The sequence below is a fragment of the Novosphingobium beihaiense genome (assembly GCF_022832375.1).
Taxonomy (GTDB): Bacteria; Pseudomonadota; Alphaproteobacteria; order Sphingomonadales; family Sphingomonadaceae; genus Novosphingobium; species Novosphingobium beihaiensis.
Genome location: NZ_JALHLG010000023.1, coordinates 1 through 55,719, shown reverse-complemented (window position 1 = coordinate 55,719; position 55,719 = coordinate 1). Strand labels below are relative to the sequence as shown.

The 55,719-nt window shown below is 63.2% G+C and carries 55 protein-coding genes and 1 tRNA gene (1 of these 56 only partly in view); 29 read left to right on the top strand and 27 right to left on the bottom strand.

Annotated elements, in window-relative coordinates; genetic code table 11:
* A protein-coding gene (locus tag MTR66_RS14550; RefSeq protein ID WP_243922290.1) for a M12 family metallopeptidase crosses the window boundary here: on the top strand, positions 1-518 show its end. Its footprint begins 532 nt before the window's first position; 518 of the gene's 1,050 nt are visible here — the last part of the coding sequence; its start codon lies off the left edge, out of view; it ends in the stop codon at positions 516-518.
* Between the two features lie 378 nt (positions 519-896).
* Here MTR66_RS14550 and MTR66_RS14545 read toward each other — a convergent pair whose 3' ends face one another.
* The 3 genes from MTR66_RS14545 to MTR66_RS14535 all read right to left on the bottom strand — a co-directional run bounded on the left by MTR66_RS14545 (position 897) and on the right by MTR66_RS14535 (position 6,325).
* A complete protein-coding gene (locus MTR66_RS14545; protein WP_243922288.1) occupies positions 897-4,319 on the bottom strand; it encodes an HD domain-containing protein in 3,423 nt (1,140 codons plus the stop codon).
* Positions 4,320-4,838: 519 nt separating this feature from the next.
* Positions 4,839-6,089 (bottom strand): tyrosine-type recombinase/integrase, encoded by a 1,251-nt coding sequence (locus tag MTR66_RS14540; RefSeq protein ID WP_243922286.1) that lies wholly within the window; start codon positions 6,087-6,089, stop codon positions 4,839-4,841.
* 162 nt (positions 6,090-6,251) lie between these two features.
* A tRNA-Cys gene (locus MTR66_RS14535) sits at positions 6,252-6,325 on the bottom strand.
* Between the two features lie 184 nt (positions 6,326-6,509).
* Between MTR66_RS14535 and MTR66_RS14530 the strand changes: the two genes are divergently transcribed.
* On the top strand, positions 6,510-7,034 hold the full coding sequence (locus MTR66_RS14530; RefSeq protein ID WP_243922284.1) for a molybdenum cofactor guanylyltransferase: 525 nt from the start codon (positions 6,510-6,512) through the stop codon (positions 7,032-7,034).
* Positions 7,035-7,036: 2 nt separating this feature from the next.
* Here the strand turns inward: MTR66_RS14530 and MTR66_RS14525 are convergent, their stop codons facing one another.
* A complete protein-coding gene (locus tag MTR66_RS14525) occupies positions 7,037-7,792 on the bottom strand; it encodes a winged helix-turn-helix transcriptional regulator (RefSeq protein WP_243922282.1) in 756 nt (251 codons plus the stop codon).
* Positions 7,793-7,934: 142 nt separating this feature from the next.
* Positions 7,935-9,134, bottom strand: a complete 1,200-nt coding sequence (locus tag MTR66_RS14520; protein WP_243922280.1) for an LL-diaminopimelate aminotransferase — start codon at positions 9,132-9,134, stop codon at positions 7,935-7,937.
* Between the two features lie 215 nt (positions 9,135-9,349).
* Between MTR66_RS14520 and MTR66_RS14515 the strand changes: the two genes are divergently transcribed.
* The 5 genes from MTR66_RS14515 to lptG all read left to right on the top strand — a co-directional run bounded on the left by MTR66_RS14515 (position 9,350) and on the right by lptG (position 15,458).
* A complete protein-coding gene (locus MTR66_RS14515) occupies positions 9,350-11,212 on the top strand; it encodes a PHA/PHB synthase family protein (protein WP_243922278.1) in 1,863 nt (620 codons plus the stop codon).
* A gap of 325 nt (positions 11,213-11,537) precedes the next feature.
* A complete protein-coding gene (locus tag MTR66_RS14510) occupies positions 11,538-12,413 on the top strand; it encodes a phasin family protein (protein ID WP_243922276.1) in 876 nt (291 codons plus the stop codon).
* A 116-nt stretch (positions 12,414-12,529) separates the two neighbouring features.
* Positions 12,530-12,916 carry an ATP-dependent Clp protease adapter ClpS gene (gene clpS, locus MTR66_RS14505; RefSeq protein ID WP_243922274.1) on the top strand — a complete coding sequence of 129 codons (387 nt, stop codon included), beginning with the start codon at positions 12,530-12,532 and terminating at the stop codon, positions 12,914-12,916.
* A 216-nt stretch (positions 12,917-13,132) separates the two neighbouring features.
* A complete protein-coding gene (gene lptF / locus MTR66_RS14500) occupies positions 13,133-14,359 on the top strand; it encodes an LPS export ABC transporter permease LptF (protein WP_243922272.1) in 1,227 nt (408 codons plus the stop codon).
* 1 nt (position 14,360) lies between these two features.
* Positions 14,361-15,458, top strand: coding sequence for an LPS export ABC transporter permease LptG (gene lptG, locus MTR66_RS14495; protein ID WP_243922270.1), 1,098 nt, complete (start codon positions 14,361-14,363; stop codon positions 15,456-15,458).
* 8 nt (positions 15,459-15,466) lie between these two features.
* Here the strand turns inward: lptG and MTR66_RS14490 are convergent, their stop codons facing one another.
* A complete protein-coding gene (locus tag MTR66_RS14490; RefSeq protein WP_243922268.1) occupies positions 15,467-16,570 on the bottom strand; it encodes a fatty acid desaturase family protein in 1,104 nt (367 codons plus the stop codon).
* A gap of 146 nt (positions 16,571-16,716) precedes the next feature.
* Here MTR66_RS14490 and MTR66_RS14485 point away from each other — a divergent pair, with 146 nt between their 5' ends.
* Positions 16,717-17,883 carry an N-acetyltransferase gene (locus MTR66_RS14485; RefSeq protein ID WP_243922310.1) on the top strand — a complete coding sequence of 389 codons (1,167 nt, stop codon included), beginning with the start codon at positions 16,717-16,719 and terminating at the stop codon, positions 17,881-17,883.
* A 181-nt stretch (positions 17,884-18,064) separates the two neighbouring features.
* Here MTR66_RS14485 and MTR66_RS14480 read toward each other — a convergent pair whose 3' ends face one another.
* Complete coding sequence (locus tag MTR66_RS14480; protein WP_243922266.1) at positions 18,065-18,406, bottom strand: hypothetical protein; 342 nt, start codon at positions 18,404-18,406, stop codon at positions 18,065-18,067.
* Positions 18,407-19,105 (bottom strand): lipoyl(octanoyl) transferase LipB, encoded by a 699-nt coding sequence (gene lipB, locus MTR66_RS14475; RefSeq protein ID WP_243922264.1) that lies wholly within the window; start codon positions 19,103-19,105, stop codon positions 18,407-18,409.
* Positions 19,106-19,246: 141 nt separating this feature from the next.
* Here lipB and MTR66_RS14470 point away from each other — a divergent pair, with 141 nt between their 5' ends.
* Positions 19,247-20,089, top strand: coding sequence for a glycerophosphoryl diester phosphodiesterase membrane domain-containing protein (locus MTR66_RS14470; protein WP_243922262.1), 843 nt, complete (start codon positions 19,247-19,249; stop codon positions 20,087-20,089).
* A gap of 24 nt (positions 20,090-20,113) precedes the next feature.
* Here MTR66_RS14470 and MTR66_RS14465 read toward each other — a convergent pair whose 3' ends face one another.
* The 5 genes from MTR66_RS14465 to MTR66_RS14445 all read right to left on the bottom strand — a co-directional run bounded on the left by MTR66_RS14465 (position 20,114) and on the right by MTR66_RS14445 (position 24,651).
* Positions 20,114-20,755 carry a class I SAM-dependent methyltransferase gene (locus tag MTR66_RS14465; RefSeq protein ID WP_243922261.1) on the bottom strand — a complete coding sequence of 214 codons (642 nt, stop codon included), beginning with the start codon at positions 20,753-20,755 and terminating at the stop codon, positions 20,114-20,116.
* 113 nt (positions 20,756-20,868) lie between these two features.
* A complete protein-coding gene (locus tag MTR66_RS14460) occupies positions 20,869-21,213 on the bottom strand; it encodes an arsenate reductase family protein (protein WP_243922259.1) in 345 nt (114 codons plus the stop codon).
* Positions 21,214-21,223: 10 nt separating this feature from the next.
* Positions 21,224-21,799: a (2Fe-2S)-binding protein gene (locus MTR66_RS14455; RefSeq protein ID WP_243922257.1), complete on the bottom strand. Its 576-nt coding sequence runs from the start codon at positions 21,797-21,799 to the stop codon at positions 21,224-21,226.
* A 41-nt stretch (positions 21,800-21,840) separates the two neighbouring features.
* Positions 21,841-23,868 carry a TonB-dependent receptor plug domain-containing protein gene (locus tag MTR66_RS14450; RefSeq protein ID WP_243922255.1) on the bottom strand — a complete coding sequence of 676 codons (2,028 nt, stop codon included), beginning with the start codon at positions 23,866-23,868 and terminating at the stop codon, positions 21,841-21,843.
* 87 nt (positions 23,869-23,955) lie between these two features.
* Positions 23,956-24,651, bottom strand: a complete 696-nt coding sequence (locus MTR66_RS14445; protein WP_243922253.1) for a fumarylacetoacetate hydrolase family protein — start codon at positions 24,649-24,651, stop codon at positions 23,956-23,958.
* Between the two features lie 179 nt (positions 24,652-24,830).
* Here MTR66_RS14445 and MTR66_RS14440 point away from each other — a divergent pair, with 179 nt between their 5' ends.
* Entirely contained in the window at positions 24,831-25,349 is a 519-nt protein-coding gene (locus tag MTR66_RS14440; protein ID WP_243922307.1) for a YqgE/AlgH family protein, read from the top strand.
* Positions 25,350-25,386: 37 nt separating this feature from the next.
* On the opposite strand, the gene MTR66_RS14435 is transcribed toward MTR66_RS14440, so the two are convergent.
* The 4 genes from MTR66_RS14435 to MTR66_RS14420 all read right to left on the bottom strand — a co-directional run bounded on the left by MTR66_RS14435 (position 25,387) and on the right by MTR66_RS14420 (position 29,455).
* On the bottom strand, positions 25,387-26,352 hold the full coding sequence (locus MTR66_RS14435) for a TauD/TfdA dioxygenase family protein (protein WP_243922251.1): 966 nt from the start codon (positions 26,350-26,352) through the stop codon (positions 25,387-25,389).
* Positions 26,353-26,385: 33 nt separating this feature from the next.
* Positions 26,386-27,276 carry an SDR family NAD(P)-dependent oxidoreductase gene (locus MTR66_RS14430; RefSeq protein ID WP_243922249.1) on the bottom strand — a complete coding sequence of 297 codons (891 nt, stop codon included), beginning with the start codon at positions 27,274-27,276 and terminating at the stop codon, positions 26,386-26,388.
* A gap of 167 nt (positions 27,277-27,443) precedes the next feature.
* Positions 27,444-28,520, bottom strand: a complete 1,077-nt coding sequence (locus MTR66_RS14425) for an LLM class flavin-dependent oxidoreductase (protein WP_243922247.1) — start codon at positions 28,518-28,520, stop codon at positions 27,444-27,446.
* Between the two features lie 35 nt (positions 28,521-28,555).
* Positions 28,556-29,455, bottom strand: a complete 900-nt coding sequence (locus MTR66_RS14420) for a TauD/TfdA dioxygenase family protein (protein ID WP_243922245.1) — start codon at positions 29,453-29,455, stop codon at positions 28,556-28,558.
* Between the two features lie 258 nt (positions 29,456-29,713).
* On the opposite strand from MTR66_RS14420, the gene MTR66_RS14415 reads away from it, so the two are divergent.
* Positions 29,714-30,454 carry a TetR/AcrR family transcriptional regulator gene (locus MTR66_RS14415; RefSeq protein ID WP_243922243.1) on the top strand — a complete coding sequence of 247 codons (741 nt, stop codon included), beginning with the start codon at positions 29,714-29,716 and terminating at the stop codon, positions 30,452-30,454.
* A gap of 2 nt (positions 30,455-30,456) precedes the next feature.
* Here the strand turns inward: MTR66_RS14415 and MTR66_RS14410 are convergent, their stop codons facing one another.
* From MTR66_RS14410 to MTR66_RS14390, 5 genes are all read right to left on the bottom strand, one after another.
* Complete coding sequence (locus MTR66_RS14410; protein WP_243922241.1) at positions 30,457-31,035, bottom strand: nucleotidyltransferase family protein; 579 nt, start codon at positions 31,033-31,035, stop codon at positions 30,457-30,459.
* Positions 31,032-32,021 (bottom strand): XdhC family protein, encoded by a 990-nt coding sequence (locus MTR66_RS14405; RefSeq protein WP_243922239.1) that lies wholly within the window; start codon positions 32,019-32,021, stop codon positions 31,032-31,034. The genes MTR66_RS14410 and MTR66_RS14405 overlap by 4 nt, the downstream gene beginning before the upstream one ends.
* 76 nt (positions 32,022-32,097) lie before the next feature.
* Entirely contained in the window at positions 32,098-32,667 is a 570-nt protein-coding gene (locus MTR66_RS14400) for a TetR/AcrR family transcriptional regulator (RefSeq protein ID WP_243922237.1), read from the bottom strand.
* Positions 32,668-32,777: 110 nt separating this feature from the next.
* Positions 32,778-33,425 carry a murein L,D-transpeptidase catalytic domain-containing protein gene (locus tag MTR66_RS14395; protein ID WP_243922235.1) on the bottom strand — a complete coding sequence of 216 codons (648 nt, stop codon included), beginning with the start codon at positions 33,423-33,425 and terminating at the stop codon, positions 32,778-32,780.
* An 85-nt stretch (positions 33,426-33,510) separates the two neighbouring features.
* Positions 33,511-34,755: a polyhydroxyalkanoate depolymerase gene (locus tag MTR66_RS14390; protein WP_243922233.1), complete on the bottom strand. Its 1,245-nt coding sequence runs from the start codon at positions 34,753-34,755 to the stop codon at positions 33,511-33,513.
* Positions 34,756-34,969: 214 nt separating this feature from the next.
* On the opposite strand from MTR66_RS14390, the gene MTR66_RS14385 reads away from it, so the two are divergent.
* The 9 genes from MTR66_RS14385 to MTR66_RS14345 all read left to right on the top strand — a co-directional run bounded on the left by MTR66_RS14385 (position 34,970) and on the right by MTR66_RS14345 (position 44,717).
* Positions 34,970-36,802 (top strand): ABC transporter transmembrane domain-containing protein, encoded by a 1,833-nt coding sequence (locus tag MTR66_RS14385; RefSeq protein ID WP_243922231.1) that lies wholly within the window; start codon positions 34,970-34,972, stop codon positions 36,800-36,802.
* 103 nt (positions 36,803-36,905) lie between these two features.
* The gene (locus MTR66_RS14380; protein ID WP_243922229.1) at positions 36,906-39,038 is read left to right on the top strand and encodes a M13 family metallopeptidase; all 2,133 of its coding nucleotides are present in this window, start codon (positions 36,906-36,908) and stop codon (positions 39,036-39,038) included.
* Positions 39,039-39,158: 120 nt separating this feature from the next.
* Positions 39,159-39,971, top strand: a complete 813-nt coding sequence (locus MTR66_RS14375; RefSeq protein WP_243922228.1) for an undecaprenyl-diphosphate phosphatase — start codon at positions 39,159-39,161, stop codon at positions 39,969-39,971.
* 17 nt (positions 39,972-39,988) lie between these two features.
* The gene (gene ppk2 / locus MTR66_RS14370) at positions 39,989-40,771 is read left to right on the top strand and encodes a polyphosphate kinase 2 (RefSeq protein ID WP_243922226.1); all 783 of its coding nucleotides are present in this window, start codon (positions 39,989-39,991) and stop codon (positions 40,769-40,771) included.
* 159 nt (positions 40,772-40,930) lie between these two features.
* Complete coding sequence (gene rpmG, locus MTR66_RS14365; RefSeq protein WP_013832249.1) at positions 40,931-41,098, top strand: 50S ribosomal protein L33; 168 nt, start codon at positions 40,931-40,933, stop codon at positions 41,096-41,098.
* Positions 41,099-41,140: 42 nt separating this feature from the next.
* The gene (locus MTR66_RS14360; protein ID WP_243922224.1) at positions 41,141-41,797 is read left to right on the top strand and encodes a LolA family protein; all 657 of its coding nucleotides are present in this window, start codon (positions 41,141-41,143) and stop codon (positions 41,795-41,797) included.
* Positions 41,798-42,281: 484 nt separating this feature from the next.
* The gene (gene xth / locus MTR66_RS14355) at positions 42,282-43,070 is read left to right on the top strand and encodes an exodeoxyribonuclease III (RefSeq protein WP_243922222.1); all 789 of its coding nucleotides are present in this window, start codon (positions 42,282-42,284) and stop codon (positions 43,068-43,070) included.
* Entirely contained in the window at positions 43,019-44,137 is a 1,119-nt protein-coding gene (gene ribA / locus MTR66_RS14350) for a GTP cyclohydrolase II (protein ID WP_407673056.1), read from the top strand. Before xth ends, ribA begins: the two co-directional genes overlap by 52 nt.
* Positions 44,138-44,291: 154 nt before the next feature.
* Positions 44,292-44,717: a hypothetical protein gene (locus MTR66_RS14345; RefSeq protein ID WP_243922220.1), complete on the top strand. Its 426-nt coding sequence runs from the start codon at positions 44,292-44,294 to the stop codon at positions 44,715-44,717.
* 11 nt (positions 44,718-44,728) lie between these two features.
* On the opposite strand, the gene MTR66_RS14340 is transcribed toward MTR66_RS14345, so the two are convergent.
* Positions 44,729-45,691: a right-handed parallel beta-helix repeat-containing protein gene (locus tag MTR66_RS14340; protein WP_243922219.1), complete on the bottom strand. Its 963-nt coding sequence runs from the start codon at positions 45,689-45,691 to the stop codon at positions 44,729-44,731.
* A gap of 476 nt (positions 45,692-46,167) precedes the next feature.
* On the opposite strand from MTR66_RS14340, the gene MTR66_RS14335 reads away from it, so the two are divergent.
* Genes MTR66_RS14335 through arsB form a run of 3 tightly spaced genes read left to right on the top strand, consistent with a single transcriptional unit; the run spans position 46,168 to position 48,061 of the window.
* Positions 46,168-46,509, top strand: a complete 342-nt coding sequence (locus MTR66_RS14335; protein ID WP_243922217.1) for an ArsR/SmtB family transcription factor — start codon at positions 46,168-46,170, stop codon at positions 46,507-46,509.
* Positions 46,510-46,551: 42 nt separating this feature from the next.
* Entirely contained in the window at positions 46,552-46,980 is a 429-nt protein-coding gene (gene arsC / locus MTR66_RS14330; RefSeq protein WP_243922215.1) for an arsenate reductase (glutaredoxin), read from the top strand.
* Positions 46,981-47,002: 22 nt separating this feature from the next.
* On the top strand, positions 47,003-48,061 hold the full coding sequence (arsB, locus tag MTR66_RS14325) for an ACR3 family arsenite efflux transporter (protein WP_243922213.1): 1,059 nt from the start codon (positions 47,003-47,005) through the stop codon (positions 48,059-48,061).
* 110 nt (positions 48,062-48,171) lie between these two features.
* Here the strand turns inward: arsB and MTR66_RS14320 are convergent, their stop codons facing one another.
* The 3 genes from MTR66_RS14320 to MTR66_RS14310 are packed head-to-tail and all read right to left on the bottom strand — an operon-like array spanning position 48,172 to position 49,835.
* Positions 48,172-48,714, bottom strand: a complete 543-nt coding sequence (locus tag MTR66_RS14320) for a hypothetical protein (protein ID WP_243922210.1) — start codon at positions 48,712-48,714, stop codon at positions 48,172-48,174.
* Positions 48,714-48,920 carry a type II toxin-antitoxin system antitoxin gene (locus MTR66_RS14315; protein ID WP_243922208.1) on the bottom strand — a complete coding sequence of 69 codons (207 nt, stop codon included), beginning with the start codon at positions 48,918-48,920 and terminating at the stop codon, positions 48,714-48,716. Before MTR66_RS14315 ends, MTR66_RS14320 begins: the two co-directional genes overlap by 1 nt.
* A gap of 6 nt (positions 48,921-48,926) precedes the next feature.
* Entirely contained in the window at positions 48,927-49,835 is a 909-nt protein-coding gene (locus MTR66_RS14310) for an SPFH domain-containing protein (protein WP_243922206.1), read from the bottom strand.
* Positions 49,836-50,140: 305 nt separating this feature from the next.
* Between MTR66_RS14310 and MTR66_RS14305 the strand changes: the two genes are divergently transcribed.
* Both MTR66_RS14305 and MTR66_RS14300 read left to right on the top strand, forming a co-directional pair.
* Positions 50,141-50,326, top strand: a complete 186-nt coding sequence (locus MTR66_RS14305) for a DUF465 domain-containing protein (RefSeq protein WP_243922204.1) — start codon at positions 50,141-50,143, stop codon at positions 50,324-50,326.
* Between the two features lie 88 nt (positions 50,327-50,414).
* On the top strand, positions 50,415-51,395 hold the full coding sequence (locus MTR66_RS14300; RefSeq protein ID WP_243922202.1) for a TerC family protein: 981 nt from the start codon (positions 50,415-50,417) through the stop codon (positions 51,393-51,395).
* A 9-nt stretch (positions 51,396-51,404) separates the two neighbouring features.
* Here the strand turns inward: MTR66_RS14300 and MTR66_RS14295 are convergent, their stop codons facing one another.
* Positions 51,405-52,715, bottom strand: a complete 1,311-nt coding sequence (locus MTR66_RS14295; protein ID WP_243922200.1) for a DUF2254 domain-containing protein — start codon at positions 52,713-52,715, stop codon at positions 51,405-51,407.
* 102 nt (positions 52,716-52,817) lie between these two features.
* Between MTR66_RS14295 and MTR66_RS14290 the strand changes: the two genes are divergently transcribed.
* The 4 genes from MTR66_RS14290 to MTR66_RS14275 all read left to right on the top strand — a co-directional run bounded on the left by MTR66_RS14290 (position 52,818) and on the right by MTR66_RS14275 (position 55,683).
* Positions 52,818-53,381, top strand: a complete 564-nt coding sequence (locus MTR66_RS14290) for a pseudouridine synthase (protein ID WP_243922198.1) — start codon at positions 52,818-52,820, stop codon at positions 53,379-53,381.
* 287 nt (positions 53,382-53,668) lie between these two features.
* Complete coding sequence (exbB, locus tag MTR66_RS14285) at positions 53,669-54,427, top strand: tonB-system energizer ExbB (RefSeq protein WP_243922195.1); 759 nt, start codon at positions 53,669-53,671, stop codon at positions 54,425-54,427.
* 12 nt (positions 54,428-54,439) lie between these two features.
* Positions 54,440-54,868: a TonB system transport protein ExbD gene (gene exbD, locus MTR66_RS14280; RefSeq protein ID WP_243922193.1), complete on the top strand. Its 429-nt coding sequence runs from the start codon at positions 54,440-54,442 to the stop codon at positions 54,866-54,868.
* A 5-nt stretch (positions 54,869-54,873) separates the two neighbouring features.
* Positions 54,874-55,683 carry an energy transducer TonB gene (locus MTR66_RS14275; protein ID WP_243922303.1) on the top strand — a complete coding sequence of 270 codons (810 nt, stop codon included), beginning with the start codon at positions 54,874-54,876 and terminating at the stop codon, positions 55,681-55,683.
* The last annotated feature ends 36 nt before the right edge of the window (positions 55,684-55,719 follow it).

Below are 55,719 nucleotides of genomic sequence, written 5' to 3'. Positions count from 1 at the left end.
ACACCATCCATTGGAACATCCTTCGCCACCTCTCGCAATCGGAAGTGCAAGGCTCGAGTTGGGATCCCAAATCGATCATGCACTATCCGTTCGAGGCCAAGATGATCCAAGCGCCGGCGCCGTGGAACAAGTCGGGCACCTCGCCGAATACGGAGCTTTCGGCGAACGATATCGCCTTCGTGCAGCGGTTCTATCCGCCACTCCCCGCGGCACCGGCCATGCCGGAGGGAACTCTGGTGCCGATCTCGGATGCAACGGGCGATCAGGCAGATTTCAGCTTCACGCCGACGGAAACTCGCGACTACCGCATTCAAGCGGTCGGTGAAGCGGACATCAAGCTTGCCTTATCCGAACTCGCCGAAGATGGCGTGAACCGTATGCTCAGGATTGCGGACGATTCGGGCAAGCCAGTCAACGCTGCGATCACTGCGGGTCTCGAGGCGGGCAAGGTCTACACGATCCACGCCCGGACCTACTTCGCCGGCGCCCCAAGCAAGCCCCACCTCGTCATGCTGTGATCGCGCAATGTGGCGACTGGTCCAAGAGGGCCAATATCTGTCGGTGGCGCGTAACCATAAGCAGATGATTGCCTACAGCGCCCTTGGCCATATCGTTATGGCCGAGAGCGCTGTAGAGACTGTCACTATTGGCTGCGCATTGCAGGATGCCCGAGACCGCCCCAAAGCCAGTCGTTCAGATCAGTTACCGCGAGCGTCTCACATTGACCGAAGCTGCCGATCAATCGCTCGGATGCAGACCGTTAGGAAGGCGCCCATGTCGGACATTAACGTCGGAAATCTGTAGTTCCAAAAGCGGTCATATCCCCAACGTCTCCAGGCACATCGATTCTACTGGCCTATCGAGTTGGCCAATCGTCGGGAATCAACTTATCCCCCTCACGCCAACATTCGCACCTCTTCTGCGCGGATCATAATGGCTTCAGCCAATGACCTCAATTCAGGCGTTTTCATACGCTCTACGTGATAGTTTAAAAACTCTTGCCGGTCGTCGTCATTCGAGAAGCGGTCCCGGTACTTCCAAGCCTGCAACATCGCATCAAGTTTGTCGATGTCTTTGGCGATCACGGCGACTCGAGACGCCCCACTCTCGAATTCCTCAAACCACCCTTCAAATTTTTTCAGGACTGACAGTCCTCCGTAGACTGATAAGCTCGAGATCCGAGAAACCGCTTCGGCTTCCTTCTCCTTCTTTGCTCCATCCTTCGGCGTGTAGTCGCCGATGTAAACCTCTCCAATATCATGAGTTGCTACCAATTCGACCAGATGAAGTCGCTCACCATCGGATAGTGGAGGCTGCGTTGCTTCACCAACGATGAGTGCAAGCAAAACAGTCCCGTAAAGATGGGCCCCTACTGACTCCATCATGTCTTCGGGATCTCCGAACCCACGCTCAGCCCAACCCGCGCGAGGCATGTCCTTTAGCGAGTAGAGATCTAGGATCGCATCGATTGTAGCAAAACGCTCGCTTTGAAGGACATGCTCCATCATTCTAAGAAATGAGGTCAGTACAGCGCCAAGTGAGATTGGACTCTCTTTGATTTCGCGCAAGAGAGACAAGCACTCCGTTTTGATGGGGTCAGGCAACTCTCCGCGTTCATGACGCGTACGCACGATTGTGAAATATGTCAGGACGGCAATTCGATCATACTGAAGCGCCTGCTTTCGCGAGAGCATCGCGCTGATTTTCCGCAGCAAAGCCCGTCGTGTCCGGGACCATCCTACTTGCCTCTCTTCGAGCGCTAGCTCGACACTAAATCCTGTACTGGGATGATCTCCGTAGTATTCCATGTGGAAATACTGATTGAGTAAATCCTCTACTCGATCATGAAGAACATTTTCTATGTAGTCATCTGTTGCTTTGGCGTCGCCGCTCATGGCCAAACTGATGAAGAGTGTACGACGGCCAAGTCGGCCATACTTCTCCGATTGATCTATCGACGAGATATCGCTGAAGCCTCGCTCTTGGCTTGGGAAGCGCTCAAGCGTTCCAATTCCTACTGCCTCAGAAAGTATCTCACTCGCGATTGCCTTCCCTTTATTGCTTTGAGCGCGTCCCGCTAGGTAGAGCGCAAAAGGGAGCGCATTGTCTTCGTAAGCATTGAAAAGCGTCTTTGCTGCTTTCATCACGCCCTCCTCAACGTCTTGGTCGAGTAGGATGTCCTTTACGCTAGCATTGACATTGTCGGCAAAGATCAGGCCGAAAAATGTATCGGAATCAATTTCGTATTGGCTGAACGGATCAGATCCTCGGCCAGATAGCTGAAGCAAGTGCGTGATTGCTTTCGCAACAAGCGCTGACTGGACCAGACGAGGGTAGTGCCGGAAATTCTCCTCATAAAACCGCCTGATACAAGCGCGTTCTGTGGTCAGCGATGTAGCATGAAGCTCCCTGATATGGGCGCGCAATGCTTCGACGCAGACATCTTCGAATGTTAGCTCAGGGGCATTGTCGCCACTGGCACCCAAAGCGTCGGGGTCAGCATCCATGACCAAGTTTCGAATTGCAGCAAGAATGAATTCCGTGCTCGTGCGCAGCTCTCTGAAGGCCTTCTTCGTCTCGTTGTGCATCACAAGCGAAATGACGAAATGATTGATGTATCTGAAACCGAGATTTTCGACCGTAGTTAGGACTTGGGCGGTCTTCGTGTCTATGTCAGCAATTCCGGGCGATGATCCAGCGATGCCGTGGACGATGTGTCGGGCTTCGTCCTTATCGTGGAGCTGAGTGCTTTTCAGCTCCCACTCGGCGGCGAAAGAGTAATCGTAGACATACGGTGACTTTTTGTCCGGGTCGGTAATGCGAATAAGATCAAAGTGGTCTACCCCAAACGCGAAGATCCATGTGACATCTTGACCCGCAAAAATACTCTCGAGAGCGCGTAGAATAGAGCGCTCAGAATCATCTCCATAGAGCTCGTCGAGCAATACAAAGATTTTTTCGCTGTCACTCCAATCTAACCCGAAGTCTTCGTCGATGGCGCTTTTCAGGCTGTTCTGTACCTGCCTCTTCTCGACGATCGTTTTGAGCGCTTTCATGCTCAAAAAAATGCAAGTCGCGTTCTTGCACCTTTCTTGAAGGCTTCGGCGCGCGCTCATGAGAAAGGCGCTTTTGCCGCATCCTCCATGCCCTAGTACCAGGAAGCGAGTACCCTTCTTTGAGCTGGTGGCTCTCTCAATGAAATCTGAATATGTAGCTGCTTCCCAAGTGTCGCTTCTCGTGCCCCGCCTAAGATTTGCGAAACGAGCATTTAATTGGTCTTCATTCGGTTGGATCCCAATCTGCTGGCCAGGATAATCTGTCTGGTAATGCCGATTGATTTGGGCTGGTCTTAACGGCGGGACCGCCCGAGTGTCATCGAACAAAGGACTTCGCTCGATAAGGGCCACCAATGCTAAAAGCACGTTGTGCATCGCCCATTTTCTGATCAGCCCGGACTGGATTGCGTCAAACGACTTTTTGCGCTTGTCTCCTGGATCGCTGATTGCTCGGAGTGCGAAGAAGCGAGGGCGATCTTCAAGAGCGAGTAGAGCGTCGGACACGAGACCGCTTTCCATATCGATCGCGATGTAGTTTCGATTAGTACCAGCGAGCACATGCTCATGGAAATTGCGTGATTTGTTGACAACGGTTCCGACAGCGAAAGGCCCCTCCTTCACTTGGGGTTTTCGCGCCAGGATGCCCTCTTCGATCCAATCCGAGACAGAAGACCGCTCATCAGGAGACAACTCCGCGTTTACAGAGCGACTCATTTTCTCAAGACTTGGGAACGCTGCTTGGTCGGCGAAACTCTTACCCCGCATCAAGCTCAATAATGCGCGATCACTATGTAGCCAGTTCCCGCCAGGAACCAACCTGTAGTCGTCCACGCCTTCGTCTTCGATTGCCGCCCGGTGATCAAAAACATTAATCATGCTCGGGACGACCACATCTCCTACCTTTGCGTCGTTGCCAGCACGCCCCGAAATCCCGATGCTAAAGACAAACTTTGGCGAAAAATTCTTGGCGAATAGAACGGCTGCTTCGCGAGCTCGGTCACCGACAGCCCCAACCATCACTGCGATCCCGGTTCGCTTGACGCCATTGGCGTCGTAGAATGTGAATTCCGAATAGCTGAAGGTCTCGAGCTTTTTTGGGGCTTCCAGCTTGATGAGATCTACATCGTAAAAGGCTTCCGCCTCCTCGGCGAGAGCCACGACTAGCATTACATCTATACTTGCAGCCCGATTCATACCGCCCCCAAATCTGGTCAAGAGATTAAAACATGGAGCAAATACATGAGAAAGCAACAGCTCGCTCATGCCATTGCAGCGATCAAGAAATTAAGTAGGCGAAGCACTTTTTTGCATCAACGACCGATGGCTGATTGTCAGCTTTTGTCGAATATCTGCTCAAAAGCTGCCGTTCAGCTCCCGGCCCAGTCTATGTCGTTCTGCGATGTCGGTAAGACGGGCGCTGACCGACGGCTTCTGACGAGAGCTGCCGTTCGGAAAGGCGCAGGCGAACGGCAGGATTGTCCCAAAATGCGTCATTCATGCTGACCGAAGCGGAGCCGAATGAAGGGCCGTTTTTGACGATCTGGCTTTGCGCCGTGAACGTTGACAGCATCGGCGGGAGGAGCTGTTTCGTCTCGACGATTTTCCGGTTATCTTCCCATCGATAAGCAGCTACCTGCGAATCGCAGCCATGCCGATCCATGGCAATCCAACTACAGCCAAAAGATTCCCGGGATTGGTTGGGGGGTCTTTTTTTGGGCGGCGTTTTCTAACCTTCTGATATAGAATTAGAAAAGTAGCCGATTTGGCTTCCCGCTACCGCTTTCAAGACCCACTGTGGCCGAATTGCGGACGAAGAATCGTTGCACCATCGCGCAGGAGTTCGAGGTGGTTAGACCAATGCTGCATCATGCGCACTCGTTCGTCCCAATATTGCCCTCTTGCATATGCGCGGCGGATTGAATTGCCGTCTGCGTGGGCAAGTTGACGCTCGATAGCATCTGGATTCCAGTTCCCCATTTCATTGAGTAAGGTGGCTGCGAGGGCGCGAAAGCCATGAGCGGTCATTTGATCTTTGCTGTATCCCAGGCGCCTAAGAGCTGCGTTGAGGGTATTGTCCGACATGGGCCGATCCAGCGCTCGAAGCGATGGGAACAGGAAGGAACTGTAACTTGCGTCGTGTTCGATTTCCTTAAGGAGCCGGATGACTTGCTCGCTCAACGGCACTGCATGTGGACGTCCCATCTTCATTTTATGGGCAGGAATCGTCCAGGTTCGCCTTTCCAGATCGAACTCGTCCCATTCTGCCCAACGAAGTTCACCGGGCCGGACGAAAACGTGGGCCAAGATTTGAAGTGCCGTGCGAGTTAGCGAGTGGCCATCATAGCCGTCAATTGCACGCAATAGGGCACCGGCCTCTCCAGAGGTGGTAACGGCCGCTCGGTGGGTTGTCTTGGGCGTGACGAGCGCGCCAAGCAGGTCAGACGCGACATTGCGTTCAGCTCGCGCTGTCGAAATGGCGTAACGATATACCTGACTACAAGCGGTTCGAATTCTGTTGGCTGTATCGTAGCGCTTTGTCGCTTCGACCTTCTTCAGCGAAAGCAGGAGTTCATGTGCTGAAATTTCCGATATCGGACGCCTTCCAATGTCCGGGTAAACCTTTCGCAGAAGCCACCGTGCCTTTTTGACGGTCATTTGAGCTGCGCCTTCCTTTTCGATCTTGTCGAGCCATTCGTCGCCGATGGCTTGGAAGGTGTTGGCCGCAGCTAACGATTTGGCGATCTTTTCCAGCTTGGCTTGATTGTAGGGATCTAGGCCTTTCGCCAGCTGCCTGCGCGCTTCGAGTAGCTTGTCTCGCGCTTCTACTAGGGTGATCTCAGGCCAGCGGCCGAAGGAGAGGGTTCGTTGCTGAGTGCCAAAGCGGTAGTTCATCCGCCAGTAGCGAATGCCGCTGGGCTTGATCAGAAGATAGAGTCCATCTCGGTCCGCAAGTTTGTATGCCTTCTCCTTCGGTTTCGCGTTCCTGATCGCGCTGGCGCTGAGTCCCTTTCTGCTCGTCCTGTCTGCTGCCATTGATGGACCTCCAAACCGTGGTCGGACGGAGGTCCATCATCCGTACCATCATTGGTCCCGGATGGAGCCAGATCCGTCTGGACCGTGGCGGAGATTATAGCAGGAAAAATGGCGGAAAACAGCCGTTTGGCGGACGTCGATGGACGCCTCTGGAGGCTGTAATGGAGGCCCGAGCCGGAATCGAACCGGCGTATACGGATTTGCAGTCCGCTGCGTCACCACTCCGCCATCGGGCCATCCGTGTGGAGGAATGCGCGCCTAGCAACGGATCGGGCAGGGTGCAACTCAGATTCGCGTTCGAGGCGGCAAAACCTTGGCGGCGGGGAATTGAAGCCAGTATTTCCGGCTCTTTCTTGTCATGCCGTTCGGCGGTTATGGTGAAGGCAGCCGATCGTCGGCAACGTCATCTGGAGTGTGCCTATGATTCTCGGAGCTGTTCTTGCCGGGGGATTGTCCAGCCGCTTTGGCAGCGACAAGGCGCTGGCCGAACTGAACGGGCATACGCTGATCGCGCTGGCGGTCGATGCCCTGGCGGGCTTGTGTGAGCATGTGGTCGTGACCGGGCGGGAGATGGCGCCTGCGCCGACTCTGCCTGACTGGCCTCGGGCCGGGATGGGGCCTCTCGCCGGGCTGGCCGCGGCGCTGCATCATGCGCGCGACGAGGGGTATGAAGCGGTGCTGACGTGCGGTGTGGATGCGGCTTTCCTGCCGGAAAATTTGCTGGAGGCATTGGCGCCCGCGCCTGCCTGCCTTGCGGCGCAGCCGGTGATCGGTTTCTGGCCTGCGACGGCCGCGCCCGAGCTTGAGAGATTACTCCATAGCGACGAGCGGCACTCGATGCTGCACTTCGCGGAACTGGTCGGCGCGCGGCAAGTGCAGATCGCGGCTCCGGTCCCGAATATCAATACACCCGGCGACTTGGCGGCACTGTCAGACAGATCGTGATATCAGACCGGCAGTGACATCCAGCTCGGGGTTTTGCCGGTGCCCTGAGGGGAAAACCGCGTTGCGGCCTGTTCCTGTTTGGCGCTGTGCTTGTCGCTGGCAATGCGCAGGCAATAACCGCCTTCTTGCGCCGTTTCGATAACACCCTGCAGGCCACCGATCGCCAGCTTGCGCCGCAAGCGCGACATGTGGACGGCGATGCTGTTGGTTTCCGGCACGAAACCCATGTGCCACACGTCGTGGATCAGCGTCTGCTTGCTGACCGGGCAGTTAGGACTGTCGGCCAGCCGCCAGAGCAGGGCGAATTCGCGGGGATTGAGATTGAGCGGTTTGGTCCCCGCATGCGCTTCGCGGGCAAGCAGATCGAGGCGGAGCGAACCGAAATGGCGCTGGCGCGGCAGCCAGTGGGAGAAATCGAAGATCCGGCTGGCCCGGGCGCCCAGTTCTTCCAGCACGACCGTGTCCGAAACGACATCCGCGAATCCGTGCTGCAACAGCATGGCGCGTTCACTGGCGCGCTTCACACCTGTCACCAGGATGCAGCGCCGTGCTTCCTTCGGATAGGCGGACAGGACGCGCATCCAGGCAACGCTGTCGAGGTTGCCCGCGTCGATGATGCCGACACAGTCGGGCGAAGGGCTGCTGTCCTCATCGAGGACCCAGCCGTCACGCCGCAGGTCGATGGTGGAGGGAAGCGGACCTGCTCCCAGCCAACAGAACTGGAATGAATCCCCCCCACGCTGATTTGAAGCGCCCATTAATCCCCCGTTGCGGTTGCTGGCGTGTGGCTGCCGGCTGGCGAAGCGTCGGGGAGAAGATCAGGGGGAAGGGGATTCGGAACAACTCGCAAAATCTTACAGGAATGACCTGTGGTTTTTCCCTATAATGTGGGGTTTTCCCTCAGGAAACCGGGGTATTTACCCCCATGGATGACAGGTAGCGCTTCACGTTGCGCGCGGCCTGGCGCAGGCGCTGCTCGTTCTCGACCATGGCGATGCGCACGAAGCCTTCGCCGTCCTCGCCATAGCCCACGCCCGGTGCCACGGCGACTTCGGCGTGGGTGAGAAGCTGCTTGGAAAATTCCAGACTGCCCATCTCCTTGAGCGCGGGGGGCAGGGGAGCCCAAGCGAACATCGAGGCCTTGGGGCTGGGGATTTCCCATCCGGCGCGGCCGAAGGCTTCGACCATCACGTCGCGCCGCTTCTGGTAGAGCTGGCGGTTGCGCTCGACGATGTCCTGCGGGCCGTTGAGCGCGGCGCAGGCAGCGGCCTGGATCGGGGTGAAGGCGCCATAGTCGAGGTAGGACTTTACGCGCGTCATCGCCGCGATCAGCCGCTGGTTGCCCACGGCAAAGCCCATGCGCCAGCCGGCCATCGAATAGGTCTTGCTCATCGAGGTGAATTCGACCGCCACGTCCTTGGCGCCGGGCACTTCGAGGATCGAGCGGGTCGGGTTGCCGTCGTAGTAAAGCTCGGAATAGGCGAGGTCGGACAGGATCCAGACCTTGTTCTCCTTCGCCCAGGCGACAAGGCGCTCGTAGAAGGCGAGATCGACCGTTTCGGCCGTCGGGTTCGAGGGGTAGTTTACCACCAGGATCGAGGGGCGCGGGACTGTGAAGGCCATCGCCCGGTCGAGCGATTCCCAATAGTGTTCGTCCGGCGTCGTCGGCACCGAGCGGATCGTCGCGCCCGCGATGATGAAGCCGAAGGTGTGGATCGGGTAGCTGGGGTTGGGCGCCAGCACCACGTCGCCCGGCGCGGTGATCGCGGTGGCGAGGCTGGCGAGCCCTTCCTTGGAGCCCATCGTCACTACCACTTCGCTTTCGGGATCGAGTTCGACGCCGAAGCGGGTGGCGTAATAGTTGGCCTGGGCGCGGCGCAGGCCGGGGATGCCCTTGGATTGGGAATAGCCATGGGCATCGGGCTTGCGCGCCACTTCGCACAGCTTGTCGATCACATGCTGGGGCGGCGGCAGATCGGGATTGCCCATGCCGAGGTCGATGATGTCCTTGCCCGCCTGGCGTGCCGCGTGGCGCATCGCGTTGACTTCGGCGATGACATAGGGCGGCAGGCGCTTGATGCGGTAGAACTCGTCTTCCATGACCTCTTTGAATCCATAAATCTGGCGGCAACAGCGCCGCCCCGTCCCTGTAGGGGATTACGCCCGTTGCGCAAATGCCCCATCGTTGCAAAGATTGTAACATAACTTGATGGCGCAAGGCCCCGGTTGGGACTCGACATGGGGCGTGCGGAAAGCCAAACCTGCGCGGAACAGGCCCTGTACACCTGAGTGCACACCGAGGAGCTCGATTGCCCATGGCGAGTGACGCCAGCGACCTGATGAACGACGTCCTGCGTACCCAGACCGAGACCGTTGCCACCCTGTTCGGAGCGCTCATGCCCGCCGACGGCGCGCCCGAGGCGGAAAACGCCGTGCAATGGGCGCAGATCGCGGCCCGCATGCAGTCGCTGTGGACCGATTATCAGGTAGAGCAGCTTGGCAAGGTCAAGGACAATCCCCCGCACTATGCCGATCCTGTGAAGTGGATTGCCACGGCCGAGGCGGTGCTCCAGCAATTGCCGCTGACCAATCCGCAAGTGCAGCAGGAAATCTGGAACGAAGTGGCCGGGCTCGTGAATGCGGTGTTCGGGCAGTATGGCATTGGGCCCAGAGGCACAGAAGGGCCTGCGCAGGATCCGGAACTGCCGCGTTCCGATGGACGCTTCGCCGCTCCCGAATGGCGGCAGCAGCCGTTTTTCGCCTTGCTGCATCAACTTTATCTGCTGCTTGGCGAGAAGGTGATGGGGCTGGTCGAAGCTACCGACGGGCTGGAGCCCGCACGCAAGACGCAGCTCGCCTTTGCCGCGCGGGCCATGATCGACGCGCTCAGTCCGGCCAATTTCCCGCTGACCAATCCGGTGGCGCTCAGCCGCGCCGCCGAAACGCGCGGCGAAAGCCTGGTGCGCGGGTTCGAAAACATGCTGCAGGATCTGCGCAAGGGGCAGTTGACGCATACACCGGCCGATGCCTTCGTGCTGGGCGAGAACATTGCCGTCACCCCGGGCAAGGTCGTCTACGAGACGCCGCTTTTCCAGCTGATCCAGTACACGCCGACGACGGACAAAGTGCTGAAGACGCCGCTGGTGATCTTCCCGCCGTGGATCAACCGGTTCTATATCCTGGACCTCAATGCCCGGAAAAGCTTCGTGCGCTGGGCAGTGGAGCAGGGTGTCACGGTCTTCATGGTGTCCTGGAAATCCGCCGATGCCTCGATGGCGGATATGGTCTGGGACGACTACATCAAAGCCCAGATCGAGGCGATCGATCATGTGCGGGCGCGGCTGGGCGTGCCGTCGGTGCATACGATCGGCTATTGCGTGGCAGGCACGACGCTGGCCGCTACGCTCGCGGTCATGGCGCGCCGGAACGAGGCGGACAAAGTGGCCAGCGCCACGTTTTTCACCGCGCAGGTGGATTTCGAGGATGCGGGCGATCTCAAGAATTTCATCGACGATCAGCAGATCGAAACCATCGGCAAGCTTTCGCCCGAAGGCTATCTGGACGGACGCTATCTGGCGGCGACGTTCAATATCCTGCGCGGTAACGATCTGATCTGGAGTTACGTCGAAAAGAACTATCTCAAGGGCGAGGACTACCCCGCTTTCGACCTGCTGCACTGGAATGGCGATGTCACCAATCTTCCAGCGCGCTGGCACCGGGACTATTTGCGCGATCTCTATCGCGACAACCGTCTTGTCGTGGCGGATTCGCTGCAGGCCTGCGGGGTGCCGATCGACTTGCACCGGATCGATACGCCGGTCTACATCCAGGCCGGGCGCGAGGATCATATCGCGCCGCCCGCGAGTGTGTGGAAGCTGACGCACTACCTGTCCGGGCCCTGGACCTTCCTGCTGGCGGGCTCGGGGCACATTGCCGGTGTGGTCAATCCGCCGTCGTCCGGCAAATACGGATACTGGACCAACGAAGGGTCTCCCGAAACGCTGGAAGACTTCGCCGCAGATGCGCAGGCGCATACCGGAAGCTGGTGGCCGCACTGGCGCGAATGGCTTGGCGGGATCGATTCCACGCAGGTTCCGGCACGCGGCAAGCGGCGGCCGGGCGGGCGTGGCGACAAGGTCATAGAGGACGCGCCGGGCCGTTACGTCTCGACGCGCTGACAGGGCTGCCGGCCTCCCTTCTGTTTCGAAGGACGGTGAATTTTTGCTTACCCAGCCCGGCGCCACTCCGGCTCCATGTAAAGGTTTTCATGATTTGCCAGAGGCTTGCTGGCATATGCCTTTCGCATTCAGCACACATTGTGCAGTGCAGCATAAATTGTGCGCCGCAACAAATTCATGTTGACTTCGCGAACGCAAAAACCTATTTTGCATTGCAGCAACGATAATGCCGACTCGGTTTTAATTTGAGTTCCGGCATTTCGGGCGATGGCCGGAGCCAAATCCGGGCCGATGTTTAAAAGTATTCGATCGCTGGACAAGTTAAATGGCCGCAAACGAAGACCCAAAAGACATTGATGCTGCCGACAAGGCCTATCAGACTGCCGCCGATGCGGTGCCTGTGAAGCCTGCGGCGGAGAAAGCCCCGGCGCGCAAGGCGCCGGCCCGTAAGGCAAAGGCTGCAAGCCCGAAGCCGGCAGCTGCTCCCAAGGCGGCGAAACCGGCGCGTGCCAAGCCTGCCGCCAAGCCTAAACCGGCGGCGAAGCCCGCAGCGGCGCCGAAAACGCCTGCTGCAGTGGCCAAACCGGCTGCAAAAGTTGTTCCGGTGAAGGCTGCGGCCAAGCCGGCTGCCAAGGTTGCCAAGGAAGGGGAAAAGCCGGCTCCGGCCGCGGTAACTCCAAAGGCAGCCACTCCCAAAGCGGCAAAGACCGCTCAAGAACCCGCGTTCGCAGGATTTTTCACCAACTTCATGCTCAAGGATACGACGATGGACATGAGCCCCAATTTTTCCGGTTTTCAGGATGCAATGACCGAAGCCCAGACCAAGGCGAAGGAAGCTTTCGACAAGAGCACCAAGGCTCTGGGCGAAGTGAGCGACTTCACCAAGGGCAATGTTGAAGCTGTGGTGGAATCGGGCAAGATTCTCGCCGAAGGCATGCAGAGCATCGGTTCGGAACTCGTTTCGGAAGGCCGCAGCGCGTTCGAAACCATGACCGGTGACATCAAGGAGCTCGCCGCCGCCAAGTCGCCGACCGACTTCTTCAAGATCCAGAGCGAAATGATGCGCAAGAACTTCGACAGCGCTGTCGCTTACGGTTCCAAGAACAGCGAAACGATGCTCAAGCTCGCCAGCGACGTCATGGCGCCGCTCTCCGGCCGCGTCAGCATGGCCATGGAAAAGGCCCGCTCGGCCGCGCTGTAATCGCGCGGCTGCCACTCGGCCGGAGATTCGTTTCATCCGGCCTGAGGGGCTGAAAAGCGACATTCTCGGCCGGGGCATCTTGAAGAAAGGTGCCCCGGTACGATATTCTGCCCGTCATGATTTCCTCTATCGCCGATTCCGAACGCTCGTGTCCCTGGCCTGTCTATGCCGGGGACGATCACGATTCGGACGGGAGCCCGGATGGCGACGAACAGGTCGGCATTGCCACCAAGACCCGTGCCAAACCCAAGAAACCGAGCCAGTTCAAAGTGCTGATGCTCAATGACGACTACACCCCGATGGAATTCGTGGTGCTGGTCCTCAAGCGTTTCTTCCAGATGGACCTGGAACAGGCGACGCGCGTCATGCTTCATGTCCACCAGAAGGGCGTGGGCGTCTGCGGCATCTTTCCCTATGAAATCGCCGAGACCAAGGTGAACCAGGTGATGGATTTCGCCCGGCAGAACCAGCATCCGCTGCAGTGCACGCTGGAAAAGGCGTAACGGCCTGAATTTTCAGGGCAGGGCTGAGCCGGACCCGTTCCGGCATGGGCCGGATAGATTCTTTTTCATGCCTGTTCGCGGTGGAGTGCCGGTTTGGCGGCCTGACTGTGGTTTCTACGCAACGGCTCATCGGCTAGCCGCCGCTTGCCCCTCTTTCCCCTGCGCCGGGATGCGGTTAAGGCATTTCGCGATTGCCCCTGAGTATCGCGGAGCCACGTGAAATTCATTAGCCCCATAGACCGGTACATCTTCCGTCTCGTGCTGATGCCGATGCTAGCGATCTTCCTGCTCGCAGCCTCGCTGCTCGTGCTCGACAAGATGCTGCGGCTGTTCGATTTCGTCGCGACCGAGGGCGGCCCGATCGGCGTGGTGTTCAAGATGCTGGGCAACATGCTGCCCGAATATGCCAGCCTGGCGATTCCGCTCGGGCTGATGCTGGGCATCCTGCTGGCGTTCCGCAAACTGGCCACCAGCAGCGAACTCGACGTTATGCGTGCGGTGGGGCTCAGCTATACCCGCATGCTGCGCGTGCCGTACATGATCACGCTGTTCATGGTGGCGCTCAATTTCGCCAATGTCGGCTATCTTCAGCCGCTGGCGCGCTACGCCTACGAACAGCTCAATTACGAGCTGAAATCGGGCGCCTTGGGCGCGTCGATCAAGGTTGGCGAGTTTACCTCGCTCAAGGATCGGATCGCACTCAAGATCGACGAGAGCCAGGACGAGGGCAGGCGGCTGATGGGCATCTTCGCCCGCGTCGCCAATGACAAGGGGCAGGTTCTGTCCATTTCGGCGCGCGAGGGGCGCTTTCTGGCGCTCAAGGGCTCGCCCGATACGATCATCCTGCGGCTGGAGCAGGGGCAGATCATTCAGGACGAACCGGGGCAGGAATCGCGCGTGTTGACATTCACCCGGCACGATCTGCCGATCGAATTGCCGCAGATCGAGAAGTTCCGCCAGCGCGGCGGCGCGGCGCGTGAATACCTGTTGCCCGAATTGATGAAGCTCGGCTGGAGCGACACACAGTCCGGGGACGGGCGCGCGTCCAGCCAGGCCAACTTCAGTTACCGCATGGTGGAAGTGGTGATGATGCTGCTGTTGCCGCTGATGGCGGTGGCGCTGGCCATTCCGCCCAAGCGGTCGACATCGGCGCTGGGCCTGTTCGTCTCGATCGTGATGATCGTGGCCTATCACAAGGTGAACCAGTACGCGAACGACGTGGCTTCGCTGGGCAAGATCAACCCGGTTCTGGGGCTGTGGGGGCCGTTCGTGGTGTTCGCCGCACTGATTCTATGGATGTACTGGCGCGTGGCCTATGTGCCGGGCGGGCAGGCGATCGGCTGGCTGGAGAAGCTGGCGGAGAACGTCGCCAAGATGTTCAAGTCCCTGCTGCGGCGCAACCGCCGCGGCCCCTTGCTGCCCACACCGGCGGACCCATCCTGACATGCAGCTTGAATTCTTCCCCTCGCGCACGCTGACGTTCTATCTCGCGCGTCTGTTCGTCACCCGCATTTTCGCGGTCCTGCTGATGCTGGTGCTGGTGCTGCAGGTGCTCGATCTGCTGGGCGAGAGCGGCGATATCCTGGCCTATCATGGCAATGGCCAGATGCAGCTACTCCACTACGTCACGCTGCGCATGCCGCAGCTGGTCGCGCGGTTTCTGCCCTATTCGGTGCTGCTGGCCACGATCATCACGCTGGTGACTTTGAACCAGAACAGTGAAGTCGTCTCGATGAAGGCGTCGGGGCTTTCCGCGCATCAGGTGCTGGCGCCGCTGATGCTGACGGCGCTGGCGATTTCGGGCCTGACTTTCGCGTTCAACGAAAGGGTGGTCACGCGCTCCAGCGCGGCGCTCGATGCCTGGCAGGCGGTCGACTATGGGCCGATCCCGAAAGCTTCGGGCGTGCGCAGCAATCTCTACTTGTCCGATGGCGGCGATCTGCTGCTGGCGAAGACGATGACCGGCACCGGCAATGCCATGGTCATGACCGGCGTTACCTTCTACCGGCGCGACGCGAACGACATGATCGTCGAGCAATTGCGCAGTCCGCGCGCGACATATGCCAATCCGGGCTGGAAGCTGGAAAAGCCGGTCCGTTTCGAAGTGGCAGGCACGCAGACCACGCAACTGGCATCGGCGATTGTCGCCAAAGGGCTGACGCCTTCCAAAGTCACGCTGGCCAAGGTCAGCGCCGATTCGGAAGACATCTTCACGCTGGCCCGGTCGATCAGGGCCATGCGCAATGCCGGACGGCGAACCAGCGCGCTCGATGCGGCGTGGTGGCACAAGATTTCAGGGCCTTTGTCGTCAACCTTGATGCCGCTGCTGGGGGCGGTTGCGGCTTTTGGCCTTGCGCGTTCGGGGCAAGTGCTGATTCGAGCCGCAATCGGCATGGCGCTGGGCTTTGCCTACTTCGTGTTCGACAATGCCGCCCTGGCCATGGGCAATTTTGGCGGCTATCCGCCCTTCGTGGCGGCCTGGGCGCCGTTCGTGCTGTTTGCCCTGATCGGGGAAACGGTGCTGATCAGAACCGAGGAATAGCGCCGGTCTTACCCGGCCCGCATCGTGCTGCGCGCCAGACGGGTCAGCAGCGGCATCAGGCCCTTGTAGCTCGCCTGCTCGTAAGTCGAACCTGCACCGAGATGTGCTGAAATCCGCCGGTGGCACTCGCCAAGCGAGTGATAGGGCATCGAGGGCAGCAAGTGGTGCAGCGCGTGGAAGCGCAGGCCTACAGGAGCCCACAGCGGCGAGAGCAGAGCGGGCGGCGGCACGTTGACCGAATCGAGATACTGCGCCGTCACTGTCATCGCTTCGCCGTCATTCTCCCACAAGTGCGCAACCAGCGTGCGCACCTGATTGAGGAAGGCCGTGAGCGACACGACGCACAGGGCGATGATCAGCGGCCGCCAGCCATAGGCGATGCTCGCAGCCACTAGCGCGATCGCCCAGATCGAGGCGCCCAGTTCCTGCCAGAACACCATGCGGGCAAAGGCGCCTTCGGGCTTGCGCCGGCGGTACTGCGGATTGATCGACAGCGAGGAGGCGCGTTCCCACACCAGCTTGCGCACGGGCGGGATGATCACACCCAGCGGCACCAGCAGCGCGGAGCGCACCAGCAGCGCTGGCGGTAGCAGGATCGCGGTGAGCGCGAAAACCGGCAGGCTCCAGGGCTTCATCAGCGCCAGAGGCATGTATTCGGGGTCTTCGATCGTGCCGTAGCGGGTGCGGGCATGATGCTGCGTATGCACGCCTTCGTACATGAACGAGGGGATCAGCAGGGGAATGCCGACGAGCAGGTTCCACACAAAACGGAAGCCGGGCAGCGCATCCTTGTGGATGTGAGTCAGCTCGTGGATGAACAGCAGCGCGCGGTAGAGTGCGAGCGAGGCGAGCAGGCCGCAGGCCAGTGCGGCCAGCGGACTGTCCAGCAGGATTGCCCCTGCCAGCGCGGCATAGCCCAGAGCTGCCGATCCGAGCATGTCCGGCCAGTAGATGGCGGCGCGGGCCGTCGCGATGTCGCGCGTCAGCTCGGCAGCGGCCCGCAGCATCGCCTTGTCGTCGGGAATCTGCGAATGCCAGGTGGAGGCGGTTCGCGCCGCAGGCTCCTGCTGGGGAGAGGGCCGGGGCTGGTCGATCACGTTCGGGGCAGTCATGCGTTCAATTCCAAAACATTCCGGGCAAAACCGCACCCGGAGCAAGGTTCGTGGAGATGGCGGGGCCGGCACCGCTTGACAAGGGGCTGCGCGGCGCCGCACTTCGCGTATCCGCAGATCCCATAGGCTGGAACAAAGGCAGCATCGTGGCCAATTCCGAACTCGTCATCACGCCCGTCTCCAGCAAGGCCGACCGCGCCGCCTTCGTGGACTGTGCTTACCGGCTCAATGCGGCAGATCAAAATTGGGTAGCCAATTTACACTCAGAGGAAATTTCGAAATTCACTCCGGGCAAGAACCCGTTCTTCGATCATGCCCGTTGCCAGCTCTTTCTGGCCCGGCGCGGGGGGCAGGCCGTGGGGCGCATATCGGCGCATATCGATGAACTGGCGCTGAAACAGCCGGTGGAGCAGGGCATGGGGCCCGGCACGGGCAACTGGGGCGCGATCGAGGCGGAGGACGAGGATGTCGCCAAGGCTCTGATCGCTACGGCCGAGGACTGGCTGCGCAAGGAAGGCATGACGCGCGTGCTGGCGCCGATGAACCTTTCCGTCTGGGAAGAGCCCGGCCTGCATGTGCTGGGGCACGATCATGCGCCGATGGTGATGATGGCGCATCACAATGCCGCTTATCAGGGCTGGATCGAAGGCGCGGGATATGGCCGGGCGAAGTCGCTTTACACGTATGAGCTGGACGTCACCAAGCAGTTCCCGAAGCTGATCCAGCGGATCGTCTCTTCGGGCGAGAAGAACGAAAAGATCCACGTGCGCAACGTGGATCTCAAGCATTTCGACCGGGATGCGGGGATCATCTGCGATATTCTGAACGATGCCTGGTCTGACAACTGGGGCTTCGTGCCGTTTACGGAAGAGGAAATCGCCCATACCGGCAAGGCGCTGAAACCGCTGGTGCATCCCAGCCTGATCCGGATTGCCGAATACGAAGGTGAGCCGGTGGCGTTCATGATGACGCTGCCCGATCTCAACGGCATTCAAAAGCGGGTGAACGGGCGCAAGGGCAAGCCGTCGATCTTCGGCCTGATCAAGCTGCTGCTGTGGCTGCGCAAGCCCCGGCCCGCGGATATGCGGGTGCCGCTGATGGGCGTGCGCAAGAAGCTGCAGTCCTCGCGTCTGGCCAGCCAGCTGGCTTTCATGATGATCGAGTACATCCGCCGCGCGGCCGTCTCCGAATTCGACGCCAAGCGGGGTGAAATCGGCTGGGTGCTGGACGACAATCAGGGCATGAATGCGATTGCCGATGCGATCGACAGCAAGGTCAACCGCGAATACGTGATCTACGAAAAGGCACTGTAGCTAGAAGCGTCGCAGCGGGTGGCGGGGCCGCCGTGTGCGGCGTTGGCAGGGAGTCTGATCGTGTTCCTTATGCCGTCATTGCGAGGCCCGAAGGGCCGCGGCAATCCAGAGCGTGCGTACCGACCCTTGATTGTTTCGCTTCGCTCGCAATGACGAAGGCTTTCGCAAAGGCGATTGTGCTCTAACCGGCGTCTGGCGCGGCGGGTTCAGGCGCGGTTTCTGCTGCGGGAGGCGCCGCGGCCGCAGCCTCTTCCTCATCCGCACCAGCGCTTTCGGAAGGTGTGGCCGCGGGGCTGGTCTTGCCCTTGTTTTTGCCTGCATCGGGATTGGCCAGCGGTGCCTGCGACTTGACCGTGTCGTAAGGCAGCATGTCGTCGGTGACCGAGCGCGGCAGGATCTCACCTCCGGCGGCAGCGGCAGCCTTGGCCGGTTCTTTCTTGTCCTTCTTGCAGCCGCCGAGCGGCAGTGCGGCGGCGAGCGCCAGGACAAGCGCTGCGCGGGGCAGGACGGTCTGGGGTGTCATTCAGGCGGTCTCCCGGGGGCAGGGGCTTTCAAGGGCGGAGAGGAAATTCCCGGCCCGGGCGATCAGGGCCTTGTCCCAGGCATCGAAGCTGACTTCGCGGCCAAGGCGGGCCAGGCTGGTCACGCCGAACTCCTCGATACCGCAAGGAACGATCCCGGCAAAGTGCGACAGGTCAGGGCGGATGTTCACGGCGAATCCGTGCATCGTCACCCACTTGCGGATACGCACGCCGATGGCGCCGATCTTGGCCTCGCGCCCGTCGGTATCGGTGGTCCAGATGCCGATCCGGCCTTCGGAACGGAAGCTTTCCACCCCGAAATCGCGCAGCGTATCGATCACCCAGCCTTCCAGCCCGTGGACGAAGCCGCGCGCATCGCGCGCCCGCTTCTTGAGGTCGAGCAGGACGTAGCACACGCGCTGGCCGGGGCCGTGATAAGTGTAGCGCCCGCCCCGGCCCGCTTCCACGACTTCGAAGCGGGGATCGAGCAGTTCCGCCGCAGCGGCGCTGGTTCCGGCGGTATAGACCGGCGGATGTTCGAGCAGCCAGATCAGCTCGCGCGCCTCTCCGGCGGCGATGGCGGCGTTGCGCGCGGACATTTCGTCCAGCGCCTCGCGGTAGGGGACGGGCCCGGCCGACACGCGCAGTTCGATATCGCCGGGCAGCGTCAATTCACCGGTATCTGTAGCGGGAATCGTCATGGCGCGTTGCGTGGCGTCATTCCCTGCGGTTATCAAGACCCTTTAGGAGTCCGCTTCGAAAGTTCGGCACCCGCCGCGCCTCCGCTTGGCGTTTTCGAAACGGGATCTCAGCAGCGCGCCCAGTGGCGCCCGGGAGTATGTATGAAGTTTGATAGCAACAGGGCGTGGATCGACGCGATAGCCGCAGTCAGTGCCAACCGGCATGTGCTGCTGGCGGTCGCGGGGGTGTTCTTCCTGCTGCCCACGCTGCTTTCGACCGTGTTCCTCACCGATGTGCAGGCCCAGATGCTTCAGTCGATGGGCAAGCCGGAGGTGTTCGAGGCGATTTTCTACGAGCACATCGGCCTGTTCCTGGGCTTCGGCATTGGCGGCATGCTGGTGCAGGGCGTGGGGTATCTCACCGTGATGGCGCTGTTGAGCGATCGCGGGCGGCCCACCGTGGGCGAGGCGATCATGGTGGCCCTGCGCGCCTTGCCGGCACTGATCGGCGCCGCGCTGCTGACGATGGCAGGGATGTTCATGGCCTCTATGGTTTTCGGGCTCGTGCTGGGCGGGCTGATCGGTTTCGTGGCGGGCACGGGCGTCGCATCGGTGGTGGTAGCCTTCGCGCTGATCGTGCTGCTGGTCTATCTGTCGGTGAAGTTTTCGCTGGTGGTGCCGGTGGTGATCAATGAAGGGACCGGCAATCCGGTCGCGGCCATGACCCGGTCATGGCAATTGACGCGGCACAACAGCCTGCGCCTGTTCGGGTTCTTCCTGCTGCTGACGATCGGTTATCTGGCCATCGCCTTCATGGTGACGGTGGTGGTTGTGGGCCCCGCCGCGATGCTGCTGGGCGAAGGGCAGGCCCTGACGCTGCTGGCAGGCGTGATATCGGGCACGATCGGCGCGGTGGCGAGCGTGATCCTGATCGCGGTTCTGGCATACACGCACCGCCAGCTCGCCGGGCCTTCGGCCGGAACGATCTCGCAGACGTTCGAATAAAAGGGAAAAGAAGCGGCGCCGCCGTCAGGCGGCGTCGTCTTCGTCCTTCCAGCCCCAGTACAGGAAGCAGGGCGGCACGTTGATCGGCTCGATCGCATTGTCGATCCGCTTGAAGTGCTTGGCCATGAAGGTGCGCGCGCGCGGGGTGAACTGGTACACCAGGAACGCGCCGCCCTTGCGGATCACGCGGTAAGTGGCCGCCGCAATCGCCGGGCCGACGCCGTCGGGCAGGGTCGAGAAGGGCAGGCCGGACAGCACGTAGTCCGCCTTTTCATGCCCATGCGCGCGCACGATCTCTTCCACGTCGGCCGCCGATCCGTTGACCGCGACGAAGCGGCTGTCGGTGATGGTGCGGCGCAGATACTCGATGAAGCGCGGATTGGTGTCGATAACGATCAGCATGGCATCGCGCCGCATGCGGTCGAGCACCGGGCGGCAGAAGGTGCCGACGCCCGGGCCGTATTCGACGAAGAGCTTGCAGTTGTCCCAATCGACGCGCGACAGCATGCGATTGATGGTGAAGCGCGAGGACGGAACGATCGAACCGACCATCACCGGATTGCGCAGGAAGCCGTCAAAGAAAACGCCCCAGGGGCCGAGAGTTTGCTTGATCTTCCGCTTGATCTTCTGCGGAAAGGCCTCTCGGGCAAGCTCGGAACTGGTCATGCTGGCGTAAGCTCTCGCACTGTTATCGTGTCATGGAAGTGCCATGCGGTGGCAGATTACTTCTGCCATTGCAAGGCGGTGGGGACCGCTCGTCCAGATAAACTATCGGTCCGTCACAGAATTTCGTGGACCTTTTCCATCGGGCGGCAGAGCCGGACGCCCTTGCCGGTCTCCACCAGCGGGCGTTCGATCAGAATGGGCTCGGCCGCCATGGCCGCCAGCACGGTGGCATCATCGGCAGAGGGCAGGCCGCGCTCTTCGGCGTCGGTGCCGCGCATGCGCAGGCCCTGCTGCGGCGTGATCCCGGCATTCTTGTAAAGCTGGGCCAGCTTTTCCGCGCTGGGCGGGGTCTTGAGATATTCGATCACTTCGACATCAAGGCCCGGCGTTTCTTCCAGAACCGCCAGCGTCTTGCGCGAAGTTCCGCATTTGGGGTTGTGCCAGATCGTGGCTTTCATCGCTGTTTCCTTATTGTCCTGTGGATGCCGGTTGCGGATCGGGAGCGGCGGGCGGCGGTGCCATGGCGGGCACCGCCCGGGCCGCATCCTCGCGGGTAATTCCGGGGGCGGGCGCCGCGCTGATCGTTTCTTCGCGGCGGGCGACGGCACCGGCGCGCTGGATCGCGCGGACGAGGCGCGGGTAGACGCCGCAGCGGCAGAGGTTGGGGATCGCCTCCTTGATCTCCGCCTCGCTGGGATTGCGGTTGCGCGCGAGCAGCGCCGCGCCGCTGATGACGATGCCCGGCGTACAATAGCCACATTGGATCGCTTGTTCGGCCACCATCGCCTGCTGCACGGGATGCGAGCGGTCGTGCGAAAGCCCCTCTATCGTGACAACGAAGCGGCCTTCGCATTCGCCCAGCGTGATCAGGCAGGATCGCAGTGCGGTGCCATCGACCATGACCATGCAGGCGCCGCAATCGCCTACGCCGCAGCCGTATTTGGTGCCGGTGAGGTTCGCGGCATCGCGCAAAGCCCAGAGCAGGGGCGTCTGCGGGGCCATGTCGAATTCGACCGGACGTTGGTTGACGGTCAGGCGCGGCATGGCCCTTCCCTTAAGCCTTCACGCACCGTCCCGCCAGTCCATCATAACCCCACTTGCACACCTGCCCACAGCGTGCGCGGCACACCGAGGTCGATCGATCCGGCCTGGTTGCGGGTGACGATCGTCTCGTCCGTCAGGTTCTCGCCGCGCAGGATCAGGGAGAACGCCCCGGTCAGCGGAATGCGGGCATAGGCATCGATCGTGGTGACGGCGGGAAGCTGCGTGGTTTGCAGATCGTCCTCGTACTGGGGCCCGCTATGGCGCAGTGTAGCCGCCAGCCGCCATTCGGGGCGCGGCGCCCATGCCAGCGTGGCGCTGGCGGCCAGCTTGGGCACTTGTGCGGGCCGCATGCCATTGAGGGCCGCCTGCGTTCCTCCGGCCTTCACTTTCGAACGGGTCCACGATAGCGACCCGTTCAGGCTGACCTGCCCGAAGGCGAGGCCGGCCGCGGCCTCGATCCCGCGCGCATGGATGGCATCGACATTCTGGCGCTGGCGCAAGTTGGTGGCGATGGTGACGTTGGCGATGGCATCCTTCAGGCGGTTGTCGAAAGCAGTCAGCGACAGGCTCAGCATTTCCACCGGGTGCACTTCGATACCGGCCTCGTATCCGCGCAGCCGTTCGGGCCTTAGCGCGGCATTGGCGTCGGTCCTGACCGGAAAGACCACGAAGGGGCGGTAGAGTTCGTTCAGCGTGGGCAGGCGCATGCCCGTATAGGCCGCCGCGCGCAGGGAAAGCGCCTCGTTCACGTTCCACACAGCGCCGCCGCGTGCATTGACGGTCCAGTCCGAACGGTCTGCGAAGGCCGTGTCCTCGCTGACCATGCCTGTGGCATTGCGTTCGCGGTAGAAACCGTTGCGGATCGTCCAGCGGTCGGCCCGGACGCCCGCGGTGAGGATCACCGCACCCAGCGTCCAGTCATCCTGAACATAGAGGCCAAGGTCCGACTGATCGCCCCCGGCGCGGCGGAACGCCGTGGCCAGCCCGGTGAAACCCGAATAGGGCACTTCGGCAAGGTGCCCTTGCGACAGGCGCAAGTCCGCACCCAGCCGCAGGACATGGGCATCGCCCACCGGCGGGCGCACTTCGGCTTTGCCGCCAATCGCCAGAGTCGGGGTCTTGGCCTGATCGAGCACTTTCCTGTGGCTCGACGAGCTGATCACCACGTTCGAAAAGTTCTGGGCCTGCCAATAGCCCAGCACGTCGAACTGCCAGTTTCCCCGGCCCACGAAACGAAGGCTGGCCTGCTGGCCTGACGACGTGGAATCGGCCCCCTTGAAGCGCAGGGTGCGGCTGTCGTCGTAGACGAGGCCCGAAGCCTGAATCTCCACCGTATCCGTAAGCGGGGCAACGGCGCGCAGGGCGCCGGACACGGTTTCATAGGCGGCACGGGCAGAAGCCGCGCCGCGCTGGTCCTTCGGCGTGGTCCAGAAGCCCTTGCCCCTGTCCCACTGCACGCTGGCGGTGACGAAGCCTTGCCCGAGGCGGGGGGCGGCGGTGGCGGAGAGCTGTGTCTCGCCGCGCTGGTCGATCAACGCGGTGCCTTGCAGCAGGCCGGTTTCGTCCGGACCGGCGCTGGCCAGCTCGATCGTGCCGGACACGGCGCCCATTCCGAACGCACCCATGCCGCCGCCGCGCGTCACCCGGACAGAGGCGAGCCGGGCAGGGCTCAGGGCGGAGAGGGGGATATACCCGAAGAAGGGATTGGCGACGGGAACACCGTCCAGCAGCACCAGAGCGCGGCTGGAGGCATTGCCGCCCAGCGCGCGCAGCGTCACGCCTTGCGCGGAAGGGTTGGCAGAGCGGCTGTCCGACCGCCGGAACTGCGCGAACCCGGCGACCGAGGACAGCACGTCTTCGATCCGTCCCGATGCGCTGGCGGCCACGGCATCGCGATCGAGCACGGTGACGTCGTAGGCCGGGACGGATGGGCCGTCTTCCAATCCGTGTCCTGTCACCACAATGGTGGAAGCGTCTGCCTCGCCGGCATGGGCGGGCGCGGTCAGGGAGAGGGGGGCGAAAGCCGCCGCCGCCGCAGGCAGGATGACGCGATTTTGCAGGAAAGGCATGATTTGGGATTAGGTCCTTGGGATTTCAGGCGGTCGGATCGACGTGGACTTTGGAGTCCTCGTTGGGGCCGCGCGCATGGCCTGGCGTTACTCGGCCGGGCCGATGGTGAGGCGGACCGGCTCCAGCCCTTCCACGGTGCCTTCCAGAATGTCGCCTGCCGCAACCGGGCCCACGCCCGCGGGCGTGCCGGTGTAGATGAGATCGCCCGGTGCGAGGTGATACATCCGGGACAGATCGGCGATCAGTTCGGGCAGGGACCAGATCATTTCGGCCAGCGATGCGTTCTGCTTCACCGCGCCGTTCTGCGACAAGGCGATGCGCTGCGTGGCGATGGGGCCGAACGCCGCCGCCCGCGTGATCGGGGCAATCACGGCTGCGTTTTCGAAGTCCTTTGCCGTGTCCCAGGGGTAGCCTTTGTTCTTGGCCGCGTTCTGCAGATCGCGCCGGGTCATGTCGAGGCCGCAGGCATAGCCCAGCACCACGTCCATCGCGGCTTCCGGGGCAATGCGGAAAGCGGGAGCGCCGATGGCGGCGGCGAATTCCATTTCATAGTGGCAGTTGGCCGTGCCCGGCGGATAAGGAATGGCTGTGCCGCTATGGCAGAGCGCGGCAGGCGCCTTGGTGAACCAGATCGGCGCTTCGCGGTCGACCGTGTTGCCCAGTTCGCGGGCGTGCGCTTCGTAATTGCGCCCGACGCAAAAGATGCGGCGGACCGGAAAACGGGTGTCTTCGCCGGTGATGGGGACGGACGGGGCTTCGGGCAGCGCGAACAGCAGGCTCACGGGGGCATCTCTCCTTGTTTGGGCAGTCTGCATAGGCCGCCCCGCCGCTGCGGGGAAGCGCTCTGTCCCGAAGGTGGAGAGCAGATCGCCGGGCCCGTCCCCTTGCCCCTGTCCGCCAAGTGTCTACATTTACCGGTGTGACGGAGGAACAATACCTTTCCGGGAGGATCCTGCTGGCCATGCCCGGCATGTTCGACGAGCGTTTCGAACGTTCGGTCAATGTGATGTGCGTGCATGACGAACACGGGGCGCTGGGCATCGGCATCGGCCATGAACGCGAAGGCGTCAGCTTTCACGAAGTGCTGGAGGAACTGGGTATCGATCCGGGCGTCGCGCCCGATTGCCCGGTGCTGCATGGCGGCCCGGTGGAGCCGGGGCGCGGCTTCATTCTCCATTCCACCGACTGGGGCGGGGCGGATACTGTTGCGGTGGAGCCGGTCTGTGCGCTGTCCGCCTCGATGGATATCCTGCGCGCGATCGCTGAAGGGCGCGGGCCGAGCCGTTGGCTGATGGCGCTGGGTTATGCGGGCTGGGGTCCGGGCCAGCTGGAAGGCGAGATGCGCCATCACGGCTGGTACGCGGCGGAAGGCCGGAGGGAAATCCTGTTCGATACGCCGGTCGACGCCCGCTGGAGCGCAACCTGGCGCGCCGAAGGGATCGATCCGGCACTGCTTTCCACCGAAACCGGCCGGGCCTGACCCGCCGCGCAATCTCTCGCGAGAAGGGCCATGCGGTTCAGTACGTGCGTTCGAGGATCTCGTTGTCGTTCGAGGCTCCGCCTTCGAAAGAGCCGAGGCCATAGTCGCCCTTGATGGTGGTGCGCTGCATCCGGCGCTTGTAGCGCGGATCGTGGCCGCTCACGGCGTGGAGCACGCGCCAGTTGTCCCAGATCAGCATGTCCGAGGGCTTCCAAGCGTGCCAGTAGCTCAGATCCTCGGCGAGCGAGAAGACTTCGCGGCTGACGGCATCGAGCAGCGCGTCGCCTTCGGGTGTCTCGTTGCCTTCGATGCCTTCGGCCATCCAGGGTGAGACATGCAGTACTTTCTCGCCCGTCTGGCGGGTCCAGACCGCCGGATGGATGGCGCGCGGCACGTTCTTGCTGGCTTCCATCACCGCTTCGGTGCCGGTTCGCTCGGAATGGATGGTATAGTCGGCAGGGCGGCCGAAGCGGAAATTCTCCATGACCACGTTCATGCGGTAGAGCACCCTGGCATGTTCGATCTTCCCGCGCAGGTCCGGGGACATCCGCTGGTACAGCTCGATCCCGTCGACGAAGCCGGTCAGGCCGCCTTCGGGGGGAATGTCGATGGCGCGCAGCACGCCCGCGCGGTTGAGTTCGTTGTTGTAGGCATGGTCGAAATGCCAGGGCAGCCAGGAAATCACCGTGCGCCCGTCTACCGTCATGGCGCCGTCTGCCAGGGCGGGAGTTTCCATGTCGATGACGCCGGGCATGGCATCCTGATCGACCCGCGGCACGGCCTTGCTCGGGTGGTCCTTCATCGGGCCGAAGATGTCGGACAGCGCGACGTGCATTGCGCCGGACGGTTCCACGTTTTCGAACACGATCATCCCATGCTTGTCGAACAGGGCGTTGACTTCGCCGCGCACGGCGGGGTCTTTCGTCTGTTCCAGTGTGATGCCGCGGATGCGGACGCCGAAATCGCGCCCTTCGATCAGCGGCCGGACATCGAGCTGGCCCATTCTTCCTCTCCTTTGTTCCCCGGCGCCTGTTTTTCAGGTCGTCGCCAGCCGCGCCCCTTCGGGGTTGGCTTCCGGCGTGCCATGGTCCGCGTGCCACGCGTCCGCCGCATCATAGCAGGCCTCGACGATAGCCGAATAGGTGCGGCGGAACTCCGCGCGCTGTTCGGGATGATCGAAGATGAAAGGCCGATTGTTCCGGACGGCATCGAGCACCATCGGCGCCACCGCCTCGGGCGAATAGAACGCCATCGCCTTGGCCTTCGCCGACGCGTCGCTGACATGCAGCTCCGCTTCGCCGGGGCCACCGAACCTTGCCGGGCGGTAGCGGGCGTTGTTGTCCTTCATGCCGGTGGCGACGCCGCCCGGGCAATAGCTGGTGGTGAAGACATTATGCTCGCGCAGTTCGAGCGCAAGGTTCATCATCAGCCCGATGATCCCGGCCTTGGCGGCGGAATAGGGTGCGTGGACCGGAATCCATCCCGGCAGCAGCCCGGCCATGGAGGCCGTGGCGCAGACGTGGCCTTCTCCGGCGGCTATCATGTCCGGCAGGAAGGCGCGGGTGGTGTTCATCACCCCGTGCAGGTTGACCTGCAGGATCCAGTCGACGTCATCGTCGCTCATCTCCGTTAACGGTTCGAACGATGTCGCCCCTGCGTTGGCGAAGAGCAGGTGCACCGGCCCGAAGGCTTCGTGTGCCGCATCGCGCATTGCAGCGATGGAACTGCGCTCGCAGACGTCGCAGGCCAGTGCCACGGCCTCGCCGCCGGCTTCGCGAATGGCGGCTGCGACCCTTTCCGCATTCTCCGGCATGATGTCGGCAACGGCCACTCTGGCGCCATGGCGCGCCAGTTCCTTTGCCAGTCCCATCCCGATCCCGTTCCCGCCGCCCGTGACGACGGCCGTGCGGCCTGCGATTTCGGTCATTTTTTCTCCTCTGTTTCCCCTCCTCTTCAGAGGAGGGGCGCGAGACTTGGGCTTGCATGGCAAGGCCTAGTCGCAGCGGGGTGGTGGTTGGCCATCAGGCACAGCGTGTGCGGCGCGCCACCACCCCCTTGACCCCCTCCTCTGAAGAGGAGGGGGAAGACATCAGCTTATGCCATCACCGGCTCTTCCGCCTTCAGCATCGGCATGACCTTGTCGGCAAAGAGTTTCATCTGCTCGTACACATCCTCGTAAGGCATGCCGCCGAAGCTGAAATTGGCGATGATCTCGTAGTCGCCGACCATCCGCTTGCGTTCGAGGTGCTTTTCGTAAAGCTCCTCGGGCGTGCCGATCAGGTTGCCGCCGATATAGTCCTTGTAGGCATTGTGCGCCCCGCCGCGCGCCTCGGCGGCCTCGCCCATGTAGGCGTAAGTGGCGTAGCTGGGCAGCGACTTGAAGTGCGGGCTCATGAACTCGTAGTGCGTTGCCACCTGCTGGAACTGCGCGGAAAAGTACTTGTCGGTATATTCGGTGACTTTGGCCTTGTCCTCGAAGCAGACCATGAAGTCCGAGATGATGAAGGGCGGGGCGGCCTTGCCGTGTTTCGCCTTGAACGTGTCGCGGTAGTTGTTGATCTCGGGCAGGGCCTTCGACCAGTCGCCCTGGCTGAAGCGCAGGGCTTTCAGGCCATAGTCCGCTGCGACTTCGGCGGAAGAGGGCGACATCGAGACCATCACTGCGCGCTCCCGGGTCCAGCCTTCGGGGCGCGGACGGATTTCGGTTTCGGGGATCTGGAACCACTTGGTGTCCGCCCTGACGATCCCGGTTTCGAGGCCGTCCATGATGATCAGCGCGGCCTCGTCGAAGATCTCGCGGCTGTCTGCGAGATCGCGGCCGAAGGACTTGAACTCGCGCCGGGCGGCGCCGCGGCCCATGCCGAGCACCGCGCGGCCTTCGCTCAGGCTGTCGAGCATCGCCATCTTCTCGACCACGCGCAGCGGATCGTTCCACGGCAGGATGATCGCGGCGGGCATCAGCTTGATGGTCTTGGTCTTGGCCGCGACGTAGCTGAGCGCCTGCAGCGGATCGGGGCAGGCGGCATAGTCGGTGAAGTGGTGCTCCACGCACGCGGCGAAGTCGAAGCCCATGGCCTCTGCCTCCACCATCAGTTGCGTCTCGCGGCGGAAGAATTCCATATCGCTTTCGCCGCGAAGGTTCTGATAGCCCAGATGTACGCCTACCTGCATTGCTCTCTCCTCATCTATTTGTCTGTTCGCGGCGCTCAGGCCGTGGCTTTTGCCTTTTCCGCCGGGACCATTGGCGCCGGGGCCGTGACGGGTTCTTCCCCGTTCAATGTGCAGCGGTGGAATTCGCGCTTGCTGCCCGCTTCGAAGGGCATGGCGCGGTGCATCGTGCCGGTGTTGTCCCACAGCGCCAGATCGCCGGGTTGCCATTGGTGCCGGTAGACGTAGCGGTCCTGCGTCGCGTGGATCATCAGCCGCTGCAGCAGGTCGTGGCTTTCGGCCGGGTGCATCCCTTCGACGTAAGCGCCCGAGGTGCTGAGCACGAGCGACTTGCGGCAGGACTTGTGCTGCCAGACCAGCGGGTGCGAACGCTGGGGGTAGCTGCACCACAGGGCGAATTCCTCGGGCGTGCAGTCCCGTTTGGCGGGAAACAGCGCGGCCTGCATAGTGTGGACCACGCGCAGGGTTTCGAGCCAGGCCTGCTCGTCTGCAGGCAAGTCCTCGTAAGCGGCATAAGTGCTGGCGAACATGGTGTCGCCGCCCTGTTCGGAAAGCCGGTAGGGTGTGAACAGCGTCGCGAAAGGCGGCACTTCCTCATAGGTGCCGTCCATGTGCCAGAGGTGATTGCCGAACAGGAACCGGGCGTAGTCCGGGTTCACCTCGGGATCGAGGCTGACCTTGAGAATACCCTCGTCGCCCTCGTTGAGCGTCTTGCCGTCGGCGCTGCGCTTGGAGCCGCCGATACGCAGATCGCCCAGCGTGCGGGCCACCGTACGCAGTTCCTGATCATTGAGGTGCAGGCCGCGTACCACCAGCGCGCCGCGTTCGACCAGCAGGCGCCGGATCTCCTGCGCGCATTCGCCGCCGAGCAGCGCGGCCTTGTCCAGCTTGAGCTCGGACCCGATCCTAGGGGTGAGGTCCACTGACGGTATCGCCATTTCTTTTCCGCTCCCGGTTCAGATGGATCGGCCGCGTTCTGCCGTGCGGTCCGATAGTGCTTAATTGTCACCTTGATCGTTTCAATAGCACTGATTTGATTGTCAGTCATCTGTGAAATTCTCACCTGCGATACATTTTATGTCCTGACTGGTTTTAAAATGATTTGCGGCCTGCTTTCCAGCACGTTAGAGTGTTAAAAGTGGGGTTCGCGAGTAGCGAGGAAGTCATGGCCGTGGCCGCGGAGGGCGCCGAACGTAATGGAGCAATCTGAACGCAGGCGGCCCGGCAGGCCGTCGCTCAGCAACGAGGAGCTGCTGGACAAGGCGCTCGACCTGTTTCTGGAAAAAGGGTTTGCGGGCACCAGCATCGACGCGATCTGCGCGAGTGCGGGCATGGCCAAGCGCACCGTCTATGCCCGCTACGGGGACAAGGAGAACCTGTTCAAGGCCGCGCTCAGCCGGGCGATCGACGAATGGATCGTGCCAGTGGAAAGTCTGCGCGAGCAGGAGAGCGAGGATCTGGAAGCCAGCCTGATGCGGATCGGCGAGATTCTGGTGCAGAATGTCCTCAATCCCGCAGGCCTCAGGCTGTTGCGCCTGACCAATGCCGAAGCGGTGGCGATGCCCGAAATCGCGCAGGAAAACGTGCGGCGCGGCACCGAACCGACGCTGCGCTATCTTGCCGATCTGTTCCGGCGGCGCCTAGGCGGCGGTGGCGGCAATTTTGCGCGGGCGGAAGATGCCGCGCAGGCGTTCCTCAGCATCGTTGTCAGCGGCCCGGCCAACAATGCGGCGTGGGGCATGCGGATGGACATGGTTTCGATCGGGCAGCACACGCGGTATTGCGTGCGCCTGTTCCTGCACGGCCTGCTCGAAGATGCGGCGGCGCCCGCGAAGGACGAGGCCGGGCAGCTCAGGCTGCTGCTGCGTGAGGCGGAGGAACGGCTTGGAGAAGCCCGCATGCGGATGGACGAGGCTGTCCGGCTGGTGCGGGACTGAGCTTACCGCCCGGTGGCATCCTTGCTGGCCAGCCGGTTCAGGTCTTCGGGCCGGTCCACGTCGAAATGGATGGCCGCATCCGGGCAATCGTCAAACACCACATCATCGCGCGCGCGCAGCAGGCGTCCCGCGCCTTCGTCTCCGGTGAGGGTGGCGATGGCGGGAAAGGCTTTGGCGGATAGCAGGGCGGGATGGCCCGGGCGGCCATCGTGCCGGGGCAGGGCGGCATAGGCACTGCCGAGACGCGCGGCGAGCCGGGCGGCCTCACCATGTGGCACCATCGGCATGTCGCCCAGAAAGATGAAGGCACCGTCCATGCCGCTGGCGGCCGCTATGCCGGTCTTGAGCGATTGCGAAAGGGCAGTGCTGTCAAGCCGTACCACATCGACCGGCGGCGCCTCGGGCCAGGTGCCGGTGTTCAGTCCCGGCCGGGCAACCACGATCACGCGTGAGACCGGCGCGGCGCGGGCGGCGCGGATCGCGTGGAACAGCAGGGGCTCGCCGCCAAGTGGCGCGCTGAGCTTGTCGGCGCCGAAGCGCGTGGCGTGGCCCGCTGCCAGCACTACCGCGGCAAGGTTCATGCCCGTTCGCTCGCGGGATTGAGCGCCTGCATGATCTCGGCCATGATCCCTGTCGCCACTTCCCAAGGCGATTTGCCCAAGCCGGCGATGCCGGGCGAGAGGTGCAGGCGCGCCAGTTCCCCGGGCGTGGCGCCCAGCGCTTCCAGCACCGCCAGCCGCCCCGGCGCGCGGGACTTGGCGCCGATCATGCCGGTATAGCCCGCCCCTCCGCGCAATGCGGCAAGGCAGCCGCCTAGATCATGCTCGTCCTCATGCGTGGCGCCCAGATAGGCAGTCCAGCGGTCGATCCCAAGTGTCTCCAGTGCCTCCGCAGGGGCGCAGCGCAAGTATTGCGAGACAGGGAAAGGCGGCGGCGCCTCCGGCCCCTGCGGGCGCACCAGAATGGTTTCGAAACGGGCCATTGCGCCGAGCTGCGCTGCGGCTAGCGCCCCCGGGTCGCCACCCGAGACGATCAGGCGGCGCGGCGGATCGTAGCGGCGAACGATGCGCAGGGGCTCCTCGGTGAAGGTGAGCAGCGGCCCGGCATCTTCGCGGACCATGGCGCTATGGCCATCACTGTCCCACAGGCAAGGACGGCGTTCGCGGGCATGGCGCAGCAGCTCGGTGGCGCCGGTGCTGCCGGGTGCGATCCGTTCGAGCATGACGAACAGAGCGCCGCCGCAACGCAGGCGGATATCGATCCATGGGCTGCCGGTGCCATAATGCAGGCGGCGCGGCTTGCCATCGGCCAGAACCTGCGCGGCGTGGCCCGCGACGTCGCCTTCGATGCAATCGCCCGAGAAGTATCCGCTGGCGCCGATGCTGTCATGGCTGCCGGGCGTGAACAGCATCTGCGCGCCGGGGCCGCGCGGGGCGCTGCCTTCCACCTTGAAAAGCGTGGCCAGCACAGCCGGGCGCCCATCGGCCATCGCCCCGGCAAGCGACGGGCGGATGTCGTCCATCCAGCCGAACGTCGGCCAGTCGGCGTTTTCCAGCGTTCCGGTCACGCGGATTGGCCCGGGTTCTGCGGCGATATCCCGAGGGGCATCTTCGTTCTCATGAATGATACATTGTGTATCGAAGCTATTGCGCGGCTGCGCGCTTTTCAACCTTGTCGCCGATCAGCGGGGCAATCACGAGGCGGTGCAGGATCGTGGCGACATCTTCCGCGTCAAGGCGGTTTTCCTGCCCCAGCCACCAGCCTAGGATGTCGAACGTGGAACCGGTGCCATGCACGACGCCGAGATCCGACGGCAGCCACTCCGGCCCGTCGCGCACGTCTTCCACCAGACTGCGGGCCTGACGGATGAATTCCTCGCGCACGATTGCAGCGGCGCCGCCGGTCAGCAGGGCAGACCACAGCCGCGAATGCCCGGCGACATAGCGGCATAACGCCATCGTCGATTCATAGCTGTTGGCCTCGTAGAGCACCGGCACTGTCATCGCGAGCAGATTGGCGATCTCGTCCGTGGCGACGTCGTTCAACAGCGCTTCCTTGTCCGGATAGTGCCGGAAGAATGTGGCATAGCCGGTGCCCGCCCGCGCGGTGATTTCGCGAATGGTCAGATGGTCGAACGAACGCTCTTCCAGCAGGGCCAGCAGAGCGGCATTCAGCGCCTTGCGCGACCGGATCTGGCGCGCGTCCGTTGGCATGGCGCGCTTAGCAGTTGTCAGGGGGAGATCCATGGACGTTCCGTAACACCCTGTCGCAGGAGTGTCGATTCTGGCCCGGGCTGGGACGTGCCGGTTATCCTGCGCCGATGTCAGGCTTCGCCGATCCGGTCGGCGAAGAGCAGGCGGCCGCCGGACAAGTGCCAGAGCGCTTCGTTGAAGTTCTCGTTGCTCATCGCGAAGCAGCCTTCGCTGCGGCCCAGCTTGCCCCACTTATCGATCATCGTCTGATCGACGTACCACGCAGGGTGCATCACGATGGCCCGTTCAAGCGCCAGCGAATTGTCCGCGTCGAGCCCCTTGAGCCGGATCGAGGTGCCGTATTTGCCCTTGTACCACTCGCAAGTGAGGAAAGCCCCGCGCGAGGTGGCTTCCGATCCCGGAACGTTGGAAAAGCGCTGCAGCCAGCCGCTATGCGCCGGGTCCGAGCCCCTGCCATGCGCGAGCAGGAACGAACGGACGGTTCCCGCCTCCAGATTGGCGAAGTGCAGGCGAGGCTTCCACGAAGGCTGGGCGAAATCGGCCACGCCCACCAGATCGCCGCGCCAGACTTTGGCGCCGACGCGCTGAATCTGACTGGCGGCGACTTCCAGAATACGGCGTTCGTAAGGTGTCGCGGGTGAGACGCTTGCTGCCGTTGCAGCAGCTTCTTCCGCAAGCAGGCGGCCCGGCACGGCGAGGCCGATGCCTGCCGCCAATCCACCTTTGATGACTGTCCTTCGTTGCAGCGGCTGTTTCATGATTTGGAAGATATCACAAGGACATCCACCGGGCCAGCCAATGCGTGAAAGCGCTGGCCGCGGCCCGGTGTCATACTGCCGCAGTTCAGGCGACGATTTTCAGCGGCGTCTTCTGATGCTGGCGCATCCAGCCTTCGAGCACCGGGGCAATCCGCGTGCGCCACTTGCTGCCGTTGAAGATGCCATAGTGGCCCACCCCTTCGGCGAGGTAGTACTTCTTGCTCTCTTCGGGCAGGGCATGGGCAAGGTGCAGCGCGGCCCTGGTCTGGCCGATGCCGGAGATATCGTCCTTCTCTCCCTCGACCGCGAGCAGCGCCGTATCGCGGATGCCGCCGAGGTCGATCACTTCGCCGCGGTGGACGAACTCGCCCTTGGGCAGCGAATGGCGCTGGAAGACGTGTTCCACCGTCTGCAGGTAGAATTCGGCCGTAAGGTCGCTGACCGAACGGTATTCGTCGTAGAACGCCTTGGTCGCCGCTGCGCTTTCCCCGTCGCCTGCGACGAGGTGCTTGTACATGCCATAGTGGCTCATCATGTGGTTGCCCAGATTCATCGCCATGAACCCGGTGAGCTGCAGGAAGCCCGGATAGACCTTGCGGCCCGAGCCGGGATACGTCAGCGGCACGGTCGCGATCACGTTGTGCTCGAACCAGGAAAGCGGCTGGTTCATGGCGACGTCGTTGACGCTGGTGGGCGCTTCGCGGGTATCGACCGGGCCGCCCATCATTGTCAGCGTGGCCGGGCGGCATGGGTCTTCGTGCTTGCCCATCACGGCGGCGGCGGCAAAGGCCGGAACCGACGGCTGGCAAACCGCCAGCATGTGCGTGCCGGGGCCGATGTGCCGGAGGAATTCGATCAGGTAGTCGATGTAATCGTCCAGATCGAACTGTCCGGCGTTCATCGGCACCATCTTCGCGTCGGCCCAGTCGGTGATGTAGACCACGCTCGATTCGAGCATGCGCGCTACAGTGCCGCGCAGCAGGGTGGCGAAGTGGCCGCTCATCGGGGCGACGATCAGCAGCTTGGGAGCATTGGCGGGCAGCCCGTCGTGCTCGAAACGCAGCAGGTTGCCGAACGGGCGGTGCATGATGATCGATTCGACGACATCGTGCGTCTTGCCGTTCACCGTGACCTGTTCGATATCGAATTCGGGCTTACCGCGCGGCATGGTGGCGTGGGCGAAGACATCGAGAGCCGAGGCAAGCTGGGGTCCCATTCCGAAGTAACCCATTGGCAGGGAGGGATTCGTCAGCATTTCAGCGCCGACGGAAGCCCAAGCAGCCGCACCGTTCAGCATGGTGCGCTGCAGTTCATAGGCATTATAGAGCAAGGTGTTTCTCCTGGCCGGACTTCGCCAGCCGTGCGATCTTGTTGCCGCCTATTTGGCCTTTTGAGCCCCCGTTCGCAATGCGGCAATTGCGAATTGTCATGGCTGCTTTGCCGGACGAACCGGCGGAAATCCTGCAAGTCCTTCCGGCGAAGGGGCTTTCCTTGAAAGGAACGGGCCTTTCCCTGAGGGGACGGACGCTGTAAGGGCGCGCGGCATGGACGCCAAATCCGGCACGGCCGCAACGCCTGCAAGCGAAACCCCCGCCTCCGAGTCTCCTGCGCCGCGCCGCCGGAGTCTGGGGCCCCTGCGCATGGTCTGGGGGCAGTTGTTCAATTATCCCAGCCGTTCGGCGGCTGCGCTCTGCGCCCTGATCGTCACGGCGACTTCGACGCTGGCGATTCCCTGGGGATTCCGCCAGATCGTGGACCGGGGCTTTGCCCAGGGGGCAGACCCGTCCGCGATCGGCAAATGGTTCCTGATCCTGCTGGTAATCGTCTGCGTGCTGGCGGCCGGTACCGCGACTCGCTTTTACATGGTCTCCTGGCTGGGTGAACGGATCGTCGCGGACATTCGCCTGCGGGTGCAGAACCACCTGCTGACGCTTTCGCCGAGCTTCTTCGAGACCAACAGCCCCAAGGAAATCTCCTCGCGCATGACCGCGGATACCGCGATCATCGAGCAGATCGTGGGTACCAGCGTCTCGATCGCGCTGCGCAACGCGATCATGGCGGTGGGCGGGACCATCTATCTGATCGTGCTGGCGCCGCTGCTGACGGCGGGCCTGCTGGGCACCATCGTGATCGTGCTGCCGCCGATCATCCTGTTCAGCCGCCGTTTGCGCTCGGTTTCGCGCAGCAGCCAGGACCGGGTGGCGGATATCGGCGCGATGACATCGGAAGTGCTCGGCGCGCTGCGCGTGGTGCAGGCCTTTAATCAGGAATCGCGCGAGTTCGGCCGGTTCACCGGCGCTGTCGAGCGCACGTTCGATACCGCGAAGAACCGCATCACGATCCGCGCGATCATGACCGCGGTGATCATGTTCCTGATCTTCGGTTCGATCACGCTGCTGATGTGGCGCGGCGCGGTGGGCGTGGCCGAAGGCACGATTACCGGCGGCACGATCGCCGCGTTCGTCATTACCGGCGGCCTGGTGGCGGGCGCGTTCAGTTCGCTGTCCGAGGTTTATGGCGATCTCGTGCGCGGTGCGGGCGCGGCCAGCCGCCTTGCCGAACTGCTTGACGAGCGCCCGCTGATCTCTGCCCCGGTCCGCGCGCAAGTGCTGCCCGAGCCCGCGCGCGGCAAGCTTGCGTTCGAACGCGTGACCTTCCGCTATCCCTCACGCCCCGACGTTGCCGCGTTGCACGAGTTCAGCCTGACCGTGGAGCCGGGCGAGACGGTGGCGATCGTCGGCCCGTCCGGCGCGGGCAAGTCGACCCTGTTCCAGCTTGCCGAGCGGTTCTACGATCCCCAGAGCGGCGTCATCAAGGTCGATGGCGTGCCGCTGACCTCCGCCGATCCGGCGGCGATCCGCCAGCGTATGGCGCTGGTGCCGCAGGAGGGCGTGCTGTTCGCCGCCAGCGCCCGCGACAATTTGCGCTACGGCAACTGGACGGCGGACGATGCGGCGATCTGGGAAGCGGCGCGGGCGGCCAATGCCGAACAGTTCCTCCAGGACCTGCCGCAAGGGCTGGACACCTTCCTGGGCGAGGATGGCTTGCGCCTTTCGGGCGGCCAGCGCCAGCGTATTGTCATTGCCCGCGCGCTGCTGCGCGATGCGCCGATCCTGCTGCTGGACGAGGCGACCAGTGCGCTCGACGCGGAAAGCGAACGGCTGGTCCAGCAGGCGCTGGAAACATTGATGGCAAACCGTACAACCTTGGTCATCGCCCATCGCCTTGCCACGGTGCGCAAGGCGGACCGGATCATCGTGATGGAAGATGGGCGCATTGCCGAGCAGGGCACGCATGATACGCTTTCGGCGGCAGGCGGCCTCTATGCGCGCCTGGCCTCGCTGCAATTCGATGAACGGCTGACATCGCTCGGCTAACGGCAATTTCAGGCTGGCGTTACCCGGTCTGGAAATTATGTTGCGCGTCAATGGCTGGCCATCCGGGGCCGGTCCTGTCCATTTTCCCGTGAAGGGGTTTTAGATGCTCAACATCCTGGGACGTGCCCTCGCCGCATCGGCGAGCGTTTCCGCTATTGTTCTTTCGCTTTCCGCCGCACCCGCGCTGGCCGCTGCGGACCCGCTTGCTCCGTCGACGGACTGGGGCGATTTCGGGGTCCAGACGCAGTGGATGGATACCGCCGTCAAGCCGGGCGACGATTTCGACGCCTACGTCAACGGCAAGTGGATCGAATCGGTGAAGCTGCCCGCGGACCGCACCCGCTGGGGCTCGTTCATCGAATTGAACGAACTGTCGCAGCAGCGCCTGCACAAGATCATGGACGGGCTGCTGGCCGCGAAGCCTGCGCCGGGCACCGATGCCGCGCGCGTTGCGGCCGCCTACCAGTCCTTCATGGATACTGATGCCATCGAGAAGGCAGGCCTCGCCCCCGCGCAGCCCTATCTGAACCGCATCTATGCGGCGAAGACGCCTGCCGATGTGATGCGCCTGTTCGCAGCGCCCGGCTATGCCTCGCCGGTGAGCGCCTGGGTGGATGCCGATTCCAAGCAGAGCGATATCTACGCGCTGCATGCCAATATTGGCGGCCTCGGCATGCCGGACCGCGATTACTATCTGAAGCAGGACAAGCGCTCGCTTGAGATCCGCGCCAAGTATCAGGCCTATCTGACGTTCCTGCTGGGCAAGGCGGGCTATGCCGATCCGGCTGCCGCGGCCAAGGCGGTGCTGTCGCTCGAAACCCGGATCGCGCAGGCCGATTGGGACCGTGCGGGCGCCCGCAACCGTGACCTGACCTACAACAAGCTTTCGACCGGCGATTTCGAAGCGCTGGGTGCGCCGGGCCTGCTCAAGACCTTCCTCGATACCATGGGCGCGGGCAAGGCCAGCTACGTCATCGTTGGCGAAATGCCGCCGACGCCGGAAGAGCTGAAGACGGCAAACATCGATGCCGCGAAGGCGGAAGTGCTGTTCGGCGGCGGCATGCCCGCCGTGGCCAAGCTGCTCGATACGGTGCCGGTGTCCACCTGGCAGGCCTATCTCGCCGCGCACTTCCTCAGCAGCCACGCTTCGGTGCTGCCGAAGGCCATCGATGAGGCCCGTTTCGATTTCTACGGAAAGACGCTGACCGGCCAGCCCGAGCAGCGGCCGCGCTGGAAGCGCGGCATCAACACTGTCGAAAGCGAGGCGGGAGAACTGCTCGGCAAGATCTATGCCGCGAAGTATTTCCCGGCTGAGAAGAAGGCGGCGATGGCGGATCTGGTCGCCAACTTGCGCAAGGCCATGGCAGAAAACCTGCATGATCTCAAATGGATGGGTCCGGAGACCCGCAAGCAGGCCGAAGCCAAGCTCGATGCCTTCACACCCAAGATCGGCGCGCCCGATACGTTCAAGAAGTACGAGGGGCTCACGTTCTCGGCCACCGATCCGCTCGGTAACATGATCGCTGCGGGCAAGTGGCAGACCGGTTTCGACGTGAACCGCATCGGCAAGCCAGTGGACCGGAGCGAATGGGGCATGCTGCCCGAAACGGTGAACGCCTATTACAACCCCAGCTACAACGAGATCGTCTTCCCCGCCGCGATCCTGCAGCCGCCGTTCTTCAACCTCACGGCCGATCCGGCGGTGAACTATGGCGCCATCGGTGCGGTGATCGGCCACGAGATGAGCCACGGGTTCGACGATCAGGGCGCCAAGTCGGACGGCAGCGGCAATCTGCGCAACTGGTGGACGCCCGCCGACAAGGCCGCCTTCCAGAAGCTGCAGGACAAGCTGGCCAAGCAGTACGACCAGTTCTGCCCGTTCGACGATGGCAAGACCTGCGTGAACGGCAAGCTGACGATGGGTGAGAACATCGGTGACCTGGGCGGCCTCAGCATGGCCTACCGCGCCTACAAGCTGTCGCTGCATGGCAAGGAAGCGCCGGTGATCGATGGCTTTACCGGCGATCAGCGCTTCTTCCTGGCCTGGGCGCAGATCTGGCGCAGCAAGGTTCGCGAAGCGCAGGCCCGCAATTACCTCATCACCGATCCCCACTCGCCGCCGCATTATCGCATCGACGGGATCGTCCGGAATTTCGATGAATGGTACAAGGCCTTCGACATCAAGCCGGGTGACAAGCTCTACCTGCCGCCGGACCAGCGCGTCCGCATCTGGTGACCCTGTACTTCCCCCTCCTCCGCCGGGGAGGGGGAAGCCCATGCGATCCCGCCACAAAATTTTGCGCTGCAGCGTGGGCCGGGTTGACTTGCGCAGTGCGTCGGGCATGACCTGCCGCCAATGGACCTGACTTTCACCGCAATCCTCCTCGGCATCGTCGAGGGCCTCACCGAGTTTCTGCCCGTCTCGTCGACCGGGCATCTCATCCTCGCCACACAGCTGTTCGGCTATGACGCCGCGCAGTGGGCCACCTTCAATATCGTGATCCAGCTGGGGGCGATTCTGGCGGTGATCGTGCAGTTCTGGCGCACGTTCTGGGCCGTGGGCATGGGGCTGCTGAAACTCAATCCCACCTCGATCCGCTTCGTGCGCAATGTGCTGGTGGCGTTCCTGCCCTCGGCGGTGATCGGGCTTGCGCTCAAGGACTATATCGAAGGGCTGCTGGGCCAGCCCAACGTGGTGGCCTGGGCGCTGATCATCGGCGGCATTGCCATTATCGGGATCGAGAAAGTCGCCAAGCAAGGGCCGCTGACGGGGGTTTCCGAACTGCCGCTGATGAAGTGCGTCGGCGTTGGCGTGGCGCAGTGCCTGGCCATGGTCCCCGGCGTCAGCCGCTCGGGCGCGACGATCATGGGGGCGCTGGCGATGGGCGTGGAGCGCCGCACGGCCGCCGAATTCAGCTTCTTCCTGGCCGTGCCGACGATGATGGGCGCCACCGCGCTGGAACTGTGGGGCGCCCGGGAGGAACTGGCCGCCGGGACCGGACCGGTGGGCTGGTATGAGATTGCTATCGGCTTTTTCGTCTCGTTCGTGGTGGCGCTGGTGGTGATCAAGGCGTTCATGGCATTCGTCAGCCGCTCGGGCTTTGCGCCCTTTGCCTGGTATCGTATCGTTGCCGGCGCGCTGGCGCTGTTCCTGCTCGCAAGGGTCTGACGATATGGGTGAGCTGCATGGGTAAGGGGCTGGGACGCAAGGATTACGAGGCCCTGCTCGAACCGATGCAGGAAGAGCTGGCTGGCATGGCCCGCTGGGCCAAGACGACTGGCGCGCGCATTCTGGTCCTGTTCGAGGGGCGCGATACAGCGGGCAAGGGCGGCACGATCCACGCGATCTCCGAGCATCTCAATACCCGTCAGTGCCACGTCGTCGCGCTTCCGGCGCCGAGCGAGCGCGAGCAGGGGCAGTGGTATTTCCAGCGCTATGTCCCGCATCTGCCCGCCGCGGGGGAAATCGTGCTGTTCGACCGTTCGTGGTACAACCGTGCCGGGGTCGAGCAAGTCATGGGCTATGCCACCGAGCCGCAGGTGGAGGCGTTCCTGCGCCATACGCCCACGTTCGAGAAGATGCTGGCCGACGATGGCATCCTGCTGTTCAAGTACTGGCTGACCTGCGATCAGGAAGAGCAGGAGGAGCGCCTGAAGGAACGGCTGGACGATCCGCTCAAGCGCTGGAAGCTGTCCCCCGTCGATCTGGCCGCGCGCGCGAAGTACAAGGACTACACCAAGGCGCGCGAGCGGATGCTCGAAGCCACCCATACCCGGCATGCGCCCTGGACGCTGGTGGATTTCAACGACCAGAAGCATGGCCGCCTGACGGTGATTCGCGACTTGCTCGACCGGCTGCCCGATACCCGCTGCGATCCGCCCGAACTGGACATGCCGCCGCTCGAAGATAAGCCGAAGAAAGAGAAATTCGGCATTCTTGCGCCGATCAAGCCGTTTCCGCTGCCCTGACGGCGCGCCTTTGGCTTGACTTTCCCCCCTCTCTAACGCATGGGCCGCAGCCTTGAAGGGCGGCGCGCTGTTGCCGCCCGATGTTTTTCAACGGAACATGCCGCTGCCCAGCCGTTTCGCATCGGGGTCGGCTGAAACGAGAGATTACAGGAACCCGCCATGGCGAAGCCCGCAACTGTTAAGATCCGTCTGGTCTCGACCGCTGACACCGGATTTTTCTACGTCACCAAGAAGAACCCGCGCAACACGACCGAGAAGATGAGCTTCCGCAAGTACGATCCCGTCGCGCGCAAGCACGTCGAGTTCAAGGAAGCGAAGATCAAGTAAGGTTCACAGGCCATTCAAGGCTGTGTACCTAACCGCATAGCCATGAAGATCCTGACCCAGACCTTTCGCAATTGCGTTGGCGCGGCCGCTTTGGCCGCGCTTTCCGTTCCTGCCGTCCTTCCGGCCACGCCCGCGCTTGCCGCAAGCCCGGCGGAGGCAAAGCAGCTCGATCAGGCCGTGGCCGCCCTGCGCGGTATCAAGACGATGAAGGCGGACTTCATCCAGAGCGGCCGCGACGGGCAGATGGTGCGCGGCACGCTCACTCTCAAGCGCCCGGGCCGCATCCGCTTCCAGTACGAAAAGAGCGCTAAGATGCTGATCGTGAGCGACGGCAAGGCGCTCACGATGATCGATTACGCCGTCGATCAGGTGCAGCGCTGGCCGATCAGCGACAGTCCGCTCGGTGCGCTGCTCGATCCCCATCGCGATGTCGCGAAGTACGGCAAGGTGATTCCCACCGGCAACCCCGATGTCGTCAGCATTGAGGTGCGCGACAAATCCCATCCTGAATACGGGGTGATCACGCTGATCTTCACGCGCAAGGCCTCCGCGCCCGGCGGGCTGGAGCTCACATACTGGGTCGCGCTCGATTCGCAGAATCAGCGAACCACGATTGCCCTGTCCAATCAGCGCTACGGGATGCCTGTTACCGACCGGGATTTCCGTTGGACGGACCCGCGCCGTAAAACTCACCGCTAGGATTCATCCGTCTGTCGCAGGGTGTGTAACGCCAGCGACAAATTGCGACAGTTTCCTGAATATTGTTCACATAACAGCAAGGCAATCGCTCCTAAAGTGAACTGGTCAGTACGGCTTGAGGCGGGTTTTCCCCCCTGTTGCCCGCGCCTCCTGAACCGGCTGTACTGATCCTAGCGTGACGAACGCTTACAGGAACCCTCGAGCCTCTGCCCCCGGCTCGAGGGTTTTCCTTTTTCGGGTTTACTGGTCCGCCCGGCCGGGCTGCGAACGGCACCTCACTGCGCTTCCGGTGCTCACGGCCATTAAGGCGCGCTGCGCGCCGGTTCTCGTTCGGCACCATTCTCGCTCCGGCCGAACGGACCAGCAAACCCGAAAACCGTGATTTGGGGATCGTTCCTATCTTGGATCTAGAGTGCCCCGCTCATCCTGAGCTTGTCGAAGGGGCCTCTGGCATTTCCTGAACGCGGTGCCTAAAGCCTGCGGCATGAAGATTGCCACCTGGAACATCAATTCCGTCCGCCTTCGTATCGATCAGGTCGAGCGGTTCCTTACCGAACATGCGCCTGACGTATTGTGCCTGCAGGAGATCAAGGTCGCCGAGCATCTCTTCCCGCACGAGATGTTCGAGCGGCTGGGCTATGCCTACCGCGCCATCAACGGGCAGAAGGGCTACCACGGCGTCGCCACGGTCTCGAAAGTGCCCTTCACCGAATGCAGCCGTCATGACTGGCAGGACAATGGCGAGGCGCGCCATGTCGGTGTGGAACTGCAGGGCGAAGGCAAGGGGATGGTCGTCGAGAACGTCTATATCCCCGCCGGCGGCGACGTGCCCGACCGGGAGGTGAACCCCAAGTTTGGCCAGAAGCTCGATTTCCTGGGCCGCATGACCGAGTGGGCGAAGACGGTGGACCGGCCCACGCTGATCGTTGGCGATTTCAACATCGCCCCGCTCGAATGCGACGTCTACGATCACAAGGCGCTGCTCAAGGTCGTCAGCCACACCCCGATCGAGGTGGAGACGCTGGGGCGTTTCCAGGATGCGCTCGGCTGGGTGGATCTGGGGCGCCAGTTCATCCCGGCGCCGGAGCGCAACTATTCCTGGTGGTCCTACCGCAGCTACTGGCGGCAGAAGGATCAGGGGCGCCGTCTCGATCACATGTGGGCCTCGCCCGATCTGGCGCCGAAAGCCACGGCGCATTGCTTCGTCGAGGAAACGCGCAAGTGGGAAAAGCCGAGCGACCACGTGCCGCTGATCACGGAGTTCGCTCTCTGAGCGAAGGCCTGCCTTCTCCCGGTGCCCGCCGGGCCGCGCTGGCGCTCGATGCGCTGCGTCACGGCTGGCCGGTGCGCGTGGAAGGCGGCGCGGTGCTGCTGCCTGCCGAGACGGGCTTTGCCGCCGGTGTCACGGCGCCGCGCATGCTGATCTCGGCGGCGCGGGCGGTGACGCTCAAGCTCGCCAACCAGCGCGAGGCCGCCGTGCCCGAAGCCCCGGTGCTGATCCGCGCGGCCGAACCCTTCGATCTGGAAACCGCGCGCGCGGTGGCCGATCCGGCGCTCGATCTCGTGCACCCGATGAAAGGGCCATTCGCGGCTGAGCCGATCGGCAATATCGAGACGGCCCGTGCGGCGATGGAACTGGCACGGCTGGCAGGTATCCTCCCCGCCTTCCTCGTCGAGCCTGCGCTCGAAGGCGAAGTGCAGGATGTTTCGTCCGCGGACCTTGTTGAATGGAAGGACACGCGCCGCCTGCAAATCGCCTCGCGCGCCCGGCTGCCGGTGGAGGCCTGCGAGGATGCCGAGATCGTGGCTTTCCGCGCGCTTGACGATCTGCGCGAACATGTCGCGCTGGTGATTGGCAAGCAGAACGGCGACCGGGCACCGCTGGTGAGGCTGCATTCGGAATGCCTGACCGGTGATATCCTCGGCAGTCTCAAGTGCGATTGCGGGCCGCAGCTCCACGCCGCGCTTCACGCCATGGCGGACGAGGCGAAGGCGGGCGGCTGGGGCGTGCTGCTCTACCTGCGGCAGGAAGGGCGCGGGATCGGCCTCGTCAACAAGCTGCGCGCGTACCGGCTGCAGGACTTTGGCTTCGATACCGTCGATGCCAACAACCGTCTGGGCTTGCCCACCGAAGCGCGCGACTTTCCGGTGGCGGCGCGGATGCTGGAACTTCTGGGCGTCCATGCGATCCGGCTGATGACCAACAACCCGGCCAAAGTGGCGGCGCTGCGCGAAGTTGGCGTCGATGTGATCGAGCGCGTGCCGCACCAGTTGCCGCCCAACCCGCACAATGCCCGCTATCTGGAAACCAAACGGGACCGCACCGGGCACTTGCTCTAGCGAGACGGGAAGACCCGGTCATTGTGCTTTAAAGCGGGTTAACCGTTGTGTGCCATGCTGCGGACTCATGGCAGAGCGAGAGCATATTTCGCCGCGGGACACAGGGGCGCAGCAGGACTTTCACGCCGTGTTCAAACGCGGTGCACGAGGGGCGGTGCAGCCGCGTTTCCACCGGGGGCGCCGCTGGCCGGTCTGGCTGGGCGCGATGCTCATGCTCGGCACGAACGCCGATCTCGTCGCCAGCGCGGAACTGCATGGTCTGCTGGCTCTTGGCGGTCCGGATACGGCGGCGGAAGCGCGCGATGCCGAAAGGCTGGAGGCAAGCGTTCTGGTGCCCGGCATGCGCTGCCGGTCGCGGTTCGATGGCAGCAACCGCGATCTCGTCGAGCAGGTGAAGGCCCGTGCCGGTGCCGAAGGTTTTTCCCACGTGGAGACCAGTGCCAGCCCGCTCGGCGGGGACGATTATGCGCTGACCATGATGTTTCTCGATGGCCCCGATCTTACGACCGGCACGCTGCGCGAGGCCCGTGCGGTCATGAACGCGGATACCTGCCGCGCCAGCCTGCGCTCGATTTCCTGAACCCGGCGGGTTCAGCGCTCCTCGAAGCGCACCAGGCCCGGCCCCAGCACGTTCGCGCCGATTTTCAGCGCATCGCCCGACCAGTCTGCGACAAAGGCGCTGCGGCGGTCCACACCCGGGGCGAAGCGGGCGTTGTTGTCCTCGATGGTGAGGCCGTCCGCCGAGTGGCTGTGATGCTCGGCGGCGACGGCGATGAAGGCGGAGTAGTTCTCCTTGTCGCGACCCTGCACGAACCAGTTTCCGGCGATGCGCCCGGTGGCGCCCTCGGGCAGGTCGATCATGTAATTGGTGCCGCGCCCGTGCGTGTCGTCGAAGCTGCAATTGAGGATGGCTACGCGGGCCGCGCGGCTCTTGGCGTAGTGGCCGCCGGTCCCGGCCTCGAAACGGCTTCGGGTGACCGTGAGCGCACCGTAATCGCCGATGTAGATCGAATGCGCGCAGCCCGGTCCGTCGCAAGTGCCCAGCCGGGTGAAAGTGGACTTGTCGATCGTGATCGTGCCCGCCGGATCGTTGGCGGTCAGGATGCCCTGGTCGCTGTCGCGGAACCACGATTGCGAGATGGCCAGGTCGCCATGCTCCAGCCGGATGCCCACGCCGTTCCTTTCCGGCGCGTGCATGTTGGCGAAGACGAGCCCTTCCACGCGGGCGCTGTGCCCGCGCAGGACCAGCGCTCCCTTGCCTTCGCAGATGGTGCCGTCGAGCACCGACTGGCCGGGCACGGCCGCTTCGTAAGTCACGTCGCCGCCGGTCTGCACCGCGCAATCTGCAAAGCGCAGCGAGGCGAAGCGGATCGTTCCGCGCCCGTTGCCGATCGCATCCACCGCGTCCTGCAGCCGGGTGTAGCTGCGCCCGGTCTCGGCCACGGTATAGGGCGCGGGCTGCGCGCCGCCACTCTGGGCGGAGGAAAAGGAAGCGGGAAGGGCGGTGCACAGCAGCGCCGTGGAGGCGAGCGCGAGTCGGGCGAAGCGGGTCATGCCGCGCTTGTACCGCGCCCTTCTGGCGAAGGTGTAAACGCGCTTGGCCCCGTCCCGCAGCGGGACGGCACGGCGCCGATTCGTTGCGCCCGGATGCGGGAGCGCATGCCCCATCATGCACAAGGTGACACCCGGTTGACACGGATGACACGGTCCAAGGAAGAAACTGTCACCTTGCGGCCCCGGTGTCACTTTGCAGGCGATGTGTAACCTTGTGCCGGTGTGCCGGTGTGCCGGTGTGCCGGTGTGCCGGTGTGTCGGTGTGTCGGTGTGATGGTGCTGATGGTGCGGGGGGGGGGAGCCATGCCGGGCAGTCTAGCGTGGCAGGGCCTCTGTAGGAAAACGGTTTGCGGGAAAGGCATAGTCCGGCGGGGAGGGGGCGTCCTTGCGGGACCATAATTCGATACTTCTCGAATTATGGATTGACTGCCGGGCAATGGCATCTAGACAGGGGGAAGATCAAGAAAGGGCTCCGCATGGCGGCACCACTTCAGGACTGGGCGGTAAATGCGTTGCAGGCGCTCGCGCATGACACGCGGCTGTCGGTCTTCCGCATGCTTGTACAAACCGGTGCCGAAGGGCTGATGGCGGGCGAGATCGCGCAGAAGCTGGGCGTGCCGCCTTCCACGATGTCGCACCACCTCGCCAATCTCGAACGTGCGGGGCTTGCCGCGTCGGAGCGGGAAAGCCGCGTCATCCGTTACCGCGCCGACTATGGCGGGATGCGCCGCCTGCTCTCCTTCCTGATGGAGGATTGCTGTCAGGGCGATCCGCTCGTCTGCGCGGATATTCTGGAAATCGCGGCCTGCAGGCCCTGAAACGGACAAAAGGGCGGAACAGGCCAGGGCAAAGGGCAGGTCATGGGCACGGACATCGTCATCTATCACAACCCCGAATGCGGAACCTCGCGCAATGCGCTTGCCATGATCCGCAATGCCGGGATCGAGCCGCACGTGATCGAATATCTCAAGACCCCGCCTTCGCGCGCGATGCTCGAAAGTCTGATCGCGCGGGCGGGGATCGCGCCGTGCGCGCTCCTGCGCGAAAAGGGCACGCCGTTCGCCGAACTGGGGCTGGACGATCCCGCGCTGAGCGATGCCCAGCTGATCGATGCGATGATGGCGCATCCGGTGCTGATCAACCGGCCGCTGGTCGTCTCGCCGCTGGGGGTGAAGCTGTGCCGCCCGTCCGAGGCCGTGCTCGATCTGATACCGGCGGTCCAGCGCGGCGCCTTTGCCAAGGAAGATGGCGAACCAGTCGCCGATGCCGATGGGCAACGCATTGGCTGATCAGGGGGAAACAGGAAAGATCATGTCTCAGCAACCGGCTGCCGTCTCGCCGCTCGGCGTGTTCGAAAGGTATCTCTCGCTCTGGGTCTTGCTGGCCATTCTGGCCGGGATCGCGCTGGGCCTTGCCGCGCCGGGATCGGTTGGCGTGCTGGCGGGCCTTGAATATGCCTCGGTCAATCTGGCCGTGGCCTTGCTGATCTGGGCGATGATCTACCCGATGATGGTGGGCGTCGATTTCGCCAGTGTGCGCGACATCGGCCGCAAACCGAAGGGGCTGATCATCACGCTGGTGGTGAACTGGCTGGTCAAGCCTTTCACCATGGCCGCTCTGGCGGTGCTGTTCTTCGGCCATCTCTATTCGGGCCTGATTCTGGACAACGATGCGGATCAGTACATCGCCGGGCTGATCCTGCTGGGCGCTGCCCCGTGCACTGCCATGGTGTTCGTCTGGTCTCAGCTGACGAAGGGCGATCCGGCCTACACGCTGGTGCAGGTTTCGGTGAACGATCTGGTGATGATCGTCGCCTTCGCGCCCATCGTCGCCCTGCTGCTGGGCGTGACCGATATCGTTGTACCGTGGGAGACGCTGCTGCTGTCGGTCGTGCTCTACGTGGTGATCCCGCTGGCGGCGGGGGCCTTTACCAGGCGGCGGGTCATGGCCCGCCACGGCGGGGACGAGGCCGCCGTCGATGCCTTTACCGCCCGGCTCAAACCGTGGTCGATCATCGGCCTGCTGGCAACGGTGGTTCTGCTCTTCGCCTTTCAGGCGGGCACGATCGTGGCGAACCCGCTGCTGATCGTGCTGATTGCGATTCCCATCATCATCCAGTCCTACGGCATTTTCGCGATCGCCTATGCCTCGGCCAAGGCGTGGAAAGTGCCGCATGCCATCGCCGCGCCTTGCGCGCTCATCGGCACGTCCAATTTCTTCGAGCTGGCCGTTGCTGTCGCCATTGGCCTGTTCGGCCTCTCCAGCGGCGCCGCGCTCGCCACTGTGGTGGGCGTGCTGGTGGAAGTGCCGGTGATGCTGTCGCTGGTGGCCTTCGCCAATCGCACGCGCGGCAGCTTTCCGGCTGCCTGAACGGGTATTCGTTTAACGGCGCGGGGCTTCCGGCTCGGCTCGTGCCTGCGCCGGTAATGCCAGTACAAGCATGGCCAGGGCTGCGATTGCAGTGCGCATGCCGGGGCCTTTCAATGACGGCGCGCGATGCCGCGCCGCGCCGGTGACAGAGCGAATGCCAAGACGTGGAGCGCGGCCATCAGTGCCCAGAAGTGCGCCTCGACAAAAGGCTGCCGCATCCCGTCAAGCAAGGCGATGGTCCCCAGCGCCAGGAAATAGCAACCGAGCCAGAGATAGTCCCGGAGTTTCGAATGACGGACGGGTACGGCGCGTTCTTCCGCATCAGGGGATTTCGCCCGATGCGCATGCCGAGGCCGGTTTGCCGGGGTGCGTGATGGTGCGTCCTGAGTCTTGTATCCCCAGCGCCACTTCCAGCCACCACGCGTGCGCCGGGCGGCCACGGCCATGAACAGGCCGGTCAACAGCAGGATGAGGGCCAGTGCCGCGATGTGGCCTCCCGCATGCCCGTCCTTTGCAAGCATGACACTTCCGCCCACGGCTGCAAGGTAGACGGCCAGCAGAACCCATCCCTGCCAGGCGATGGGCCAGCTTGCGCCGTAGCCGAAGCGCTTGGGAGCGAACCAGTCGCCTTCTTTCAGAAACAGGTGCAGCATTATTCGTTCTCCGTGCGTGGCGGGCGTCCCCGGCGGGCCGGTTCGCTGGACTCCACTCTGATCCCGCGCCTGGCCAGCGCCTCGCGCAGGAGCACTTCGACCTGTGCGTTCACCGAGCGGAAGTCAGCCGCCGCCGTTCGCTCCAGCGCCTTGTAAAGCGCGGGATCGAGACGGAGCGGAAAGGCCTTCTTGCCGGGGCTTGCCATGGCGGCTTATTGGTACAGCGTGCCGGTGTTGACGACGGGCTGGGTATCGCGCTCACCGCACAGCACCACCATCAGGTTGGAAACCATCGCCGCGCGGCGTTCGTCGTCGAGTTCGACCACGTTCTTTTCAGAGAGATGATCGAGCGCCATTTCCACCATGGAGACGGCGCCTTCCACCAGTTTGGTGCGCGCGGCGATGACCGCTTCGGCCTGCTGGCGGCGCAGCATGGCCCCGGCGATCTCGGGCGCATAGGCCAAGTGCGTGAGGCCGCATTCGTCCACCGTGACGCCCGCCACCTGCAGGCGTGCAATCAGTTCCTCGCGCAGCTGCGTGTTCACTTCGGCATGGCTGCCGCGCAGAGTGACGTCCTCATCCTCGCCATCGTAGGGATAGCGCGAACCGATCGAGCGCACCGCCGCCTCGATCTGCACGTCGACGAAAGCCTTGTAATCGTCCACGTCGTAGAGCGCCTGCGCGGTATCGGCGACGCGCCACACTACATTGGTGGCGATCTCGATCGGATTGCCGCGCAAGTCGTTCACCTTGAGCTTGTCGGACAGGATGTTGTTGGTTCGCACGGATATCTTGGTCTTCATCATCCAGGGCCAGATCCAGCGCAGGCCGGTCGTGCGGTCGGTGCCGCGATAGCTGCCGAACAGCGTGATCGCGGCGGCCTGATTGGGCTGGATCATGTAGAAACCTGCGGCGATCAGCACCAGCAGCAGTACGGCGGGAATCACGAAAGCCAGAAAGCCGAATACGGCGGCGTCGTCCGGATCGCTTCCGGCCATGCGCACGATGCTGAAGGCGACGGCGATCAGCAGCGCCACGAACGCGATCAGCATGACATAGCCGCTCATGCTGGCGGCGGCCTGCTCCCGGCTGGAATTGATGGGCCTGTGGGCGTCGGACATCGAAGTGCCTCCTAAAAGTGATATCACTTTAATATCATATTCGGGCAAATGGTCAATGCGGCTGGAATCGCGGGACTTGAAATTGGAACGATTTTATCTTAAAAGGGTGATGCGGGCCGGGCCCCTCTGGCGCGTTGCAAGAGTTCTTTGGAACTGGCGCGGCGCGTGATGTCGGACCGCATCGGGTGAGTACCGATGCTGGATCCGGCCGTTGTTATCAAAGGATCCATGAAGGCCCAGGCCATTGGCGCGGGCAGGCATTGTCTCTCCCGATCGAACCAACCCCGTTCGACAGGGAAATTGATATGAACGATCGCACGTTCCGATTGCTTGAACTGCACCAGAAGCTGGATGCCCTGCTGGCAAGGGCCAGAGCCAGACGCGTGCCGGACCCGCTGGAAATTGCCCGGCTGAGATGGCGGAAACAGCAACTCAGGGGCAGGCTGGCGCGGCTGTTATACCCCCCTGCAGCCGCAGCGATGAGCCTGTGACCCAGGCGCCGGCGCGCGGTCTTCCCCCCTTCCGCGCGCCGGCGAAACCTGCCGCTTCGTTTCGCCGTTCTGTTTCAAGGCAAGACCCATGGATTTTCTTTTCGTAAGCTGGCTGGGCACACCGGCCTGGTTCTGGCTGGCTTTTGCCGCCATCGTATTGTTGCTGACCGCCTTCGATCTCGGCGTCCTTCACAAGGAGGACCGCGAGATGGGCATATCCGAATCGCTCAAGCTGTCCCTGTTCTACATCGCCGTTGCCATGTTGTTCGGCGGCTGGGTGTGGTGGGCCAAGGGCAGTGCTTCGGGCATGGAGTACTTCACCGGGTACTTCATCGAAAAGGCCCTCTCGATCGACAATGTCTTCGTGATCTCGATGATCTTCGGCTTCTTCGCGATCGCGCCCAAATACCAGTACCGCGCCTTGCTCTGGGGTATTCTGGCGGTGATCGTGCTGCGCGCGCTGATGATTGCGGGCGGGGCGGCGCTGATCGCGCAGGCCTATTGGGTGATGTACCTGTTCGCCGCGTTCCTGATCGCGACCGGGGTGAAGATGCTGGTTTCCGCCGATCATGATCCCGATATCGGCAACAACCCCGTGATCCATTGGATTTCGCGCCACATGCGGGTGACGAAAGCCCATCACGGGGCGCACTTCTTCGTCAAGGAACCCGATGCTTCGGGCCGCATGGTGCGCGCCGCGACGCCGCTGTTCCTGGCGCTGGTGGTGATCAATCTCGCCGATCTCGTCTTCGCGGTGGATTCGGTGCCGGCGATCTTCTCGATCACGACCGATACTTTCATTGTCTACACCTCAAACATCATGGCGATCCTGGGCCTGCGCGCGCTCTATTTCGCGCTGGCGGCGATGGTGCACCGTTTCCACTACCTCAAGTACGCGCTGGCGCTGGTGCTGGTGTTCATCGGCGGCAAGATCCTGATCGCCGACTTCGCGCTGGGCGGCGCCAAGTTCCCGCCGCTGATCAGCCTGGGCGTGACTCTGGCGCTGATCGCGGGCGGTGTGGGCTGGTCGCTATGGAAGACCCGGGGCGAGGCGCAGGCCGGAGCCTGAGCCTGCGCGTCAGGACCACCCGGCCCGGATCGCGTCGTGGCGCTGGCGCACGTCGGCGATATCCGGGCCGGTGAGGTGTTCCTCCGCCTGCTGCGCGAGCAGCCGCACCTCGCGCTCGATCAGGGCGCGGCGGTGGCTGCCGCGCACTTGCCCGGCGGCCTTGGCCAGCGTTTCCAGCGCCACCAGCGCGGATAGCCGGTTGCTGGCCAGAGCCCCGCGCGCGGCAGCGAAGCCCCGTTCGAGGAAATGCGCGAAATCGCTCTGCAGCGGGGCAACGGGGCAATCCGCCCCATCGCTGTTCCAGCTTTCCGCCCCGAGATCGCGCCGCCCCAGTTCCGCCGTTGCCGCCCCCAGCCAGTGAGTCGCGGTAATCGCTGTGAAGGGATCGTTGATCCCCGGCGAGAGGGCCCGCAGCGCGATCTCCACCAGTTCGTCGATGGAGAATTCCAGGTCCATCTTGGGTGTCCGGGTGGCGCCGATGGCAAAGGTTTCGCGCACCGCGTGGGCGACATCGTCCGGCACGGGATCGGTGTCCGCCCGCGCGAGTGGTGCGCCGGGATAGACGAAGTCGCCGGGGCGCACGGCAAGGCCTACTGTCACCTTGTGCTTGCGCGCCGCCTCGGCCAGCGCGCCCAGTTCGATCAGCCGCACGTAGCCGGTGTGATGGGAGCTGATCCAGCCGCCGCGCGCCACCGTGCGCACCGGCGGGTCCGTCTCGCCCATTTCGGGGAAGCGGTGCGTGATTTCGTGCAACAGGCGCGTGCCGATGTTTTCGAGCACGGTGTTGATGCGGATGCTCGCGGGGATGTGGTGGAGGAAATAGACCAGCACGCCGACCGAGGCGATCATCAGCGCGTAGGCCACCAGCAGCGACAGCTGCGGCACGAAAACGCCATGCACCGCGGCTGCGGCGCCGGGCGTTTCGTCTCCCGTCCGCACCGCGCGCAGCACGGTAATGGAATAGACGAAGGTGCCGATGAACATGGCGAGGCTGAGCTGGTTGCCCCTGTCTTCCATGAAATTGGTCAGCAGCCGCGGCCCGTAGTTGCCGCTGGCATAGGCAACGGCAGCGATGGTGATCGAGAAGACGGTCGCGGCCACCCCGATCATCGCGCTGGAGAGCACGGTCAGAATGTTGCTCGCCCCTTCCGGCTGGGCGGGAACAATCCAGTGCGAGCGGCTCAGCCAGTCCGACGCGCCGAGGCGGTCGATGTGGATCAGCGCCGTGGCCAATGCCAGCGCGGCCAGCGCGAAGAGCGCGGGATAGAACCAATAGCTGGCACGGATCGAGAGCCAGTTCGAACGCAGGCTGGCAAGCATGGTCGCACCTCCTGTGTTGCCTAGTGCACGAAGGCGGGCATTGTTCCGGTGTATGCCATTTTGCAGGTGCGCTAACCGGGCGTGGTGGCTAGGGCTGAGCCGATGGCGCGCCTGATCCTCTTCAACAAGCCTTATGAAGTGCTTTCGCAGTTCACCGATGCGAAATCGCCCAGCCCGCGCGCGACGCTTTCGGACTTTATCGATGTTCCCGGCGTCTATCCTGCCGGGCGGCTTGACCGCGACAGCGAGGGGCTACTGCTGCTCACGGACGACGGCGGTCTGCAGGCGCGGATTGCCGATCCGAAGTTCAAGCTGCCCAAGACCTATCTGGTGCAAGTGGAAGGCGAGCCGGACGAAGCCGCGCTCGCCGCGCTGCGCAAGGGCGTCACGCTGAAGGACGGCATGACGCGCCCGGCCGAAGTGCGCCGTATCGACGCGCCGGAGCTGTGGCCGCGCAATCCGCCGGTGCGTTTCCGCAAGTCGGTTCCCGACTGCTGGATCGAACTCACCATCCGCGAAGGGCGCAACCGTCAGGTCCGCCGCATGACCGCCGCCGTGGGGCATCCGACGCTGCGGCTGGTCCGCTGGCGCATCGGCAGCTGGACGCTCGACGGGATGGCGCCGGGCACATGGCAGGAGCGGGCCGTGACAGGCCGTCTGCCCTGATTCGGCCTGGCCATGGGGGCTGAAGGCAGGTGCGTGATCCGGGGTGGTGCCTTCAAGGCGCTGCGCCGGAGAAACTTGCAAATGGGGCTATGATTCCAAAAAACGCGGGGTGCGAATGACTTGCATTCTTTGGATGGTGTCGGAGATATTGTATATATTTCAGATCCGTGAACTTTAGTTGACTGCCATATTTCTGACGATCATCAAATTTACTTCTAGTACGTTTGTATACGATGCTTCTCCGGAAAGCCGCTGACTTGGCTGCACGGGCAGGAGGCAACGAAACGATGAATGAAGACTTTGGTGAAACCGCGCTTTCGCCCTGGGGCATGTTCCTGGGGGCGGACCCGATAGTCCAGATCGTGATGGGGGCGCTTGTGTTCGCCTCGCTGGTGACATGGACGATCCTTTTCGCGAAGTCATTGGAACTGCGGCGGAGCGAACAGCGGCTGCGCGATTCCATTACGGCCCTTCATGCCGCGCCCCGGCTGGGCGCTGTCCCGGAAACCTTGCCTTCGGCGGCGGCTTCCGACCTTGTCACCGATGCGCGCGGTGAACTGGCCGCATCCGCGCAGGCCGGAATTCTCGATCAGGCGGAGGCCCGCGTTGCCGTTGGGCTGGAGCGGATCGTTGCCGCCTATACGCGGCGGTCGGGCGTGGGTGTGGGCACAGTGGCGACGATCGGGGCCACCGCGCCTTTCGTGGGCCTGTTCGGCACGGTCTGGGGGATCATGAACAGCTTCGTCGGCATCGCCAAGACGCACACGACCAATCTGGCCGTCGTGGCGCCGGGCATTGCCGAGGCGCTGCTGGCCACGGCCTGCGGGCTGATCGCGGCGATCCCGGCGGTCATGATCTACAACCATCTGACGCGCGGCGTGGGCGGCAACAAGGCGCTGGTGGGCGATGCGGGCGCGATGGTGATCCGCCTGACCTCGCGCGAGGTGGAGCTGCTGTCCAGGGCAGAGCCCGCTGCTGCAGCCAACGCCGAAGCGGGCCTTGCCGCCAGCGGGGATGCAGACCGTACCCCCGCCTATCAGCTCTGAGGAGGACCGGACATGGCCATGAGCCTTGGCAGCGGCGCGGAAACCGGTGATTTCAGCGAAATGCACGAGATCAACGTGACGCCGTTCATCGACGTCATGCTGGTGTTGCTGATCATCTTCATGGTGGCCGCGCCGCTTTCGACCGTGGATATCAAGGTGGACTTGCCGACTGCGGCAGCCCCTCCGCAGAACCGCCCGCAAAAGCCGGTCTACGTCACCTTGTCGCGCGATCTGACGGTCAGTGTGGGGGACACGGCGACGACATCGGATGACTTCGGCCGGGTGCTTTATGATGCCACCGGCGGCAAGACCGATACGCGGATCTTCGTGCGCGGCGATCGCTTGGTGGCCTATGGGGATCTTATGAACCTGCTCGATGTGCTGCGCACGGCGGGCTTCCGGCGCGTGGCGCTGGTCAGTCTGGAAAAAGTGGCGAATTGAGCGGGGTGGATATGGGCATCGCGGCATCGTCTCAGGGCTGGGCAAGTGCCGGGCATGGGCCCTGGCATCGCGGCGAATGGGGCGCGGGCGCGCTGGGTGCCAGTGTGCTCCATATCGGCCTGGCGCTGGGCGTTGCGCTGGCCGTGGCGGTTAATCGGGATCAGTTCATGGATCGTCCCGAACTGGCGATAGAACTGGACATGGGCGCCAGCGCCCCGCCGCCGCTGCTTGAACAGAAAGAGGGCGCAGGCGGTGGCGGCGCGGGCGGGGCCATCGCTTCGCCGGAACCGCTCAAGGAGACGGCCAAGCCCATGCCTCCCGTCGTACCGCCCGAATTCATCGAACCGGTGGAAGGCGCGCCGGCCGTGCGCACAGAAGGGCCGCCGCCGGCCGGCTATGGCGCGGGCTTCGGCGGCGGCATGGGCGGCGGTATCGGCGGGGGCATGGGGCGCGGCATCGGCACCGGATCGGGTGAGGGCGTCGATATCAAGCCACCGCCCCCGCCGCGCCAGGCCCCCGTGGACGCGGGGGTTCAGTACGACGAAGTCTCCACCGCCATCTATTCCAGCCTGATCCGCTATCCGCAAAGCGCGCTGGACAACCAGCAGGAAGGCATGGGCAGGCTGCGCGTGGTGGTGACGCGCGAAGGCAAGGTGCTGAGCTGGGGCATTGAGCAATCCACCGGCCACAGCGTGTTGGATCGCGAAATCCGCCGCGTCGCGCGCAAGGTGGATGCGCTGGACCCGCTTCCCATGCTGCCTGCGGGGACGCAGGCCATCGTGCATGTGAAGATATTCTTCCACATCGTTGGCTAGGGACTGTGGGGATTCAGCCCATGCGGGCCTGCGAAA

Bases quoted from the DNA above. Each gene is read 5' to 3' on its own strand.
- MTR66_RS14295 (WP_243922200.1), bottom strand. From the start codon at position 52,715: ATGCTTGCCAGCCTGCGTTCGAACTGGCTCTCGATCCGTGCCAGCTAT.
- exbB (WP_243922195.1), top strand. From the start codon at position 53,669: ATGAATGAAGACTTTGGTGAAACCGCGCTTTCGCCCTGGGGCATGTTC.
- rpmG (WP_013832249.1), top strand. From the start codon at position 40,931: ATGGCGAAGCCCGCAACTGTTAAGATCCGTCTGGTCTCGACCGCTGAC.
- MTR66_RS14510 (WP_243922276.1), top strand. From the start codon at position 11,538: ATGGCCGCAAACGAAGACCCAAAAGACATTGATGCTGCCGACAAGGCC.
- MTR66_RS14310 (WP_243922206.1), bottom strand. From the start codon at position 49,835: ATGTCCGACGCCCACAGGCCCATCAATTCCAGCCGGGAGCAGGCCGCC.
- MTR66_RS14465 (WP_243922261.1), bottom strand. From the start codon at position 20,755: ATGACCAGTTCCGAGCTTGCCCGAGAGGCCTTTCCGCAGAAGATCAAG.
- MTR66_RS14315 (WP_243922208.1), bottom strand. From the start codon at position 48,920: ATGGCAAGCCCCGGCAAGAAGGCCTTTCCGCTCCGTCTCGATCCCGCG.
- clpS (WP_243922274.1), top strand. From the start codon at position 12,530: ATGATTTCCTCTATCGCCGATTCCGAACGCTCGTGTCCCTGGCCTGTC.
- MTR66_RS14470 (WP_243922262.1), top strand. From the start codon at position 19,247: ATGAAGTTTGATAGCAACAGGGCGTGGATCGACGCGATAGCCGCAGTC.
- MTR66_RS14455 (WP_243922257.1), bottom strand. From the start codon at position 21,799: ATGCCGCGCCTGACCGTCAACCAACGTCCGGTCGAATTCGACATGGCC.
- MTR66_RS14525 (WP_243922282.1), bottom strand. From the start codon at position 7,792: ATGGGCGCTTCAAATCAGCGTGGGGGGGATTCATTCCAGTTCTGTTGG.
- exbD (WP_243922193.1), top strand. From the start codon at position 54,440: ATGGCCATGAGCCTTGGCAGCGGCGCGGAAACCGGTGATTTCAGCGAA.
- MTR66_RS14340 (WP_243922219.1), bottom strand. From the start codon at position 45,691: ATGACCCGCTTCGCCCGACTCGCGCTCGCCTCCACGGCGCTGCTGTGC.
- lptG (WP_243922270.1), top strand. From the start codon at position 14,361: ATGCAGCTTGAATTCTTCCCCTCGCGCACGCTGACGTTCTATCTCGCG.
- MTR66_RS14415 (WP_243922243.1), top strand. From the start codon at position 29,714: ATGGAGCAATCTGAACGCAGGCGGCCCGGCAGGCCGTCGCTCAGCAAC.
- MTR66_RS14395 (WP_243922235.1), bottom strand. From the start codon at position 33,425: ATGAAACAGCCGCTGCAACGAAGGACAGTCATCAAAGGTGGATTGGCG.
- MTR66_RS14290 (WP_243922198.1), top strand. From the start codon at position 52,818: ATGGCGCGCCTGATCCTCTTCAACAAGCCTTATGAAGTGCTTTCGCAG.
- MTR66_RS14545 (WP_243922288.1), bottom strand. From the start codon at position 4,319: ATGAGCGAGCTGTTGCTTTCTCATGTATTTGCTCCATGTTTTAATCTC.
- arsB (WP_243922213.1), top strand. From the start codon at position 47,003: ATGTCTCAGCAACCGGCTGCCGTCTCGCCGCTCGGCGTGTTCGAAAGG.
- ppk2 (WP_243922226.1), top strand. From the start codon at position 39,989: ATGGGTAAGGGGCTGGGACGCAAGGATTACGAGGCCCTGCTCGAACCG.
- MTR66_RS14425 (WP_243922247.1), bottom strand. From the start codon at position 28,520: ATGCAGGTAGGCGTACATCTGGGCTATCAGAACCTTCGCGGCGAAAGC.
- MTR66_RS14305 (WP_243922204.1), top strand. From the start codon at position 50,141: ATGAACGATCGCACGTTCCGATTGCTTGAACTGCACCAGAAGCTGGAT.
- MTR66_RS14450 (WP_243922255.1), bottom strand. From the start codon at position 23,868: ATGCCTTTCCTGCAAAATCGCGTCATCCTGCCTGCGGCGGCGGCGGCT.
- MTR66_RS14480 (WP_243922266.1), bottom strand. From the start codon at position 18,406: ATGACACCCCAGACCGTCCTGCCCCGCGCAGCGCTTGTCCTGGCGCTC.
- MTR66_RS14300 (WP_243922202.1), top strand. From the start codon at position 50,415: ATGGATTTTCTTTTCGTAAGCTGGCTGGGCACACCGGCCTGGTTCTGG.
- MTR66_RS14420 (WP_243922245.1), bottom strand. From the start codon at position 29,455: ATGGCGATACCGTCAGTGGACCTCACCCCTAGGATCGGGTCCGAGCTC.
- xth (WP_243922222.1), top strand. From the start codon at position 42,282: ATGAAGATTGCCACCTGGAACATCAATTCCGTCCGCCTTCGTATCGAT.
- lipB (WP_243922264.1), bottom strand. From the start codon at position 19,105: ATGACGATTCCCGCTACAGATACCGGTGAATTGACGCTGCCCGGCGAT.
- MTR66_RS14360 (WP_243922224.1), top strand. From the start codon at position 41,141: ATGAAGATCCTGACCCAGACCTTTCGCAATTGCGTTGGCGCGGCCGCT.
- MTR66_RS14335 (WP_243922217.1), top strand. From the start codon at position 46,168: ATGGCGGCACCACTTCAGGACTGGGCGGTAAATGCGTTGCAGGCGCTC.
- MTR66_RS14520 (WP_243922280.1), bottom strand. From the start codon at position 9,134: ATGGAAGACGAGTTCTACCGCATCAAGCGCCTGCCGCCCTATGTCATC.
- MTR66_RS14375 (WP_243922228.1), top strand. From the start codon at position 39,159: ATGGACCTGACTTTCACCGCAATCCTCCTCGGCATCGTCGAGGGCCTC.
- MTR66_RS14430 (WP_243922249.1), bottom strand. From the start codon at position 27,276: ATGACCGAAATCGCAGGCCGCACGGCCGTCGTCACGGGCGGCGGGAAC.
- MTR66_RS14410 (WP_243922241.1), bottom strand. From the start codon at position 31,035: ATGAACCTTGCCGCGGTAGTGCTGGCAGCGGGCCACGCCACGCGCTTC.
- MTR66_RS14515 (WP_243922278.1), top strand. From the start codon at position 9,350: ATGGCGAGTGACGCCAGCGACCTGATGAACGACGTCCTGCGTACCCAG.
- MTR66_RS14435 (WP_243922251.1), bottom strand. From the start codon at position 26,352: ATGGGCCAGCTCGATGTCCGGCCGCTGATCGAAGGGCGCGATTTCGGC.
- MTR66_RS14540 (WP_243922286.1), bottom strand. From the start codon at position 6,089: ATGGCAGCAGACAGGACGAGCAGAAAGGGACTCAGCGCCAGCGCGATC.
- MTR66_RS14400 (WP_243922237.1), bottom strand. From the start codon at position 32,667: ATGCCAACGGACGCGCGCCAGATCCGGTCGCGCAAGGCGCTGAATGCC.
- MTR66_RS14530 (WP_243922284.1), top strand. From the start codon at position 6,510: ATGATTCTCGGAGCTGTTCTTGCCGGGGGATTGTCCAGCCGCTTTGGC.
- MTR66_RS14490 (WP_243922268.1), bottom strand. From the start codon at position 16,570: ATGACTGCCCCGAACGTGATCGACCAGCCCCGGCCCTCTCCCCAGCAG.
- MTR66_RS14460 (WP_243922259.1), bottom strand. From the start codon at position 21,213: ATGAAAGCCACGATCTGGCACAACCCCAAATGCGGAACTTCGCGCAAG.
- MTR66_RS14320 (WP_243922210.1), bottom strand. From the start codon at position 48,714: ATGCTGCACCTGTTTCTGAAAGAAGGCGACTGGTTCGCTCCCAAGCGC.
- MTR66_RS14385 (WP_243922231.1), top strand. From the start codon at position 34,970: ATGGACGCCAAATCCGGCACGGCCGCAACGCCTGCAAGCGAAACCCCC.
- MTR66_RS14440 (WP_243922307.1), top strand. From the start codon at position 24,831: ATGCCCGGCATGTTCGACGAGCGTTTCGAACGTTCGGTCAATGTGATG.
- arsC (WP_243922215.1), top strand. From the start codon at position 46,552: ATGGGCACGGACATCGTCATCTATCACAACCCCGAATGCGGAACCTCG.
- MTR66_RS14380 (WP_243922229.1), top strand. From the start codon at position 36,906: ATGCTCAACATCCTGGGACGTGCCCTCGCCGCATCGGCGAGCGTTTCC.